49 protein-coding genes, 1 tRNA gene and 3 pseudogenes (2 of these 53 cut by a window edge) are annotated in these 56,796 nt (G+C 69.8%); 18 read left to right on the top strand and 35 right to left on the bottom strand.

The genetic code is table 11. The features are described from left to right. Positions 1-725, bottom strand: the 5' portion of a protein-coding gene (locus GT755_RS06280) for a hypothetical protein (RefSeq protein ID WP_161478788.1). It extends 61 nt beyond the left edge of the window; only the first 725 of its 786 coding nucleotides appear in the window; the start codon lies at positions 723-725; its stop codon lies beyond the left edge, outside the window. A 221-nt stretch (positions 726-946) separates the two neighbouring features. Between GT755_RS06280 and GT755_RS06275 the strand changes: the two genes are divergently transcribed. Beyond that, complete coding sequence (locus GT755_RS06275; protein ID WP_328794205.1) at positions 947-1,933, top strand: DUF3616 domain-containing protein; 987 nt, start codon at positions 947-949, stop codon at positions 1,931-1,933. On the opposite strand, the gene GT755_RS06270 is transcribed toward GT755_RS06275, so the two are convergent. Continuing rightward, the gene (locus tag GT755_RS06270) at positions 1,930-2,622 is read right to left on the bottom strand and encodes a peptidyl-tRNA hydrolase (protein ID WP_328794204.1); all 693 of its coding nucleotides are present in this window, start codon (positions 2,620-2,622) and stop codon (positions 1,930-1,932) included. The two genes, GT755_RS06275 and GT755_RS06270, sit on opposite strands and share 4 nt — an antisense overlap. Then, positions 2,619-3,893, bottom strand: a complete 1,275-nt coding sequence (locus tag GT755_RS06265) for an MFS transporter (RefSeq protein ID WP_235966165.1) — start codon at positions 3,891-3,893, stop codon at positions 2,619-2,621. The genes GT755_RS06270 and GT755_RS06265 overlap by 4 nt, the downstream gene beginning before the upstream one ends. Positions 3,894-3,965: 72 nt before the next feature. Here GT755_RS06265 and GT755_RS06260 point away from each other — a divergent pair, with 72 nt between their 5' ends. Next, entirely contained in the window at positions 3,966-4,961 is a 996-nt protein-coding gene (locus tag GT755_RS06260; RefSeq protein ID WP_161478785.1) for a GlxA family transcriptional regulator, read from the top strand. Here the strand turns inward: GT755_RS06260 and GT755_RS06255 are convergent. From GT755_RS06255 to GT755_RS06230, 6 genes are read right to left on the bottom strand one after another with little or no spacing between them, the layout of a single operon-like run. Next, a complete protein-coding gene (locus tag GT755_RS06255; RefSeq protein WP_161478784.1) occupies positions 4,916-6,457 on the bottom strand; it encodes a fused response regulator/phosphatase in 1,542 nt (513 codons plus the stop codon). The genes GT755_RS06260 and GT755_RS06255 overlap by 46 nt on opposite strands. Beyond that, positions 6,450-8,090 carry an ATP-binding protein gene (locus GT755_RS06250; protein WP_161478783.1) on the bottom strand — a complete coding sequence of 547 codons (1,641 nt, stop codon included), beginning with the start codon at positions 8,088-8,090 and terminating at the stop codon, positions 6,450-6,452. The genes GT755_RS06255 and GT755_RS06250 overlap by 8 nt, the downstream gene beginning before the upstream one ends. Continuing rightward, positions 8,087-9,049, bottom strand: a complete 963-nt coding sequence (locus tag GT755_RS06245; protein ID WP_161478782.1) for an ATP-binding protein — start codon at positions 9,047-9,049, stop codon at positions 8,087-8,089. Before GT755_RS06245 ends, GT755_RS06250 begins: the two co-directional genes overlap by 4 nt. Continuing rightward, complete coding sequence (locus GT755_RS06240; protein ID WP_161478781.1) at positions 9,037-9,435, bottom strand: anti-sigma regulatory factor; 399 nt, start codon at positions 9,433-9,435, stop codon at positions 9,037-9,039. The genes GT755_RS06245 and GT755_RS06240 overlap by 13 nt, the downstream gene beginning before the upstream one ends. Further along, entirely contained in the window at positions 9,432-9,797 is a 366-nt protein-coding gene (locus GT755_RS06235) for an STAS domain-containing protein (protein ID WP_161478780.1), read from the bottom strand. Before GT755_RS06235 ends, GT755_RS06240 begins: the two co-directional genes overlap by 4 nt. Then, the gene (locus tag GT755_RS06230; protein ID WP_161478779.1) at positions 9,797-10,636 is read right to left on the bottom strand and encodes an STAS domain-containing protein; all 840 of its coding nucleotides are present in this window, start codon (positions 10,634-10,636) and stop codon (positions 9,797-9,799) included. The genes GT755_RS06235 and GT755_RS06230 overlap by 1 nt, the downstream gene beginning before the upstream one ends. 133 nt (positions 10,637-10,769) lie before the next feature. Between GT755_RS06230 and GT755_RS06225 the strand changes: the two genes are divergently transcribed. Continuing rightward, a complete protein-coding gene (locus GT755_RS06225) occupies positions 10,770-11,114 on the top strand; it encodes an STAS domain-containing protein (protein ID WP_161478778.1) in 345 nt (114 codons plus the stop codon). Here the strand turns inward: GT755_RS06225 and GT755_RS41525 are convergent. Together GT755_RS41525 and GT755_RS06220 are read right to left on the bottom strand one after the other, a co-directional pair. Further along, entirely contained in the window at positions 11,068-11,247 is a 180-nt protein-coding gene (locus GT755_RS41525) for a DUF6203 family protein (RefSeq protein ID WP_353051382.1), read from the bottom strand. The genes GT755_RS06225 and GT755_RS41525 overlap by 47 nt on opposite strands. Positions 11,248-11,299: 52 nt before the next feature. Continuing rightward, positions 11,300-12,235 (bottom strand): annotated as a pseudogene (locus GT755_RS06220) (helix-turn-helix domain-containing protein); the annotation flags it as partial. 72 nt (positions 12,236-12,307) lie between these two features. Here GT755_RS06220 and GT755_RS06215 point away from each other — a divergent pair. The 3 genes from GT755_RS06215 to GT755_RS06205 all read left to right on the top strand — a co-directional run bounded on the left by GT755_RS06215 (position 12,308) and on the right by GT755_RS06205 (position 14,137). Then, the gene (locus tag GT755_RS06215) at positions 12,308-12,886 is read left to right on the top strand and encodes a rhodanese-like domain-containing protein (RefSeq protein ID WP_161478776.1); all 579 of its coding nucleotides are present in this window, start codon (positions 12,308-12,310) and stop codon (positions 12,884-12,886) included. Positions 12,887-13,164: 278 nt separating this feature from the next. After that, a tRNA-Ala gene (locus tag GT755_RS06210) sits at positions 13,165-13,237 on the top strand. A gap of 420 nt (positions 13,238-13,657) precedes the next feature. Continuing rightward, positions 13,658-14,137, top strand: a complete 480-nt coding sequence (locus GT755_RS06205) for a hypothetical protein (RefSeq protein ID WP_161478775.1) — start codon at positions 13,658-13,660, stop codon at positions 14,135-14,137. Positions 14,138-15,281: 1,144 nt separating this feature from the next. On the opposite strand, the gene GT755_RS06200 is transcribed toward GT755_RS06205, so the two are convergent. From GT755_RS06200 to GT755_RS06175, 6 genes are all read right to left on the bottom strand, one after another. Further along, positions 15,282-15,716 carry a hypothetical protein gene (locus GT755_RS06200; RefSeq protein ID WP_161478774.1) on the bottom strand — a complete coding sequence of 145 codons (435 nt, stop codon included), beginning with the start codon at positions 15,714-15,716 and terminating at the stop codon, positions 15,282-15,284. A 537-nt stretch (positions 15,717-16,253) separates the two neighbouring features. Beyond that, entirely contained in the window at positions 16,254-16,697 is a 444-nt protein-coding gene (locus GT755_RS06195) for a hypothetical protein (RefSeq protein ID WP_161478773.1), read from the bottom strand. A 190-nt stretch (positions 16,698-16,887) separates the two neighbouring features. Then, a complete protein-coding gene (locus GT755_RS06190; protein WP_161478772.1) occupies positions 16,888-18,351 on the bottom strand; it encodes a hypothetical protein in 1,464 nt (487 codons plus the stop codon). A gap of 428 nt (positions 18,352-18,779) precedes the next feature. Continuing rightward, positions 18,780-19,154 carry a DUF2283 domain-containing protein gene (locus GT755_RS40975; RefSeq protein ID WP_328794202.1) on the bottom strand — a complete coding sequence of 125 codons (375 nt, stop codon included), beginning with the start codon at positions 19,152-19,154 and terminating at the stop codon, positions 18,780-18,782. Next, complete coding sequence (locus GT755_RS06180; protein WP_161478771.1) at positions 19,147-19,428, bottom strand: hypothetical protein; 282 nt, start codon at positions 19,426-19,428, stop codon at positions 19,147-19,149. The genes GT755_RS40975 and GT755_RS06180 overlap by 8 nt, the downstream gene beginning before the upstream one ends. A 254-nt stretch (positions 19,429-19,682) precedes the next feature. Then, on the bottom strand, positions 19,683-20,240 hold the full coding sequence (locus GT755_RS06175) for a neutral zinc metallopeptidase (protein ID WP_235966163.1): 558 nt from the start codon (positions 20,238-20,240) through the stop codon (positions 19,683-19,685). 386 nt (positions 20,241-20,626) lie between these two features. On the opposite strand from GT755_RS06175, the pseudogene GT755_RS06170 reads away from it, so the two are divergent. Further along, positions 20,627-20,905: pseudogene (locus GT755_RS06170) on the top strand (IS5/IS1182 family transposase); the annotation flags it as partial. A gap of 83 nt (positions 20,906-20,988) precedes the next feature. Further along, the gene (locus GT755_RS06165) at positions 20,989-21,567 is read left to right on the top strand and encodes a hypothetical protein (RefSeq protein WP_161478769.1); all 579 of its coding nucleotides are present in this window, start codon (positions 20,989-20,991) and stop codon (positions 21,565-21,567) included. A gap of 63 nt (positions 21,568-21,630) precedes the next feature. Here the strand turns inward: GT755_RS06165 and GT755_RS06160 are convergent. Then, positions 21,631-22,338 (bottom strand): annotated as a pseudogene (locus tag GT755_RS06160) (IS5 family transposase). Between the two features lie 98 nt (positions 22,339-22,436). On the opposite strand from GT755_RS06160, the gene GT755_RS06155 reads away from it, so the two are divergent. Then, positions 22,437-23,540: an epoxide hydrolase family protein gene (locus tag GT755_RS06155; protein WP_161478768.1), complete on the top strand. Its 1,104-nt coding sequence runs from the start codon at positions 22,437-22,439 to the stop codon at positions 23,538-23,540. A gap of 5 nt (positions 23,541-23,545) precedes the next feature. Here the strand turns inward: GT755_RS06155 and GT755_RS06150 are convergent, their stop codons facing one another. Then, positions 23,546-23,884 (bottom strand): hypothetical protein, encoded by a 339-nt coding sequence (locus GT755_RS06150; RefSeq protein ID WP_062349121.1) that lies wholly within the window; start codon positions 23,882-23,884, stop codon positions 23,546-23,548. Between the two features lie 314 nt (positions 23,885-24,198). Here GT755_RS06150 and GT755_RS06145 point away from each other — a divergent pair, with 314 nt between their 5' ends. Continuing rightward, positions 24,199-27,510 carry a family 16 glycoside hydrolase gene (locus GT755_RS06145; RefSeq protein ID WP_202609726.1) on the top strand — a complete coding sequence of 1,104 codons (3,312 nt, stop codon included), beginning with the start codon at positions 24,199-24,201 and terminating at the stop codon, positions 27,508-27,510. A 122-nt stretch (positions 27,511-27,632) separates the two neighbouring features. Here the strand turns inward: GT755_RS06145 and GT755_RS40970 are convergent, their stop codons facing one another. After that, the gene (locus GT755_RS40970; protein WP_202609725.1) at positions 27,633-30,320 is read right to left on the bottom strand and encodes an RICIN domain-containing protein; all 2,688 of its coding nucleotides are present in this window, start codon (positions 30,318-30,320) and stop codon (positions 27,633-27,635) included. A 331-nt stretch (positions 30,321-30,651) separates the two neighbouring features. Between GT755_RS40970 and GT755_RS06135 the strand changes: the two genes are divergently transcribed. Beyond that, complete coding sequence (locus GT755_RS06135) at positions 30,652-31,422, top strand: DUF817 family protein (RefSeq protein ID WP_161478766.1); 771 nt, start codon at positions 30,652-30,654, stop codon at positions 31,420-31,422. Here the strand turns inward: GT755_RS06135 and GT755_RS06130 are convergent. Continuing rightward, positions 31,409-32,110 carry a tyrosine-protein phosphatase gene (locus GT755_RS06130; protein ID WP_328794201.1) on the bottom strand — a complete coding sequence of 234 codons (702 nt, stop codon included), beginning with the start codon at positions 32,108-32,110 and terminating at the stop codon, positions 31,409-31,411. The genes GT755_RS06135 and GT755_RS06130 overlap by 14 nt on opposite strands. Positions 32,111-32,321: 211 nt before the next feature. On the opposite strand from GT755_RS06130, the gene GT755_RS06125 reads away from it, so the two are divergent. From GT755_RS06125 to GT755_RS06110, 4 genes are all read left to right on the top strand, one after another. Further along, positions 32,322-32,987, top strand: coding sequence for a class I SAM-dependent methyltransferase (locus GT755_RS06125; protein ID WP_161478764.1), 666 nt, complete (start codon positions 32,322-32,324; stop codon positions 32,985-32,987). Between the two features lie 7 nt (positions 32,988-32,994). After that, the gene (locus GT755_RS39235) at positions 32,995-34,461 is read left to right on the top strand and encodes a SpoIIE family protein phosphatase (protein ID WP_161478763.1); all 1,467 of its coding nucleotides are present in this window, start codon (positions 32,995-32,997) and stop codon (positions 34,459-34,461) included. Between the two features lie 18 nt (positions 34,462-34,479). Further along, entirely contained in the window at positions 34,480-35,187 is a 708-nt protein-coding gene (locus GT755_RS06115) for a hypothetical protein (RefSeq protein WP_161478762.1), read from the top strand. Positions 35,188-35,258: 71 nt separating this feature from the next. Beyond that, positions 35,259-35,993 carry a coiled-coil domain-containing protein gene (locus tag GT755_RS06110; RefSeq protein WP_161478761.1) on the top strand — a complete coding sequence of 245 codons (735 nt, stop codon included), beginning with the start codon at positions 35,259-35,261 and terminating at the stop codon, positions 35,991-35,993. Here the strand turns inward: GT755_RS06110 and GT755_RS06105 are convergent. The 3 genes from GT755_RS06105 to GT755_RS40965 form a co-directional block, all read right to left on the bottom strand. Beyond that, positions 35,950-37,053 carry an SMP-30/gluconolactonase/LRE family protein gene (locus GT755_RS06105; protein WP_161478760.1) on the bottom strand — a complete coding sequence of 368 codons (1,104 nt, stop codon included), beginning with the start codon at positions 37,051-37,053 and terminating at the stop codon, positions 35,950-35,952. The two genes, GT755_RS06110 and GT755_RS06105, sit on opposite strands and share 44 nt — an antisense overlap. A gap of 69 nt (positions 37,054-37,122) precedes the next feature. Continuing rightward, positions 37,123-37,770 (bottom strand): response regulator transcription factor, encoded by a 648-nt coding sequence (locus GT755_RS06100; RefSeq protein ID WP_161478759.1) that lies wholly within the window; start codon positions 37,768-37,770, stop codon positions 37,123-37,125. Then, entirely contained in the window at positions 37,761-39,176 is a 1,416-nt protein-coding gene (locus GT755_RS40965) for a sensor histidine kinase (RefSeq protein WP_161478758.1), read from the bottom strand. The genes GT755_RS06100 and GT755_RS40965 overlap by 10 nt, the downstream gene beginning before the upstream one ends. Positions 39,177-39,262: 86 nt before the next feature. Here GT755_RS40965 and GT755_RS06090 point away from each other — a divergent pair, with 86 nt between their 5' ends. Continuing rightward, a complete protein-coding gene (locus GT755_RS06090; RefSeq protein ID WP_328794200.1) occupies positions 39,263-41,164 on the top strand; it encodes a HelD family protein in 1,902 nt (633 codons plus the stop codon). On the opposite strand, the gene GT755_RS06085 is transcribed toward GT755_RS06090, so the two are convergent. From GT755_RS06085 to GT755_RS06075, 3 genes are all read right to left on the bottom strand, one after another. Continuing rightward, positions 41,145-41,348 carry a ferredoxin gene (locus GT755_RS06085; protein ID WP_161478757.1) on the bottom strand — a complete coding sequence of 68 codons (204 nt, stop codon included), beginning with the start codon at positions 41,346-41,348 and terminating at the stop codon, positions 41,145-41,147. The genes GT755_RS06090 and GT755_RS06085 overlap by 20 nt on opposite strands. After that, complete coding sequence (locus tag GT755_RS06080) at positions 41,348-42,559, bottom strand: cytochrome P450 family protein (protein WP_161478756.1); 1,212 nt, start codon at positions 42,557-42,559, stop codon at positions 41,348-41,350. Before GT755_RS06080 ends, GT755_RS06085 begins: the two co-directional genes overlap by 1 nt. Before the next feature lie 61 nt (positions 42,560-42,620). Then, complete coding sequence (locus GT755_RS06075; RefSeq protein ID WP_161478755.1) at positions 42,621-43,082, bottom strand: DUF1203 domain-containing protein; 462 nt, start codon at positions 43,080-43,082, stop codon at positions 42,621-42,623. Positions 43,083-43,227: 145 nt separating this feature from the next. On the opposite strand from GT755_RS06075, the gene GT755_RS06070 reads away from it, so the two are divergent. Next, a complete protein-coding gene (locus GT755_RS06070; RefSeq protein ID WP_202609723.1) occupies positions 43,228-43,695 on the top strand; it encodes an NUDIX hydrolase in 468 nt (155 codons plus the stop codon). A 55-nt stretch (positions 43,696-43,750) separates the two neighbouring features. Here the strand turns inward: GT755_RS06070 and GT755_RS06065 are convergent, their stop codons facing one another. The 5 genes from GT755_RS06065 to GT755_RS06045 all read right to left on the bottom strand — a co-directional run bounded on the left by GT755_RS06065 (position 43,751) and on the right by GT755_RS06045 (position 51,447). After that, complete coding sequence (locus GT755_RS06065; protein WP_161478754.1) at positions 43,751-47,527, bottom strand: type I polyketide synthase; 3,777 nt, start codon at positions 47,525-47,527, stop codon at positions 43,751-43,753. A 20-nt stretch (positions 47,528-47,547) separates the two neighbouring features. Further along, positions 47,548-48,591 carry a ketoacyl-ACP synthase III family protein gene (locus GT755_RS06060; protein WP_161478753.1) on the bottom strand — a complete coding sequence of 348 codons (1,044 nt, stop codon included), beginning with the start codon at positions 48,589-48,591 and terminating at the stop codon, positions 47,548-47,550. Beyond that, positions 48,591-48,842 carry an acyl carrier protein gene (locus GT755_RS06055; protein ID WP_161478752.1) on the bottom strand — a complete coding sequence of 84 codons (252 nt, stop codon included), beginning with the start codon at positions 48,840-48,842 and terminating at the stop codon, positions 48,591-48,593. Before GT755_RS06055 ends, GT755_RS06060 begins: the two co-directional genes overlap by 1 nt. Beyond that, a complete protein-coding gene (locus GT755_RS06050; protein WP_285583769.1) occupies positions 48,839-49,876 on the bottom strand; it encodes a ketoacyl-ACP synthase III family protein in 1,038 nt (345 codons plus the stop codon). The genes GT755_RS06055 and GT755_RS06050 overlap by 4 nt, the downstream gene beginning before the upstream one ends. 290 nt (positions 49,877-50,166) lie before the next feature. Continuing rightward, on the bottom strand, positions 50,167-51,447 hold the full coding sequence (locus GT755_RS06045) for a cellulose binding domain-containing protein (protein WP_161478751.1): 1,281 nt from the start codon (positions 51,445-51,447) through the stop codon (positions 50,167-50,169). 485 nt (positions 51,448-51,932) lie between these two features. Here GT755_RS06045 and GT755_RS06040 point away from each other — a divergent pair, with 485 nt between their 5' ends. Continuing rightward, a complete protein-coding gene (locus tag GT755_RS06040; RefSeq protein WP_081898676.1) occupies positions 51,933-52,154 on the top strand; it encodes a hypothetical protein in 222 nt (73 codons plus the stop codon). Between the two features lie 64 nt (positions 52,155-52,218). Here the strand turns inward: GT755_RS06040 and GT755_RS06035 are convergent, their stop codons facing one another. The 3 genes from GT755_RS06035 to GT755_RS06025 all read right to left on the bottom strand — a co-directional run. Further along, entirely contained in the window at positions 52,219-53,871 is a 1,653-nt protein-coding gene (locus GT755_RS06035) for an ABC-F family ATP-binding cassette domain-containing protein (protein WP_161478750.1), read from the bottom strand. Positions 53,872-53,951: 80 nt separating this feature from the next. Continuing rightward, on the bottom strand, positions 53,952-55,598 hold the full coding sequence (abc-f, locus tag GT755_RS06030) for a ribosomal protection-like ABC-F family protein (RefSeq protein ID WP_161478749.1): 1,647 nt from the start codon (positions 55,596-55,598) through the stop codon (positions 53,952-53,954). A gap of 350 nt (positions 55,599-55,948) precedes the next feature. Next, positions 55,949-56,796: the 3' portion of a sigma-70 family RNA polymerase sigma factor gene (locus GT755_RS06025; protein WP_161478748.1), read on the bottom strand. The gene runs 25 nt beyond the window's last position; 848 of the gene's 873 nt are visible here — the last part of the coding sequence; its start codon lies off the right edge, out of view — the gene reads right to left on this strand; its stop codon occupies positions 55,949-55,951.

Here is a 56,796-nt window from a genome sequence, read left to right as displayed (position 1 = left end):
TCCGGGACGCTGATGAAGACCAGCGCGGGCTTGGAGTCGGGCACCTCCACGAGCGCGATCGCGGCGGCCGACTTCCGCTTGTCGCCCTTGATCGTGTAGTTGACGTCGTAGCCGAGCACCCAGGCCGGCTGGTCGTCGATCTCGGTCAGGTCGGCGGAGGTCCACTTGATGGTGGCCCCGGCCGGGTGGTGGTTGAGCGTCCACCGGGCCGCCAGGAAGGCGGTGTCCTTCAGGTCGTCCTGCACCTCGATCGGCACCGGGCAGGAGACCAGCATGCCCCGGTAGGCCGACCCCTTGACCTTGGGCAGCAGCTGGCGGGAGGCGAACGGCGAGGCGGAGGCCAGATCCCAGTCGCCGGCGAAGCGGGGGAAGGCCACGCCCGAACGCTGGTCCTTGATCGAGCCGCGGATCTTGGCGGCCTTGCCCGGGAAGGTCCGCAGCCTCTCCTGGCCGTCGGGCAGTCCGGGCACGCGGGGGTCGTCGAGCGCGTCGGTCATCGCGGTCGAGAGCGGGCTGACCGAGGGGGACGGCGACGGGCTCGGGAGCACCGGGGAGGGCGAGGGCGCAGGGGCGGTCGTCGCGGCGACCGTGACCGGGTCGGCCTTGGGGGCGGGCGCGGCCGCGGCCTGGCCGGGATCGTCACGGGTGACGACCACCGCGGCGGTCACCACGCCCACGGCGGCCACGACCGTGACGACGGCGGCGGTCCGGTAGACGAGCCGCATGGGCAGATCGCCCAGACCTTTGGTGGAGGGCGGCGGTGGAGGGTCCGGGATCGTGATCTTCGGTAACGGGCTGGTCTCCGCTTCCGCCGCAACGTACGAAGGAGTGGCCTTCGTCCCATAGTCCCCAGGTGGCACGTCGGCGAGCGTACGGCAAATCACGGCAATTCGGGTGCGATAGCCATCACACTTCGGGAACGAGGTTTGCGGCCCATAATGACGTGGTGCAGGTAGAGCTCCGGTTCGCCCCGGGATCGGCGATCCATCACGATCTTTCCGCCGTGCGCCAGGACGGTCGGTGTCTCTGGGTCGCCGGAGACGAGTGGGCGGGGGTCGAACGCCTCACGTGGCGCGACGGCGCCTTCCAGGACCACCGCACCTTCCGGCTGGCCGAATTCGTCGACCTGCCCGCGGGCCCCGACGAGGAGGCCGACATCGAGGGCCTGGCCCGCGCCGACGGCTGGCTCTGGGCCGTCGGCTCCCACAGCCTCAAGCGCAAGCGAGTGAAACCCGGCCAGAACGGCGACAAGGCCCGCAAGCGGCTGGCCACCGTCCTGCGCGAGGAGAACCGCTTCATCCTGGTACGCCTCCCCCTCGTCGACCGCGACGGCCTGCCCCAGCCGGTGCGCAGAGACGGCTCCCGGCACGCCGCCATCCTGAGCGGCCCGGGACGCAACCTGGCCGACATGCTCGAACACGACCCCCACCTGGCGCCGTTCCTGCGGCTGCCGGGCAAGGACAACGGCGTCGACATCGAGGGCATCGCGGTCATCGGCGAGCGGGTGTTCGTCGGCCTGCGCGGGCCGGTGCTGCGCGGCTGGGCCGTCATCCTGGAGATCCGCCCCGAGCCCGACCCCCACGACGAGAACCGGCTGCGCTTCGCCCCGGTCGGCGACGCCCGTTACCGCACCCACTTCGTCGACCTCGACGGCCTGGGCATCCGCGACCTGTGCCCGGCCGGCGACGAGGTCCTGATCCTGGCCGGCCCCACCATGACCCACGACGGCCCGGTGAAGATCGTGCGCTGGACGCCCGGCAACGGCTTCGCCGACCCGCCCATCCACGTCGCCGACCTGACGACGGGCGTGAGAGACGACCGCCCGGAAGGGCTGGCGCTGCTGAGCAACGGACAGCTGATGATCGTGCACGACAGCCCGTCACCGCTGCGGCTCACGCCGGAGGGGGTCTGGGCCGACGTCCTGACGATCTAGGGGTTGCGCAGCGGGCCCCGGCTCGCCGGGCGGAAACCCCCTTCGCGCAGCCACGGCGCGGTGGCGACGACCGTCACCGAGCCCGGCGCGATCTCGGTGAAGCCCGCGTCGCGCACCGCGGGCAGGTCGGCCTCGGCGAGCTTGGCCCAGTCGTAGGGGCTGGCGGTCCGGACCGACACCGCGAGCCCGGTCTCGCGCCAGGCCGCCCGGTCGGACGGGCCGGTCGCCCACCACGCGAGCTGGGCCGCGTGGCCGGCCTGGGCCATCGCCTTGCCGGCGGTCATCTCCAGGTGGGGGTTGATCCACAACACGCAGGGCGCGCCCGCGGGGCCCGGCGGCTCGGGGTCGTCGAGGTCGGTGCCGGACACCTGCAGCCGCGACAGGTCTTTCGGCCAGCCGTCGAGCGGGACCGGCGGGTGGACGCGGACCAGCGCGGTTCCGGCGGACACCGTCTCGCCGGGGAGCTGGAGCACCCTCGTCCATTCGGCGCCGCGGGCCCGGCGGACCACCTTGCGGATGCCGTGGCTCTCCCAGCCCCGGACGGCCTGGGCCCACTCGCCCTCGCCGCCCGACCGGTGGTCGTCGATCATGCGCAGCACGGCCAGCGCGGCGGCTTCAAGCGCGTCGGTACGCCGTGGCGGGGTCGCCCGTTCGATCCGGACCACCAGCGGCAGCACGTATTGGCTCACCGGCCAATACTGCCAGCCCCGCGCGCGATCCGTACCGACATGAGGGCGGCCAGTGCGCAGAGCGCGCCCGACACGTACCAGGCGAGGTCGTAGGTGCCGAGGTGGTCGCGGGTCACCCCGGCCAGGGTCGCCGCGAAGGCCGCGCCGATCTGGTGGGAGGCGAAGACCCAGCCGAACACGATCGGGCCGTCGTCACCGTAGATCTTGCGGCAGAGCGCCACCGTCGGGGGGACCGTGGCCACCCAGTCGAGGCCGTAGAAGACGATGAACACGATCATGCTGGGGTGCGCCGAGTCGCCGAACAACTGCGGCAGGACCAGCAGCGACGCGCCCCGCAGGGCGTAGTAGACGCCCAGCAGCACCCGCGCGTCGATGCGGTCGCTCAGCCAGCCCGACAGGATCGTCCCGGCGATGTCGAAGATCCCGATGACGGCCAGCAGCGACGCGGCGACCGGCTCGGCCATGCCGTGGTCGTGGGCGGCCGGGATGAAGTGGGTGCCGACCAGCCCGTTGGTCGAGGCGCCGCAGATGGCGAAGCCGCCGGCCAGGTACCAGAACGATCGCGTGCGGGCGGCGTCGCGCAGGCTGCGCAGCGCGCGCGTGGCCGGTCCGACCGTGGCGGGGACGGGGGGCGGCGGGGGCTCGGTGGCGCCGTACGGGAGCAGCCCGACGTCGGCGGGATGGTCGCGCAGCAGGAAGAAGACCAGCGGGACCACCGCCAGCGCCGAGCCCGCCACGACCAGTGCGGCGGTCCGCCAGCCGCTCGACTCCACCAGCAGCGCGAGCACCGGCAGGAAGATGAGCTGCCCGGTCGCGCCTCCGGCGGTCAGGATGCCGGTCACCAGGCCCCGGCTGCGCACGAACCACCGCTGAGTCAGCGTCGCGGCGAAGACCAGCGCCATCGAGCCGGTGCCCAGCCCGACGAGCACGCCCCAGCAGAGCACGAGCTGCCAGCTCGCGGTCATGAAGACGGTCACGCCGCTGCCGAGGGCGACCAGCGCGAGGGCGCAGGTGACGACGCGGCGCATGCCGAAGCGGTCCATGAGCGCGGCGGCGAAGGGGGCGGTCAGGCCGAAGAACATCAGGTTGATCGACACCGCGAACCCGATGGTGCCCCGGGACCAGCCGAACTCCTCCTGCAGCGGCGTGATCAGGACGCCGGGCGTGGCCCGGAACCCGGCCGCGCCGACGATCGCGATCAGGGCGATGCCGCCCACGATCCAGGCCCGGTGCACGCGTGCGGGCCGGGTCACCCCCCGAGTGATGGTCATGCCGGACATCCTGCCGAGCGGGCCGTGAACCCCACCAGTGGCCTGAAAGCCAACATATGAAAGAATCCGGCCATGCCTCACCGTGTCGCCATGCTGGTGCTCGACGACTTCGCCACCATGGACGTCGGCGTCCCCGGCCAGTTCTTCGGCATCGCCGAAGACTTCGATCGGCGGAAACTGTACGACGTCCGGACCTGCACCCCCGACGGCGGGCCGGTCCGCTGCGCCGCCGGATACGCCATCGTGCCCGACCACGACCTGTCGCTCCTCGACGACGCCGACACCGTGATCATCCCGGGCGTCCACGGCGGGCTCCCGTTCGAGGGCTCCCTCGACCCCGGCGTGGCCGAGGCGCTGAGGGCGGTGGCCGGGCGCAAGCGCATCGTGTCGATCTGCACCGGCGCTTTCGTGCTGGCGGCGGCCGGGCTGCTCGACGGTCGTCCGGCGACCACCCACTGGCGCAACGCGAACCGGTTCCGGCGGCTCTACCCCCGCGTGCTGCTCAACCCCGAGGTGCTGTTCGTCGACGACGGCGACATCCTCACCTCGGCCGGCGTGGCGGCCGGCACCGATCTGGCCCTGCACATCATCCGGTCCGACTTCGGCACCGAGGTCGCCAACCGGGTGGCCCGCCGCTGCGTGACCGCGCCGTTCCGCGAGGGCGGCCAGGCCCAGTTCATCGAACGCCCGCTGCCGCCCGCCCAGGGGGCCTCGACCGAGTCGACCCGCGCCTGGATGTTGTCCCGCCTGGCCGAACCGCTCGACCTCAACGCGCTGGCCGCGCACGCCCGGATGAGCGTGCGCACCTTCACCCGCCGCTTCCGCGAGGAGACCGGCCTGTCCCCCGCCCGATGGCTCAACCGGCAGCGCGTCGAGCACGCCCGCCAGTTGCTGGAGACCACCGGCCTGCCGGTCGACGAGGTCGCCCGGCAGGCCGGGTTCGGCACGGCGGTGTCGCTGCGCCAGCACCTGCACGCCGCGGTCGGGGTCTCCCCCATCGCCTACCGCCAGACGTTCCGGCCTCAGGCCGCCCTGCGCAGCACCACCAGCGCGACGTCGTCTTCGTGATCGGGGCGCATCATCGCGTCGATCACCCGGTCGCAGTAGGCCTCCAGGTCGTCTTCGACGGTGCCCGACAACTCCTGGAGCCGGGCCATGCCGTCTTGGAGGGTCAGGTCGCGGCGCTCCACCAGCCCGTCGGTGACCAGCACCAGCGCCTGGCCCGGTTCGAGCGTGAACCGCGCCTCGCCGGGCCGGTGCAGCCGGGCGCCGAGCAGCGGTCCCGGCATGCTCAGATAGTCGGCACGCCGGTCTGAGACCAGCAGCGGCGGCAGGTGCCCCGCGTTGCACATCACGATCTCGCCGGTCGACGGGGTGAGCAGCAGCAGCGCCACCGTGGCCAGCTCACGCGGCAGGAACCGGAGCATCAGCAGGTTGACCTGCCGCAGGATCTCGTCGAGCGGGTGGCCCTCACTGGCGTAGGCGCGCACGGCGTGCCGGATCTCGGCCATCACGGTCGCGGCGTGCAGCGAGTGCCCCATCACGTCGCCGATCGCGACCATGAGCTTGCCGCCGATCTCGATGACCTCGTAGAAGTCGCCGCCGATCTCGGCCTTCGCGCTCGCCGGGACGTAGCGGGCGGCCAGCTCGACCCCCTCGACCTCGGGCAGCGACCGGGGCAGCAGGGCCCGCTGCAGGGTGAGCGCGATGCGCCGCTCCTCGTCGATCAGCCGCAGCGCCTCCACCGCCAGCGCCACCCCCATCGAGAGCTGGCTGAGCACGTGGGCGTCGTCGTCGCCGAAGGCGAGCGCCGCCTCCACCAGCACCCCGACCGGCGGCCGGCCCTGCACCCGGGCCAGCGCGACCTTGACCTCCTCCGCCGCGACCGACGGCGCCAGCACCCCGGCCCAGTCGGACCCGGGGGTGGTGCGCATCGTCGGGCCGCGCGGCACCCCGCCGGGGTCGAGCAGCGGGGAATCGCCCGCGACCATCCCGTCGTGGTCGCAGGTGACGTAACGGCTCCCCTCCTCGGTCGGCGCGAACACGGTCGCGGGCCCGCCGAACATCCGGGACGCGCCGTCGGCCGCCGCGCGGAGCAGGTCGTCGAGGGTGCCGGCCATGTTGATGGCCAGGGTGGCGTCGGAGAGCCCGGCGAGCCGCCCGGCCAGGCGTTCGGCCTGGCGGCGGGCGCGGGCGTACCGGAGGGTGGCGTTGACCGTCGCCAGCAGCACCTCCGGTTCGACCGGTTCGACGAGATAGGCGTCGGCGCCGCGCGCCAGGCCCTGGGTCCGGTCGGTGACCCCGACCGCCGAGGCGGTCAGGTGGATCACCGGCACGGCCGCGCTGTACGGATCGGCCTTGATCCGCTCACACACCTCGAACCCCGACATGTCAGGCATGCGGACGTCGAGCAGCACCAGGTCGGGCAGCGACTCCTTGACGAGCCGGAGCGCCTCGCCGCCGGAGGAGGCCTCGACGACCGCGTATCCCGAGTGCTGGAGCCAGGTCGCGATGACGTAGCGGTTGGCGCTGATGTCGTCGACCACGAGGATTCGTTCAGGCATCGCGTCTTCCGATCTCGCCGACCGCCCGGAGCAACTCCCCCCGGGTCAGGCGGGACTTGTCCAGGGCCACGCCGTCGATCCCGGCCGTGTCGGCCGAGGTGACCACGATGACGGGGGTGGCGGCCAGCGCCGGGTCGGCGCGCAGCTCCCCGATGACCTCCTCGCCGGTCAGGCCGGGCATGCGCAGGTCGAGCAGGAGCAGGTCGGGACGGGCCCGCCGGACGGCCGCCAGGGTGGCGTAGCCGTCGGCGGCGTCCTCGATCTCCTCGGCGACCCCGTGGAGGAGGCCGCGCAGCATGGTGCGGAAGGCGGCGTCGTCGTCGGCGACGACCACCCGGCCCAGCCGGATGCGGTCGAGGCGCGGGAGGCGTACCTCGAAGACCGTGCCCTCGCCCACCACGCTGCGGACCGACATCTCGCCCCCGAGGATGGCGACCAGGCTCCGGGCGTAGGGCAGGCCGAGGCCGGTGCCCGTCACCGAGGCCTGGATGGCGCCTCTGACCTGGTGGAACTCCTCGAAGACGCGCTCGATCTCCTCGCCGGGGATGCCGATCCCGGTGTCGGAGACCCGCAGCAGCACGTGGTCGCCGTCGGCATGGGCGCCGACCCTGACCTCGCCGCGCTCGGTGAACTTCAGGCCGTTGGTGAGCAGGTTGCGCAGCACGTGAGTGAGCATCAGCTCGTCGGTCTGCAGGATCTCCACGCCGTCGGGGTCGTCGACGACCAGCGTGACCCCTTCGCGCGCCATCGGCCGCAGCGTCTCGGCGAGGCGGCGCAGCAGGCCGCGCAGCGACACGTCGACCACCTCGGGTTCAAGGCGGCCCGACTCGGCCTTGGCCAGGTCGAGCAGCTCGTTGACGAGGTTGAGCAGGTCACGGCCCGACTCGCGGATCAGCTCGGCCTGGCGGCGCTTCTCGTCGTCGAGGGGTTCGCCGAGTTCGAGCAGCATGCGGGCCAGGCCCAGGATGGAGCTGGCCGGGGCGCGCAGCTCGTGGCTGACGTTGGCCAGGAAGCGGGTCTTGGCCTCGTTGGCCTCACGCAACCGGGCCGACTTGTCCTCCAGCTCGGCGTAGAGGGCCACCACACCCTGGTTGGTGCGTTCGAGCTCCTCCGACAGCTGGGTGTAGAGGGCCATCACGCCCCGGTTGGTCTCCTCCAGCTCGTCGCGCTGCGACTGGACGTCCTCCAGCGCGGCCATCAGGTCCTGGTTCTGGGCGCGCAGTTCGTCGAGCGGACTCGTCTTGGCCAGCCCGGCCAGCCGGGCGCGCAGGTCGTGCAGCCATTCGCCGGTGTAGCGGACGCGGGGCAACCCCTTGCTCAGGATGACGTCCTCCCCCTCGCGCGAGACTTCGTCGACCAACCGGGACGCCGCCGCGAAGCCGGGGGCCGACGGGCTGATCGGGCCGTAGCCACGCACCCGGACCCGCAGCGGACCGTCGATGGAGAAGGCGATTCTCGCGCCCCCGGCCTGGCTGAGCACCTCGCGGCCGACCTCGCTCAGCGCGGTGGCCAGGCGCACCTGGTCCTGCTGGTCGAGCCCGGCCGCGTCGGCCACCACGCGGGCGCGCTGCCGCAGTGTGAACACGTCGCCCTCGCCTCTGACCTCGATCGACAACAGCTCGCCGGATGTCATGACGGCATCCTGGCGACCAGCACACCGGCGTCGTCGCGGCGGACCCCGAGGTCGCGCAGGAGGGTGCCGGCGATCACCAGGGGCCGGCGGGTGACCAGGCCCGGATAGTCGCCGAAGGACCAGCGCTGCCGCAGCCCGTCGGTGTGCATGACGATCAGTGCCCCGGGAGAAAGGGGGTAGTCGTACTGCCTGATGGCCGCCGCGCGGTGCCCGGCGATGCCCGGCAGGGAGATCAGCCCGCGGTGCTCGCCCTGGTGGACGAGCGTCGCCGCGATGTTCCCCAGCCCGGCGAAGGTGAGCGTGCCGCCCCGCGCCTGGGCGACGGCCACGGCCACGCCCCGGGTGTGGGAGATCTCACCGTGGACGTGCTTCACGAGCTGAGCGGGCGGCCCGGCGGGGGCGTCCTCGAAGGCCCGGACCGCCGCGCCCGCCGCGGAGGCGGCCAGCGGCCCGTGCCCGAGCCCGTCGCAGACCAGGAGGGTGACCGTCTCGTCGTCGGTGCGCCAGGAGTAGGCGTCGCCGCCCGTCGTCTCGCCCGGCATCGGCCGGGTCAGACCCGCGACGTCGAGCGGGCCGGCCTCCCCGATCCTGACGGCGAAGACGGTGCCGGATCCCGGCCGCGAGTAGACGTCGGACCAGTCGGACAGGCGCCTGATGGCCCCCAGGCCGATGCCCAGCCCGCCCCGGCTCGACAGACCCTCGACCGGCGGCGCTTCGAACCCGGGCCCGCTGTCGACGGCCACGATCTCGACGTGTCCGGCGCCCCGGCGGACCAGGATGGTCCCGCTGCCCGCGTGCCGGTGCACGTTGGCGGCCAGCTCGGCCGCCACGATCGCGACCTCGGCGACCCTCTGCTCCGGCAGCCCCGCCGCGGCCGCCCGGTCGACGGCCGCGCGGCGGACCGCGCCGACCGCGCTCTCCTCCGTGACGTCGATCCACACGTCGGTCAGCGGGCCCACTTGACCACCGTCACGGTGGTCCCGTCACCAGGCGCCGTCTCGATGGCGAACTCGTCGACGAGCCGGCGCGCCCCGCCGAGCCCGAGCCCCATGCCCGAACCGCTGGTGAAGCCGTCGGTCAGCGCCTGCGCGACGTCGGCGATCCCGGGGCCCTTGTCGTGGAACACGGCCTTCACGCCCTTGCGCAGCCCCTTGGTCACCTGTTCGACCACCGCGCCGCCACCCCCGCCGTAGGTGAGGGTGTTACGGGCCAGCTCGCTGGCCGCCGTCACGAGCTTGGTCTGGTCGACGAGCGACAACTTGGCCTCGACGGCCGCCGCCCTCACCGCCTGACGGACCCGGACGACGTCGGCGTCGCCGGAGATGGGAAGTTCCTGGGCGGTCATCTCGCCGCGCCACCGGCCGGGCTCAGCAGCCGGATGCCACGCTCCACGTCGAGCGCGGTCTTGATCCCGTCGAGGGAGAGCCCCAGCTCCACCAGCGTGATCGCCACCGCCGGGCGCATGCCCACGACGACCGTCTCGGCGTCGAGCACCCGCGACAGGGCCGCGATCGTGGCCAGCATGCGGCCGGTGAAGGAGTCGACGATGTCGAGGGCGGTGATGTCGATCACCACGCCGCGCGCCCCGGTCTCGACGATCCGTTCGGCCAGGTCCTCCTGGAGCGCGACGACCATGTCGTCACGCAGGTCGACCTGGATGGAGACCAGCAGCATCTGGCCGATCTTCAGGATCGGGAGGCGCTCCATCACAGGCCGCGCTTGGACATCTCGGCGGTGACGTCGACCCCGATGCGGCCCAGCGCCAGCAGCAGCGCGTCGGCCAGGGTGGCCTTGGTGGCGATGTCGCCGAACTCGATGCCGAGCGCCACGATCGTCTGCGCGATCTGCGGGCGGATGCCGGAGATGATGCACTCGGCGCCCATCAGGCGGGCCGCCACGATCGTCTTCAGCAGGTGCTGCGCGACCTGCGTGTCGACCGCCGGGACGCCGGTGATGTCGATGATCGCGTACTCGCTGCCGGTGTCGACCAGCGTCTGCAGCAGCTTCTCCATCACGACCTGGGCCCGCGCCGAGTCGAGGGTGCCGACCAGCGGCAGCGCGACGACGCCGTGCCAGAGCTTGACCACCGGGGTGGCCAGTTCGAGCAGCTGCTCGGCCTGGTTGGCGATCACCTCCTCGCGGGTCTTCGCGTAGCTCTCGAAGGTGAACAACCCCAGCTCGTCGATCACGTCGGAGAAGGCCGTGAACTCCGGTCCCACCTCGACCGACTCACGCACCGCCCTCTTGAGCGCGAACACGCTGATCGCCGTCTCACGCGGGCTGAACCCCTGCAGGGCCCGCGCCCGGGACAGGTCGACAAGGAGCGCCCGGACCTCGCCGTAGGCGGCGGAGCGGGTGTCGGCCCCGTCGGCCGTGGCCACCGCCGACAACACGGCGTCGAGGAGCTCCCGCAACTCCTTGTCGAGCTCCAGCTCCGAGATCCGTCCGCGCAACGACGCCGCCACGTCGGCCCGCCAGCGGCGGACGAGATCGTCCTCCGCCGCCCGGCACCTGTCGATGAGGTCACCGAAGGGTTCCGAGGTCATGTGCCCCTCCAAGTCGTACCGGATTCGCATTATTCGCGACCCCCACCCTAGAGAAGTCGCCGGTACTGCGACATGTTTCTGAATAGAGGCCTCCCTGTGGTAGGTCTTATGCGGTTACGAACAGAGGGAGATCATGGACAACCTCCGGGTTCACGTGGCTCCGTCGGGGGCCTACGCCGTGATCACCGTGGCCGGGGACGTCGACGCCACCACCACAGGACAACTGCACGAGGCCGTCACGCGGGCCCGGGAGATCTCGGCCCACCTGGTGCTCGACCTGGCCGAGATGACCTTCATGGACAGCGCCGGCATCCGCGTGCTCCTCGACGCCTTCCACCACACCCAGACCCAGGGCGGCAGCCTCGCGCTGACCGGCCCCCGGCCCTCACCCCGGAAGGTGATGGAACTGGTCGGCCTGGCCGACCACATCCCTATCTACGACTCGCCCGCTGAGGCTGTCGCCGCCGGCCCGGTCTGACCCGGGCGCTCTCCTCGGCCTCCCGCGCCTTGCGGCGACGCCGGCCGAGGAACCAGCCGACCCCCAGAACGGCGATGCCCAGCGGGGTCTTCGACAACCAGCGGGTCACGAACACCTGCAGAATTCTCTTCATGTGTACCGCCCCTGCCCCGGATTCCCGCAGGTAGGCCCGATGACGTGAGATGGAACGCCCTCCTGTACCCCGAGGGCGAGGTCTTCATGGCGCGGGTGAAGTGGTGCCGGAAGGTGACCGGGCTGTCGAAGCCGCAGGCGGCCGCGATCTCCTCGACCGGCGTCGTGGTGCCCTCCAGGAGCGGCAGGCTGGCGGCCACCCGCTGGGCGATGACCCACCTGAGCGGGCTGGTGCCCGACTTACGGGCGAAGTGGCGCAGGAACGACCGTTCCGACATGGCCGCCTGCCGCGCCATCTCCCGCACGGATATCGGCCCCGACAGCCTGGTCAGGGCCCATTCCATGGCCCGGCCGACCGCGTCCTCCTCGGTCGGGGTGACCGGCGTCTCGATGAACTGCGCCTGCCCGCCCTCCCGGTGCGGCGCGATGACCAGTCGCCGGGCCACGGCGTTGGCGACCGTGGGACCGTGGTCGGTCCTGACCACGTGCAGCAGCAGATCGAGCCCCGCCGCGCTGCCCGCGCTGGTGAGCACGTCCCCGTGGTCGACGTAGAGCACGTCGGGGGTGACGGTCACGGCGGGGAAGCGGGACGTGAGCAGGGGGGCGTACCGCCAATGGGTGGTCGCCGCGCGCCCGTCGAGCAGCCCCGCGGCGGCCAGCACGAACGCGCCCGAGCAGATCGAGACCACCCTGGCCCCCGCACGATGGGCGGAGCGGACGGCCTCGACGAGCGCCGGGGAGACGTCGTGGCGGACGTCGCGGACCCCCGGGATGACGACGGTGTCCGCCTGGCCGAAGGCGTCGAGGCCGTGGGAGGGCGTGATCGTGAAGCCGCCGACCACGTTCAGCGGGCCTGCCGTCTCGGCACAGACGGTGAGGTCGTACCACTCGACGCCGTCGGGGCGGGCGACGCTGAAGATCTCGACGACGCAGCCCAGTTCGAAGGGGGCCATGCCGTCGAAGGCGAGGACGGCGACACGATGGGGCATGGCGGGATATTAGCGGAAGGGGGCGTTTCCGCCACTGCTGCGGTGTGGGGTGGGTGGGGCAGGCTTTGCGGCATGTCAGCGATTCTGCGTACCCCAGCCGCCTCCCCCGCCGTAGCGTTCGCCCACTTCGCGGCCCGGCTGGCCGTCGAGACCGACGTGGCCGACGTGGCCCGTGACCTGGCTCACGGGGTGACCGGGGTTGTCGTGGTGGACGTGCGGAGCCTGGAGAGTTGGGACCAAGGGCATGTGCCTGGGGCTCTGCACATCCCCGTCAGCGAGATTCCCGCCACGACGCTGCCGTTCGATCAGGTCGTCGTCGTTTACTGCTGGGGGCCTGGTTGCAACGGGGCTCAGCAGGGCGGGGCGGCTTTCGCCCGGCTCGGGTACCGGGTCAAGGAGATGATTGGGGGGTTCGAGTACTGGGCACGGGAGGGGCTTCCCGTGGAGCGGGGGGACGGGAAGATGGAGAGGCGGGGGGTCGACCCGCTGGTGGGCGCGTGTGCCTTGCCTGGGCGTTCACCTCAGGTCGCCGAGCGTCCAGTGGGGGACGTAGGGGCGGTCGGGGGCCTTCGCGACGTGGCGGGGGCGGAGGAGAGCGGTGACGAGACGGGCTTTGAGGGTGGACATGGCGGGGTTCCCAAGGTCGTGTAGTTGAGCGGAGGCAGGTGCCCGCGGCGGCCGGGGTGCGACGTGGGGCTTGACGGTGTCACGTGCTGAGGTTCGGTTTACGGGCGGTGGGACGGCGGGGACGTCTTCATGTCGGCGACTCCCGCTGTCTCTTGGCTGCCCGGCGCCGGGCACAGTTAGAGGATGGAGGGCGGAGCTTGGGAGGGAGATGGCCTCGACTTGATGACGACTGAGAGGGCCGGTCGGGGCACTTTCACGTCCCAGGCACCCTTCTCGGTCCGATAGACTCGTCTCACACCTTCGGGGCTATAGCGCAGCTGGTAGCGCACCTCCATGGCATGGAGGGGGTCAGGGGTTCGAATCCCCTTAGCTCCACTGGTGAATGAATGGCCCGTGGTTGTTGCCCCTTCGGGGCACCTGCCACGGGCCATTCACCATTTCTGCCACACGGGGGGACGACCCCCCGAACCCCCCGATACGAGAGGGCTTCGCCCCCTCGCGCTCCCCCCGGCCGCTTCGCGTCCCGGCGTCGCTGTCGCTCCGGGTCGCTGCGCTCCTTGCGAAGGGCTCCGCCCCTCGCGCTCCCTGGACAGGCCTCGCTTCGCTCGGATCGAACTCGCTTCGCTCGGTTATCGGCCTTGGTCAACGCGCCGCTGAAGAAATGAGGGTCTTATCTCTTCCAGTTCTGACCGAATGGCCCGTATCCCTGATAGAGGGCTCTGATTCGAAGCCCTCAACCATCCTTGTCCGACACGTCTGGCCGATGCGGGACTCCGACGAAACTTGAGGATCTCAATGCTGGAAATGATCCGATCCGTGGAAGATTCGACCTTCGTACAGTACTATGAATTCTCCATCACGGATCATGGTGGGCCCGGCGACCCGGACGCGAAGTCATACGACAGTTCTTGGAATGACCGGGGCGTTGAGCCCGAATGGCTGGTGGCAGCCGACAACATGCTCATGATCACTAGTGAATTCGATGGGCACCGGCCGCGCATTCGTTTTGAAGTGTGGCCATCCGACCCAGGGCCCCGTCACGACGCAGAAGTGATCACCACCAGTTTCTATGTGAGCTCTGGATCTATCGCCATCGACGAAATGCTCACCGACACGAAAAATCTCGCCGTCGAGTTGGGGCCACCGAAAAGCAACTGGAATGTGAGAGGGCATCGGACGACACTCGTGCCGCCGGACCATTTCCCCGAGGACGCCGATGAAGAACTGGAAGCCTACCTCTTCCAGTTCTGGCCGGGTGATCCGCAGGCGCGCTAACGATCGACCGAAGAGAGGTGGCTCGACAACTCGCTTCGCGTGGCCGAGTCATCAACATTTTTGTCGGTCGGTATCTGCCGTCTTGCTTATCCAGAGCTTTGCCGTCAACGTTGCGCCTCACCCAGAACGTCAGAGGACTCGTCGGCTTCTCAGGAGTCCGTTTGCTCTCCGAGCCTCAGCGGCGTCGGCTTGGGGCCGAAGAGGTCTCGCCATTCAATTCCAAGAATACGATGGCGCAGGTCCAGCCCAGTCGTTTGCTGTCGTTGACCATACGGCGGACGATGATGAGGTTCTGCATTAGGGCCGCAGCCTCGGTCCACGCATCGGCGTACGCGGCCTGGCCGAAGACCTTAGTCTGCGGGCGTAGACACAGCTGCATGCAGGAGACCGCCGTCACGCAGCCCGACCGAAGGCAGAATATCCTCGGCGATGGCCACGACGTGATCCTGGTCAGGTACACCGTTACTGGGACAGGCGGCGCAACAGTTCCGCGTCGCGCTGAGCGACCTCAAGGGGCGATGGCCCGCACTGCGCTCGTCTGACGACGGGGAATTGTCTGGAGAGCGCATGATCGTGAGAAGGTTCCGATCGCCCTGGTGCCGTCCAGATCCTGTCATCCGTGGGACACCGCGAGCCAGTTGGATGAGTTCGAGTAGATGAGCGTTAGCTCCACTGGTGAATGAGTGGCCCGTGGTTGTCGCCCCTTCGGGGCACCTGCCGCGGGCCATTCACCGTTTCTGCCACACGGGGGGACGACCCCCCGGCCCCCCGATACGAGAGGGCTTCGCCCCCTCGCGCTCCCTGGGAAGGCCTCGCTTCGCCGAGGTGTAGTCGTTGCCCGCCACGACCAACACGTTACCGAAGCGAACAACCTCCGCAGAGCGGCGGCGAATAGCGCAGCAGGTCCATTGACGGCGGTGTTTTTCGAGACACCGCCGTTTCCGACTGTCGGGTGACGTGAAGGAACAGAGCAATGGGGTAGGTCGGCGCGTCGGAGGCCACCGCCGGTCCCACATCCGCATCGATGTAGCGTTTCCGACCGAATCCCACTTCACCGGACCCACCGGGTTGGCAGGAGGCCGACCAGGGGGCGACGCGGTCAGCAAACATTTGCAAAGGCCTCCGGGTGTAGGACGTTGCCAGGTTACGAGGGAACCCACGAAGGCCACCAAGGGAGAACACAATCACCTGGAGTGCCCTTGGTGGCCAAGTCGTACACGGTCATGGCTACGGGTCCGGCGAAGGAGCCAGCAAGGGTGAGAGGGAGCAGTATGCAGGTCGGCCATAAACGCCCGGCCAGCCATGGCAGCCGGGTCAGCAAGTGGAATGCCTGCGCGGCGAGCGCCGACAACACCGAGACGAACGGAAAGATCACGATCCGGCTCAGAGACCAGACCGCACCGGCGAAGTTCTGGCCGGCGCTCAGGTCGCCCAGGCAGTAGTACTCCGCGCGAGCTACCAGGTGAATATCGAGCAAGGTCCCGAACGTCGCGCACGCGATGGCGACGAGCGTGGAGAGCCCGCATCCGAAGGTCCAGTGGTGGACCTCGGGCGCTTGTGGTGTTCTCCGTTCCGTCACGGCGCCATCAAAGCAGACGTGTATGGGGGGAAGGCGCGCAGTTGGTGTGCATTCGGTGCAGAGAGTGCACGTCTCAGCCGCCATCATTCATAAGGCATGTCGATCCGGATGGCCGAGTTCGAGTAGGCGAGCGTTAGCTCCACTGGTGAATGAATGGCCCGTGGTTATTGCCCCGTCGGGGCACCTGATCGGGGTCGCCTATGGCGGCTCACACGTTTTGAGCGGGCCTCCTTTTTCGACGTCTCGCCAGTACTGATGCGATCCCTCTAGGCGCCGATCCGTTGTGCAAGTTCCTCTTTATCAGGCGTGGGCGGCCGCTCGATGCCTGTGTGGTGATTGCGGAGCTGGTCTGATGTCGTCCTCTCGGCTTCGAGCAGCGCGTTGGCGGCTTCTGCGGCCTGGCAGCGTTGGGTGTGTTCGCGGGCCAAGCCGATCGCAGTCGGGCACGGGAAGCGATGACGTGGCTACGGCTGGGCCGGCTCGTATGGGTGTGGCCGACGTCGCCCAGTTCGACCGCCACCGTGACGATATATCGACTCACACCTCGGAGAGATATCTTTTATCCGAGAGTCCTGCCGTCTGCAAGGTGCCATCGTCATCAAAACTCAAATTAACACCGGAGCGGCAGACTCTCAACCATTCCTCCCCCGGCACATATGGCTCACACCATTCCACGTCTTCGTTCACTTTTCGCATGTATGCCATGACATGCGATAGCTTCGGCGTGTGGAAGGCCCCGCCCGAACCAATCGGCGACGGCAAAGTGAGATCTCCTCTGGGCTCGACCATGATAAGCCAGAGTACATTCGCATCAGAAAATCCCAGTTGCACATCCCGGAATGCATATATGGGACACGCCCCGTCGGTCATCCCGTCGGGGGGCTCCATCTGTCGCAGAACCTCATCCAACGACATCCCCAGGGTGACGAAACCGAGTCTGCCGGTCCGAGCGAACTCGAATACCTGAATCATCTCACTCATTGAACTGATCCATTAGCGTCATGATGTCCACAAGATCTGGCTGAGGTTTCGATACATCCAGTTCATATGAATATGTTGGGGACGCCCTCGCCGAGGGCTGATGCCTATTTACCGGCTCACCATGGCCACCACGGCGCCGAGTATCGCCTGCTGCTGTTCTCTCCGCGACCCACCGCGTCTGCGGCCCCTTTTATGGCACAGATACGGGAGAGGGCGGAAGCGTGGGTTTCGATATGCGGTCCGACCGGGTGAGCCATCTGACAGGGGCGAAGGCCGCGATGGCTGCGGCGAATGCGGGAAGTCCGACGACCAGAGCGGCGATCAGCGCCCAGGGGGTCTCGAACGGTGCCCGTGGGGCCGGATCCCAGTCGATCGGGGCGGTCATGGGCCACGCCAGGAGAAGGCCGATGACGCACCCGGCGCAGGCGCCCATCGCCGTGCCGAGGGCCGCGCTGAATGCCGCTCGGCAGCCGACGAAGAAGCGTAGGGCAGCGGCTGAGCCGCCACCGGCCCGGAGCAGGAGGCGCATCGAACGAGCAGAACGGATCGTGGCCAGTGTGCCGAGGAGGGCGATGAGCACCAGTACCGCTACGACGTACAGCCAGCCGGTCGGGGCCTGGTAACCCTGCTCAAGGTGAATCCGCGTGGTCTCCTCGAGTCTGCGATCGAGCCGCTCCCGCTCGATCGCCGAGGTTCGATGAAGAGAAGGGTCGATGATCAGCTGCTCCGGTTCCAGGTGAAAGCCGAGATCCCGCACAACCTTCGCGGGGATGAAGACCGACCCCAGACGGGGCTCGGGTGGACTGACCGTGATCGCCGGGATGGTCTTCGTGGACGGCGATTGATTGGTCTCGAAGAAGGCGTACCGGACCTTCGCTGAGTCTGCTACTCCTTCTTCGCCTGTCGTGATCACCACGGCTGTTTCCGGGTCGTAGGGGGTTGACGGATCGCCGGTGAGGTAGCGGAGCAGCGCCTGGTCACCTATGTGTGTTTCGCCCCAGTAGGAATAGCCGGAGGTCTCCACCTCAATATGGCCGAGTTCGCGCTGGCCATTGTTCTCTGCGATGGGTGCGCCGGACAACTCCTGCCTGATGACCGCCCGCACGGTGGCCGCCTGGTCCGGGGAGAACCCTTCCACCACGAGTGCGCCCAGTCGGCCCTCAGGCCGATAATCCGCCCTGGCCTTCGCCGTTACGGCAACCGAGATGATCACCACGGCGATCGCGACGGCGGTCGCGCTCATCGTCGTCGTTACGCCGGCGGCTGTCCGGGCGGGTCTGTCGGCCAGAGGACGGACTGCCGGCCGAAACGCGGGCGGCAGCCGTGAGGCGTTTCGCCAGAGCACTAGCAGCAGCCATGGAATGAAGGGTCCCAATCCGAAGATGAGCAGCGCGCCAGCCACCACGCCCGCCAGAGCAGTCAGCGCTGACCCGAAGTCGTCATAGTGCTGGTCTTCATGGGTGGACCACGCGATGAGGGCCATCGCCACGAGACCGAACGCCGACAAGATCGCCCCAACGACCAGGCGGTTTCTGCCCACATGGGCATGTCGGTCGCGAGGGGCCGATCGCGCCGCGAAGATCACGGCGCCGCAGACGAACGTTGCAGGGATGCCCAAAATCACTATCAAAAGGAACACAATCGGTGCGATCACGGGGAAAAAGTACGCAGGTGTGCACGAGGTCGAACGGGAAAGCTACCGATCTCACAATCCTCACAACAGAGGGCGGGCGTGATAGCGACCTACTCACTTCCGCGCGGCGGCGCGCAGAAAGCTCCGGGCGCAGCGTGCTGGAGTGCGGGGAGGAGAAGCCGATCCGCTAGAGAGTGCTGAGCTGCGGTGAAGTGCTCGAGTACTGCCCGCCACCTCTGGCGAATGAACGGCTCATGTGGTTGTGCCCTTCGGGCACCTGCCACACGTCATTCGCCTTCCTGCATATGGGAACGCCCCTGGAGAAGGGCGTCGCTCACGCGCTCCCAGGCTGCGCTTCGCTCTGGTTATGTTTTCGGACCAGGGATCGGCCCACGCTGGGCCGGAAAGGTTGCGAGCTGAGCTTCGGCGTTGCCGGGATTGGAGATATCTCATAGGCGTTCAGCAGAGTCAAGGATGCGATGCGGCAACTTCGATCTGGCCCCCAAGATTTCGATGCCGATCAGTTTGCCGAATTCATCGAAATCCAGATTTATCATTCCCCCGACTTCACCGGGGTCGCAGGCATACGTCTGAACAGATCCCCCGGGCAATATTCCATCGGAAATATAGATATAGGCGGCATCGGCCAGTCGATCATAGGTCACACGCAATTCAATCATCTCACCCTTCTTCCTTCTGCTCTGCGGGTCCTCAATTGACTTGCCGGCATCGATATCCAGGAGGCCGACAGGGATAGCCGTCTTTACATCCAGTGGAAACGCATTACTTTCTTGACCTTTCCACGGAACAGTTCTTTCACACACCCCGACATATAGGGCTCTCAACGGAGAGGCTCTCGCCGTGCGGTCCGCGACGCCGAGAAATGACACCCGCCCAGGCGGAACAGCAGGCTAGAGGCCGCCGCAAAGCCAGCCCCAGGGGGTTGCAGTAGAAATCGATGAACTCGACAATGAACCGGCTCTCGCCGGCGTCGGGATAGCTGGAGTAGAGGGAGATCATCGCGTCGTGCCGCGCGCCTGCGATCTTGGCCTTGCCGAAGTAGTCACGGATTTCCTGCGGCGATAAAGAGGTCAACACCAGATATTCACAATAGTCCCCGCTTCCTCCTGACACATTGGGGCCGGATGTCACGTCATGCCTATTGTGGAATATACGTGTATTCGGCGGATGCGGGTAGTGGATTGCCTGTTGGTACAAGGCATCGAGACGGGGATCGTCGCGCCAGGCAGGGACTCGGTGCACACTGCGCGCGGGTACGGCAGGGAGATCCTTTTATGGCCGCCGAGGTTCACCGCGCGCAGCAGCACCACAATCGGGTCGCGCCCGATTGTCTATCTCGACAGCCGGGACGCCGTCGGCAGGCAGGCGCGGACGCCTCCCTCGGCGCCGCGGGTGAAGAAGGAGATCCGTTGCTCGGCGGAGCCGTGGTCGCCGACGTCGGTCCACGGGGTGCGGTCGCCCATGCGGCGCAGGGCGGCGCGGAGTTCGGCCACGTCTCCGTCCTCGAAGAGGAGCGTCTTCTGGGCCGCGGCGCCGAACAGCACGGCGCCGGCGAAACAGTCGGCCTGTAACTCCTGGGCGCGGGGCACGAGAGAGCGCTGGATCCTGGCCTGGACGGCGTGCCCCCACTCGTGGGCGATGACGAGGTAGACCCAGGCGTCACCGGATCGGTAGCCGCCGGCCATGAGGTCGAAGTCCCAGGCGATGAAGTCGCCGGGCAGGCAGTAGAAGGCGTTGCCGAAGCCGGTGCGGCTACCACCGCAGGCCGGCGGCTGCCGCACGCCCCGGCGGAAGGAGCCGAAGACCTTGGGAGGCTGATAGGTACCGGTGAAGAAGCTGGTCCAGTTGCGGGCCCAATAGGCGTTCGTCACGTTGATCGCGGTGGTCATGTCGGCGTTGATGTCGTCGGGAACGCGCGGGGCCGCGCTCGCTGGAGTGGCTATGAGCAGGGACGATGTCAGGAGTGCGGCAAGGGCCGCCGATCGGATGCGCATGGAGGTCCCGGTTTCCGGAGGGGATGGGACTCCATTGCAAACGCCCCCGCGCAGAGGCGAATATGGCGTTTTTCACAGATGCGGGAACGATGACGGATACGCATCAATGGTTTCAACGCCCGGCTTGACCTGAGGAAACTCCTTCCAGGGCCAAATCATCGACCTGGCTGATCGTGTCGAAGTGGCTGTGTAAGGCTCTTTCACGTGATCCCATGCCCCGATCAGGCGGCTCGCGGGGCGAATACCGCAGCCCCGTTGAGCACGGGGCATGATCCGGTCACAGCCTGGCGTTGGAGCCGCTGGTGTGCGGCATCCCGGCCATCCGCTCACGCCGTGGACCACGCCGACGCAGGCCCGCCAAGCTGCACGGCGACAAGGGCTACGGCTACTCCCATGTGAGGGCATTCCTGCGCGGGTGTGGCATCGTCCCGCGCATCGCCCGGCGCGGGATCGAGTCCAGTCAGCGGCTGGGCCGCCACCGCTGGGTGGTGGAGCGGACCGTCTCCTGGCTGGCCGGGTGCCGGCGATTACACCGCCACTACGAACGCCGCGCCGACACTCGTCTGAGCGGGGTTGCCGGGTCACCGCCCGGCAACCCCTTCACGACCCGACACAAGTTCACAACCCGACACAAGGCGGCATCATGCTTCCCGTGCACGACCAGTGGGATCTGCTCGTCGAGTATGACCTGAGCTACTACTTCCATGGGCTCTGGGTCGAAAGCGACGACCAGGAGAAGGTGGCGAGACTTCTCCGGGTGGACGAGAAGACGCGGCAGGAGTGTGATCTCGGCACACTGATCGACCTCTACCAGGGACGACCGGCGGACACGGTCTGGCTCGGCCCGCACGCGCCGGGCTGGACACACCTCCTCGCCTTCGGCCTCTATCCCTATCACCCCGCCATCCGCAACCTGGGGAAGCGGCGGGTCTTCCAGGTTCGGTACGACGACGACCGCTACCTCCTTGAGGGGCTGTATCTCTACTACGACGGCCGGCAACTCGGCTACGCCGGGCCGCCGGACGAGGAGGGAAACATGGATCTCCCTGATTACCTGGCCTATGCCGACGGGCTGGAACTCGGCGAGGACGACCGACGGAACCTGCACCTCATGTTGTGCATGGCGGGCCGGATCACGGGACGTTTTCTCGATCAGGAGTGGTTCACATCCACCCGCACCATGTATCGCATCCCCGACGGGACCTGGCCGGAACCCGGGTGATGCGCCCTGTCAGGGCAGGGCGGCAGCGCTCGATGTAGGGCGCGGGTCCAGTAAGACGGTGACTCATTTGGTGAGGCGGCGATAGCAGATGAGGGCTGCGGCGATGGCGACGAAGAAGGCGAAGTGGTCGGCGCGGCGTTCGTAGTGGCGGTGTAATCGCCGGCACCCGGCCAGCCAGGAGACGGTCCGCTCCACCACCCAGCAGTGGCGGCCCAGCCGCTGACTGGACTCGATCCCGCGCCGGGCGATGCGCGGGACGATGCCACACCCGCGCAGGAATGCCCTCACGCGGGAGTAGTCATAGCCCTTGTCGCCGTGCGGCGCTGATCGCGACAGAGATCGGCAGACCGGTCCGTTCGGTGACGAGGTGGATCTCCGACCCGTTCTTGCCGCGATCGACAGGATCCGGACCGGTCAGCTCCCCCCTTTGACCGCTCGCACGCTGACGGAGTCGATCGCGCACCGCGACCAGTCCAGTTCACCGCAGGCGCCGAGCTCATCCAGCAGGACCCGATACAGCTTGGCCCACACCCATGCGCCGCTCCATCCGGCGAAACGGCGGTGCACCCTCTGCCAGGAGGCGCCGACAACGGGCGGAAGCTGCCGCCAGGCGCAGCCGGTCATGGCCACATACACGATCGCCGCCAGGATCACCCGATCCTCCACCCGCCGCCGCCCGCCACCTTGCGGACGGGCCGGCACCGGCGGAACCACACGATGAAACAGCTCCCACAGGTCGTCGGGCACCAGCCGCTTAAAGAACGCATCCACGAACGATCCAACAACCACAACCCAAATGAGTCACGGTCTAAGCGCGCCGAGGTTTCCAGCAGGGACGCCACCCCGCAAGGCCCCGTAGCGTTGCGGTCATGAGCGAAGAGATCACCCCCTTCCGGATCGACATCCCTCAGGCCGTCCTCGACGATCTCCGCGACCGGCTCGACCGCACCCGGTGGCCGGACCAGATCCCCGACACGGGGTGGGATTACGGGGTGCCGGTGGCCTACGTGAAGGAGCTGGCCGAGTACTGGCGAAACGCCTACGACTGGCGCGCCTGGGAGGCGAGGCTCAACGCCCATCCGCAGTTCACGACCGAGATCGACGGGCAGAACGTGCACTTCTTACACGTCCGCTCCGCACGCCAGGACGCGCTGCCGCTGCTGCTGACCCACGGGTGGCCCGGGTCCGTCGTGGAGTTCCTCGACGTGATCGGGCCGCTCACCGAGCCACCGGCCGGGGAGCAGGCCTTTCACCTGGTCATGCCCTCGTTGCCCGGGTTCGGGTTCTCCGGGCCCACCCGGGAGCGGGGGTGGAACCGGTTCCGTACGGCCAGGGCGTGGGCCGAGCTGATGCGGCGGCTGGGCTATGAGCGCTACGGCACCGGGGGCAACGACGCCGGGTCGCTCGTCGCGCCCGAGCAGGGGCGGGTCGATCCCGAGCACGTCGTCGGCGTGCACGTCACGCAGATCTACTCGTTTCCGTCCGGCGATCCCGCCGAGTTCGCGAAGATCACGCCGGAGGACCAGGAGGCGCTCAAGGTCCTCTCCTGGTTCCGCGACAACAAGATGTCGTTCAACACCCTGCACTCGCAGCAGCCGCAGACCCTCTCGTACGCCATCACCGACTCCCCCGCCGGGCTGCTCGGCTGGCATGCCCAGCTCATGGGCGAGGGCCTCGACCGTGACTTCGTCCTCACCAACGTCATGCTCTACTGGCTGACCGGCACCGCGACCTCGGCCACCCGCTTCTACTACGAGGATGCCAGGGCCGAGGCGCCGGCCGGGCCGACCACGGCGCCGATCGGGCTGGCGATGTTCAAGGGCGACTTCGTGTCGATGCGCACCTTCGCCGAGCGCGACCACACGGACATCCGGTCGTGGCACGCCTACGAGGAGCCCGCCGGCCACTACGCCGCGCACCTGGCGCCGGAGGTGCTCGTAAAGGATCTTCGGGACTTCTTCCGGAGCCTGTGAACGGGCTAGTTCTGGATCTCGATCGGGCCCTCGTCGAAGACGGTGATGTCGGTGACGATGGGGATCGGGTGGGGCCAGTCGACGTTGACCACGAAGGTCACGCCCTGGTTGGCGTCCCACGGCGGGCCGTGGGGGGCGATGTTGGAGACCGTCACGTTGGCGGAGCCGATGAAGCGCTGGTGGTTGGCGTCGGCGAAGCCGCCGTGGGCGTCGGGGTCGGACTCGGGGATGTACTCGCTGGCGGCGACGTGCACGATCGAGTTGACGTTGATCGCACCCCAGTTGAAGTTGAGCGGAACCCGTCCCTTGAGGGGTCCCCAGTACTTGCGGATGTGCTGTGGCATGCACCGAGACTGGCGGGAACACCGGTGTCGGCGCATGAGTAGGGGGCTGCTCCATCGACCGGCCGCCCCCCCGACGCCTTCTGTCGAAGAGGTCACAACTTTTGCCGATTCCGGCAAAAGACTATGGGCAAGCCGACGAACACGCTCTATATTACGGCGCAGAGCAGCATTAATACGCCCGTGTTACAGCAACCGGCATCCGCCGTCACGCCGGCCATATCGGCGGTGCCGTAACCCCCCTGCGCCGCCCTGACCGCGGCTCCCTCACCGAGATGGGACTGGCCATGCGGAAAATACCCCTGTTATCCGCCTCAGTGCTCACTGCGCTCTCGTGCCTCGTCGTGCCCGCGCAAGCGCGGGCGGCGGTGCCGCCGCAGGAGCCGGGCGTCACCCTGCGCACCTATGACGTCCAGGTCGAGCTGTCCAAGCTCTGCACGCTCAAGCCCGGTCAGACGCCCAACGTGGACAAGCTGATGCCCACGATCGACTGGACGTCCGACGCCGACTTCGGGCTGACCGACATGTTCGTCACCGAGGTCGTCGGCAACATCTCCATCGCCACCGCCGGCGCGTACGAGTTCCGGCTCACCAGCGACGACGGCTCCCGGCTGCGCATCGACGACACCGTCGTGATCACCAACGACGGGCGGCACGGGGCGATCGCCGTCGACGGCGCGATCAACCTGACCACCGGCTACCACGCGCTGCGCATCGACCACTTCGAGCACCTGTACGGGCAGCAGCTCAAGCTGGAGTGGCGGCCCCCGGGTTCCGCGCAGTTCACCCTCGTGCCCAACTCGGTGCTGAGCACCGACGCCGACGTCGTCCGCGTCACCGGCCCGGGGCGCAAGGAGTGCGAGAGCGGTGCCGACTCCCCCGGCGACGGGCTGCCGCTGACCTCCGTCCACCCCGACTTCACCCTCACCGACCTGCGGCCCAGTGGGTTCCAGCCGCAAGTGACCGGCATGGACTGGCTGCCCGACGACCGGCTGGCGATCACCACCTGGGGCGGGACGGACAACAAGCTCGGCGAGGTCTACCTGCTCGACAACGTCACCGGCGCGACCTCGGCCGCGCAGGTGACCACGAAGAAGATCGCCAGTGGGCTGCAGGAGCCCATGGGCATCAAGTACGTGGACGGCAAGCTCTACGTGTCGGAGAAGTCCCGGCTGGTCGAGCTGAACGACACCAACGGCGACGACGTCGCCGACAACCTCAGGACCGTGGCGACCTGGCCGTTCGGCGGCAACTTCCACGAGTTCGCGTTCGGCATGCTCTACCGGGACGGGCACTTCTACCTGAACCTGTCGGTCGCCATCAACTACGGCGGCGCGACCACCGACCCGCAGCCCGCGTCCGACCGGGGCACCACCATCAAGGTCAACAAGGACACCGGCGCGGTCGAGTACATCGCCGGAGGCCTGCGTACCCCGAACGGGCTCGCGTGGGGTCCCAACGACGACCTGTTCGTCATGGACAACCAGGGCGGCTGGTTGCCCGCCTCGAAGCTCGTGCACGTCAAGCCGGGCCGGTTCTTCAACCACTACACCAACCCCGACGGCCGGTTCGACGACAACGTCGTCACCAAGCCGGTGCTGTGGCTGCCGCACAACGAGATCGCCAACTCCCCCAGCACGCCGCTGCTGGTGAAGGAGGGCCGGTTCGCCGGGCAGATGCTGTTCGGCGACGTCACGTACGGCGGCATCCAGCGCGGCTACCTGGAGAAGGTCAACGGCGAGTACCAGGGCGCGGTCTTCCGCCTCACCCAGGGCCTCGAAGCGGGCGTCAACCGGATCAGCCTCGGGCCCGACGGCGCGGTCTACGCCGGCGGCCTGGGCGCCGGCGGCAACTGGGGCCAGGCGGGCAAGCTCAACTACGGCCTGCAGAAGCTGACCCCCGGTGAGGACACCGCCTTCGAGATGCTGCGCATGCGCGCGATCGCGGGCGGCTTCGAGGTCGAGTACACGCAGCCGCTCTCGGACGAGACCGCCGCGTCGCTGGCGTCCAAGTACCAGATCACCCAGTGGCGCTACGCCGCGTCCTCCACCTACGGCGGCCCCAAGGTCGACGAGGAGCCGCTGACCGTCACCTCGGCCGACCTGTCCGCCGACAAGAAGAAGGTCACGCTGAAGATCGCGGGCCTCAAGGCCGACCGCGTGGTGCACCTGCGCTCGCCGCGCCCGTTCGCCTCGGCGTCGGGTCGGCCGCTGTGGAGCACCGAGGCCTGGTACACGCTGAACACGCTGGTCGACGGCCTGGAGAGCGACACCGTGTACGAGGCCGAGAGCGCCTCGCACAGCGGCGGCGCGGGCCTGGCCACCGACCACCTGAGCTACACGGGCAGCGGCTTCGTCGCCGGGTACGGCAACCAGGGCGCGGCCACGCAGTTCGCCGTGACCGTCCCCCGCGACGGCACCTACCACGTCGGCCTGCGCTACTCCAACGGCCCGAACCCGGCGCCCGGCAACAAGTCCGTGAGCGTGTACGTCAACGGGACCAAGATCAGGCAGGTTCCGCTGCCCAGCACGGTCACGTGGGAGCAGTGGGCCACCCGGGTCGAACCGCTGACCCTCAACGAGGGCGTCAACCTCATCACGTACAAGGTGGACGCCGGCGACACCGGCCACGTCAACCTCGACCACATCACCGTGGCCGCGCAGCGCGTGTTCGAGGCCGAGAACGCCACGCTGGCCGGCGGCGCGAAGGCCAACAAGGACCACCCCGGCTACACCTACAAGGGCTTCGTCGACGGCTACTGGAACCAGGGCGCGAGCACGTCGTTCTCCGTGTGGTCCGACACGACCGGCCCCCACAACGTCGGCCTCCGCTACGCGGCCGACACCACCAGGTCGCTGAGCGTGTACGTCAACGGCGAGAAGGTCCGGCAGACGCGCCTGGCCTCCTCGGGCGGCTGGAACAGCTGGGCCGTCCAGACCGAGCCGCTGAACCTGGTGCGGGGCACCAACCAGATCACGTACAAGTTCGACTCCGGCGACGGCGGGAACGTCAACCTCGACCACCTCACCGTGTCGCGGGCCGAGCGCATCACGCTGTTCGACGGCTCCAGCCTGGCGGCGTTCGAGAAGCGGGCCGGCGGCCAGGCCACGTGGCCGATCGCCAACGGTTCGGTGGAGTCGCTCGGCGGCGACATCCGCACCCGGCAGATCTACGGCGACTTCAAGCTGCACGTCGAGTGGCTGGTGCCGGACTACCCGCCGAACGTGACCGGTCAGCAGCGCGGCAACAGCGGCGTCTTCCTCCAGGAACGCTACGAGGTCCAGGTCCTGGAGTCCTCGGGTGACCCCGCGCCGCTCATCAACGGCGCGGGCTCGATCTACAACAAGCGCGCGGCCTCCAGCAACATGGCCACCGCTCCGGGGACGTGGCAGACGTACGACATCACCTTCCGCGCCGCCCGCTACACCAGCACGGGCGCGAAGGTCGACAACGCCCGGGTGACGGTCGTCTGGAACGGCCAGGTCGTGCACGACGACGTGGCCGTCGACGGCGGCACGGGCGACCACATCGCCGAAAGCGCGGCCCTGGGCGGCATCCGCCTCCAGGACCACGGCGACGCGGGCGAGAACCCCCGTTTCCGCAACGTCTGGATCGAGCCGGTCTCCTGACGTGACGCCGGTTTAGACAGCAGGACAAAGGGGCTCCGGACTGACCGGAGCCCCCTTTTTTCCTGCGGCAGGCCGCGGACGGCCCGGGAGTGACCGTCCGCGGCCTGGTCTTGGAGACAACCTCAGTTGCGCAGGCTCCACTGCTGGTTCGGGCCGCCGTTGCACGCCCACAGGATGATCCTCGTGCCGTTGGCGGTGCCGCCGCCGAAGGCGTCGAGGCAGAGCCCCGACTGGACGCCGGTGATCGTCCCGTTGGAGTTGACGTTCCACTGCTGGTTGGTCTGGTTGTTGCAGTCCCAGATGATCACCTGGGTGCCGTTCGTGGTGCCCTGGCCCGAGGCGTCCAGGCACTTGTTGCCGAACACCTGCAACTGCTTGCCCGAGGTGTACGTCAGCCGCTGGTTGGTGCCGGTGCCGCAGTCCCACAGCTGGGCCTGGGCGCCGTTGGTGGCCGAGCCTCCGGTGATGTCGAGGCAGCGGTTCGACTGGGCGCCGACGATCTGCTGGCCGCCGCTGCTTCCGCCGCTGCCCTGCCGGACCAGCGACGCCGACGCCGCCGAGCGGTTGCCCTGGGCGTCCACAACGAAGAGACGGTATTCGCCGTTGGTGGTCGGCACGGCGATGGACGTCGCGGTGCCGCCCGCCCTGGTCATCGTGGGACCGGCGGTGAAGGTCGTGGTGCCCGCCGGGGCCAGCCAGACGCTCTTGGACGCGTCGCCGGTGCTGCGGATCGGGATCGAGGTCTGGCCGCTGCCGGTGTACGTGCTGGCGGGCAGGACGTAGTCGGGCAGGGACAGGTTGCTCTGCGGGATGATGCCGCGGTAGGCGTCTTCGAGCCCGGAGTTCACGGCGATGGTGTAGGCCGGGGCCGGCCAGACGTAGTCGGACGACACGATGATGTCGTGGACCGTGCTGTTCGGCAGGTTCTTGTTGGAGACCTTGTTGATCGGCCCGTAGGTCTGGGTGATGCTCAGGTCGTGCTTGCGGCCGAAGTCGTCGGAGTTGATCAGCCAGGTGATGTTCTTGTCGACGCTCAGGACGTTGTCGCGGAAGACCATGTTGCCCGAGCCCTCGTCCGGGTGGAGCCCGTACTTGTGACCCGCCGGCACGCCCTGCATGTAGTTGTTGGTGATCGTGGTGCCCGGCTGGTTGCCCAGCGTGTAGACGGGAGCCGTGTCGCTCAGGCGCTGCACCGTGTCGATGAAGTGGTTGTAGCTGATGGTGTTGTTCTTCGCCGTCGTGGTCGGCCGGTTGGGCGCGATCGAGCCTGACGAGCCGTCGAAGTTCCACCAGCCCCAGCCGAGCGTGACGCCCGACCACGGGGCCTTCTCGATGCGGTTGCGCTGGACGGACAGGCCTTCGGCGAAGTAGGCCGAGACGGGGCTGTGCCCGTAGAACAGCACCGCGCTGTCGTAGAGGTAGTTGTTCTTGATCTCGATGTTCTTGGGCGCGCCCTCGACCGCGGCGGGGTACTTCTCGCGGTTCGACGAGGTGTGGTCGCCGATGTAGACGTGCTGGGGATGGCCGACGACGACGGCCGATCCGGCGATGTCGTTGGTGTAGTTGCCGATCAGCTGCGTGTTCACCACGTCGTTGACCATGCTGATGCCGTCGACGCCGGTGTGCTGGATGCGGTTGTTCTGCAGCAGCAGCCCGTCGGCGTTGTCGATCTGGATCATGCCGGGCGCCGTGTCGACGTTGCGGTAGTAGTAGGCGTGGAAGTTCTGCTTCGCGTAGGCGAGGGCGCCGAGGTTGCCCTGCTGGGCCTGCTTGAGCACCGAGCCGGCCACGTTGAACAGGTTCCAGTCGGAGTGCTGCACCGTCAGGCCCGAGAAGGTGATGTTCCGGGCGCGGGCGCTCGTGGAGGTGCCGGCGACCTTGATGAGGGTCGTCACGTTGTTCGGCGCGACCACGCTCGCGGTCGCCATGTTGTCGGAGCCGGCCTTGTAGTAGTACAGCGTCTTGGTGGTCTTGTCGAAGAAGAACTCGTTCGGCTGGTCGAGGAACTCGTAGGCGTTCATGACCTTGTGGCTGCCGCCGACCTGCGCGTTGCCGTTGAAGGCGCCCTGCGCGATGGCCGCGCCCGGCTGCTGGAACGTCGCGATGCGGTTCGAGCCGTCGGAGGTGACCGTGCGGACGCCGACGATGGCGGTGGTCCAGGTCGTGCCGGTTTCGATCTCGATGTCGTCCTGGTTGGCGGCGACGGCGGGGAAGTCGTTCAGGCTGTACCGCGACCCGGCGCACTGCGAGCCCGACTCCCACGCCCATGACGCCTGGCCGGCCGTGACGTTGTAGGTGCCGGTGCATCCGCCGGAGCTGATGGTCTTGGAGGCCATGAACGCGCGCTTGTCGTTGACGTAGAGCGCGCGGAGCTTGTTGTTGCGGTTCAGCGGGGCCTTCCAGATGTTCCCGCTGTGCTGCGTCCAGCCGGTCACCTGGACGCCGCCGCTGAGGACCGGCGTCTCGTTCTGGTACGCGGCATAGATGACCCGGAAGCCGTTCGTGCCGGAGTCGGCCGGCGTGAAGTCGATGGTGCTGGTGACCGGGTACGTCCCGCCGCGCAGGTAGACGTAGATGTCGCCGGTCATGCTGGCGTTCACCGTGCGGACGACGTCCCTGGCGCGCTGCAGGGTCTTGAACGGCGACGCGATCGTGCCCGGGTTGGAGTCGTTGCCGTCCGGGGCGACGTAGTAGGTGGCCTGGGTCGCCGCCGAGGCCACCCCACCCGCCATGTTCGGGAGCACCACGGCGGCGGCGAACACCGCGAGCGCCGCCAACACCTTCCCGGTGGTGGATAAGACTGACTTCACGCTCTTTTCCTTTCGCTGGTTCTTCACCTGTCGCGAGGTCGTCCGCCCCGTGCCACGTCGACGAAGAATCCGCAACACCCAAACATATGACGTATGCCGACTGACGTCTGAGGTAATGTTGCATCAAGAGAGGTGTCTGGCAACAGGTGTCAATTCGGGGGCAGGCACCCCCTCATCCGCTCTTGCGGGGGATCAGCCGCGATCCGGGCGGTCCCGGCCGGGCGAACCGCCGCCGCTCATGAAACTTTCACGGCGGCACCACCACCGATTTCGCACATGATCTCCCCATGTTCATCGCCACCTCGTGCCGGTCGGCGGATCGAATGGCGGCGTGAGGTTCTTCGTCGCGCAGCTGGTCCGGTTCGCGTGGGCCGAGGCGAAGGCGTGCGGGTTCGCGGTGGGGTTGTTCGCGGGGCTGGCGCTCTCGTCGGTGCTGCCCCTGCCCGTGCCGCGTTATGACGCGCTGCTCCTGTACGCCCTCGCGCTCACCGTGGTGTTCCGCGTCATGCGGTGGGAGACCACCGAGGAGGTCGCCGTCATCGGGTGCTTCCATGTGGTCGGGCTGGCGTTCGAGCTGGTCAAGGTGCGGCTCGGGTCGTGGAGTTATCCCGAGGACGCCTACACCAAGTTCTTCGGGGTGCCGCTCTACAGCGGGTTCCTCTACGCCGCCGTCGGGAGTTACGTGTGCGCGGCCTGGCGGATCCTCTCGCTCCGGCTGGTCGCCTACCGGGCCCTGCCCGTGACGCTCCTCGCGGTGGCGATCTACGTCAACTTCGTCAGTCACCATTGGTGGGTCGACCTGCGGGTGCCGCTGGCGGTGCTGCTGGTGGTCGTCACCTGGGGGACGGCGGTGTGGTTCACCGTGGGCGGGCACCGCTACCGGCTGCCGCTGGCCCCGGCGCTGCTGCTGACCGGGTTCTTCCTCTGGGTGGCGGAGAACGTCGCCACCTTTTTCGGCGCGTGGGAGTACCCGCATCAGCGGGACGGCTGGCGGCTCGTCCACACGGGGAAGATCGGGGCGTGGGCGCTGCTGGTGACCGTCAGCTTCGTGATCGTCGCCTCCTGGCGGGGCGCGCGGGAGCGGCGGGTCAGGGCCGGGTGAGGCGGGTCTTCAGCGCCGTCACGTCAGCGGGGTCCATGCCGGCGGCCAGGAGGTACTTCTCCGCGTCGAAGCCGTCGAGGGCGTCGTACACGGCGGCTCTCAGGGTCGTTCCCTTGGTGCGCAGGATCTGTTCGATCTCCGCGGTCTGGTCGTCGATTCCCAGCGCCGGGTAGAGCGGGACCAGCCGGGACGTGCTCTCCTCGTAGTCGGCCGCGATCGCCTCCCGGGTGACCCCGGCCAGCGACAGCAGCAGCATGACGATGAGGCCGGTCCGGTCGCGTCCCAGGCCGCAGTGCACCAGCACGCCGCCTTCCGGCGCGCGGGCCACCGCCGTCGCCACGGCGACGCACTGGGCCGGCTTGGACTCCATGAAGTAGCGGTAGTAGAGCGGCGTCCCGTCGAGGTCGTTGTCGCGGATGTGCCGCCAGACCTGTTCGTCGGCCATGTCGTCGAGGTCGATGCGGACCGTCGTCAGGCCGGCGGGCCGGAGGTCGGCCGAGCAGGACTCGCGGAGGTCGACCACGGTTCGCACTCCATGGGCCACGGCGGCCGCCCAGCCCGCCGCCGTCAGGCGTTCGGGATTGTCCGAGCGGATCAGCGCGCCGAACGGTGTTTGGCCGCCGTCGTGAAGTGGGAGACCTCCCAGGTCTCGCGTGTTGTGACAGCCTTCCCAGGACAGATGGGGCACGAAGGGTCCTTTCTCGTCAAGGGGCATTGCCGACCATAAACCGACATTTATCTGACTCGCAGCATTGACCTGTCCGACACGTCAAGTCAACGTTGTTATCGCAGGTCGCTTGCGTGAAATGTCAATTTAACGCAGATATATCTTGACTTGTGAGCCCGGAGGGCCTATCACTTGGTGGGCAGAAGTCGGCGATCTCCCATATGGCGGCATGATGACAACTGAATCCGGTTCGGCTCAAAGTCGCGACGAATACCGGGCTATGCAGGCCGAGGCGTTCAACCGCATCGGGTCACGGTACGACGACGCCTTTCCCCACAAGGAGGGGCAGATCGCGGCCGTGGAGTGGCTGATCAAGCAGCTCCAGCCGGGCGCCCGGGTGCTCGACGTCGGATGCGGCACCGGAGAGCCGACCGCCAAGCAGTTCGCCGACGCGGGCTGCGAGGTCACCGGGATCGACATCTCGCCCGTCATGCTCGACCTGGCGCGCAAGAACGTGCCCGAGGGCACGTTTCTGGAGCGCGACGTCACCGAGATCGACGCCTCTATTGGGCGCTTCGACGCGGTGGTGGCGTTCTTCTCGCTGCTGATGCTGCCGCGGGCCGACATCGCGACGGCGTTGCAGAAGATCCACGACGTGATCGTGCCCGGTGGGCTGCTGGCGCTCAGCATGGTCGAGATCGACCTCGACGACGTGCCGTTCCAGTTCCTCGGCGCTCCCGTCCGGGTCACCGGTTACCTGCGCGAAGACCTGCGGGCCCTCGTCGAGGAGACCGGGTTCACCGTGGCCGTCGAGACCGACATCTCCTACGCGCCGGCCACCACGCAGGCGCCGCCGGAGATCCAGTTGTTCCTCAACTGCCGACGGAACCAGTTCTGACGGCGCAGTGATCGACACCGAGGGTCTGGCTTTTCTCGGTGACACGGCACGGGCGATCGGTGACTGCCTCGACCCGGAGCAGGCCGCACGGCTGCTCTGCGAGGCGGCCGTGCCCCGGCTGGCCGACGCCGCCGCCGTCTACCTCGACGGGGGTGCCGTGCACCGGCTCGATCCGCGGGGGCGGTTGCCCTCGCGCTGGTCGGGCGATCCGGCGGCCACGGTTCCCGAACTGGTGGGCGGACGGCTGCTGACCGTGCCGCTGCGGGCCTATGGCGAGGCCATCGGGTGCGCGGTGCTGGCGCGGGATCGTGAACGCGGCGAGTTCGACCAGGACGACGTGCTGGTCACCGGGCAGCTGGCGGTGCCGGTGGCGTTGACGATCTTCCACGGCCGACTGCACCGCCGCCAGCTGGAGACGCTGGAGATCCTGCAACGCGGGATCCGGCCCGGGCAGCCTCCCTCTCTGCCCGGTCTGGAGATCGCGTTCCGCTACCAGCCCGCCGCCGCGCGTGTGGGCGGCGACTGGTTCGACGTCATCCCGCTGCCCGGCTCCCGGGTGGCCCTGGTCGTGGGCGACGTCATGGGTCACGGCCTCGACGCGGCGGCGATCATGGGGCAGTTGCGCATCGCCGTACAGACGCTCGCCTCTCTGGACCTGCCGGCCGAGCAGGTGCTGCAGTCGCTCGACGAGATGGCGCAGCGCCTGGCCGCCCAGACGATCACGACCTGTGTCTACTGCGTGTACGACCCCGTCCTGCGCCGCTGCACCATCGCCAGCGCCGGCCACCTGCCCCCGATCCTGGTGAGCGCCGAGGGCAAGGCCGAGGTGCTCCAGCCGCCCGCGGGCACCCCGATCGGGCTCGGGCGCAACGCGTTCGAGACGGTGGAGATCGCGGCCGACGACGACAGCGTGCTCGTCCTCTACACCGACGGCCTGGTCGAGGAGCGCGGCGAGGACATCGGCGTCGGAGTCGAGCGCCTGCGGCGCGGGCTGGCCGGGGTGCGGCCGATCGAGGAGGTCTGCGCGAGCGTGGTCCCGGCCGCGCCGGCCCGCGACGACGTGACCATGCTGGCGATCCGGTTCACCGGCATCCCCAGCGAGGACGTCGCCCAGTGGCTGCTGGAGCCGCACACGCAGACCCCGTCGCGGGTGCGCGGGCTGGTGCGGCGCACGCTGGCCGGATGGGGCCTGCACAGCCTCATACCGACGGCCGAGCTGCTGGCCTCCGAGCTGGTCACCAACGCGGTGCGGGCCACGGCCCGCCCGATCACGGTCCGGCTCCTGCGCACCGACAGCCTGTTGTGCGAGGTCAGCGACGACGACCACCGCATGCCCAGGCTCCGCGAACCCGGCCGCCACGACGAGGAGGGACGCGGGCTGTTCGTGGTGAACCAGCTCGCCGACCGATGGGGCACGAGCCGCGTGGCGGGCGGGAAGACGGTCTGGTTCAGTCTCGCGGTGAAGGGGACCTGATCGCGCCATGATGGACGCGTGAAGCGCCTGACCCGCCTCGTCCGCGACGAGAACCTCGACCTCTACTTACTCGGACTGGTCGCGCTGGCGTTCACCGCCTTGGGTGTCGTCGGGCTGGCCGAGACCCCGGTGCTGCTCTCGGCGACCCTCGCGCTGCTGGCGCTGCTGGCGTTCTCGCAGATCAAGTCGCGCCGCCAGGTGGCCGACCTGGTCGCCGACCGGCGTCTCCTGCGCGACGACTTCCCGCCGGAGCTGGCGGCCCGGCGGGCCCGCGCCCGCGACTACCTGTTCATCGGGCGGTCGATGGCCCGGACGGCCAACACGATGCGCGCCGACCTGAAGGCGATGCTGGAGAGCGGCGCGCGGATCCGGGTCATGATGGTCGACCCCGACAACGAGCCGGTCATCGCGGCGGCGGCCCTGATCGGCTACAGCGGCTCCGATCCGGCACTGCTGGCCGGGCGCATCCGGGGCGTCCTGGCCGAACTCGACCATCTGCGCTCACTCACCGGGGGCAACCTGGAGATCCGGCTCACCCGCTTCGTCCCCACGGTGGGCCTCCAGGTCATCGACGGCGTGTACGTCTGCGCGCAGCGCTTCGAGCACCGCCCGCCGGGCGAGAGCGGGCCGATCCTGGCACTGGAGCCAGGTGACGGCCTCTGGTTCCACCGCTTCGCGGCCGAGGCGGAACGCATGTGGGACGACGGGGTGCCCTGGCCCGGATAGTGCCGATCCCCTACTAGGTCTGAGTACGAAAGCGGTGCTGGGACAGCCCCGGATGGAAGATCCTTTGGGGCATGAAATGGTGGATTTTCCTGGTTTCTCTGACTTTCGCGATATTCGCCGCCTGGTTGACCTTCTCGACCGGCGTGGCCCCCAGCACCGTCCTGGCGATCGGCGTCGGCGCGGTGAGCCTGATCTGGTTGCTGATCCTGCTGACCGTGCCGTGGAACCTGTACTTCTCGGCCCGCCGGGTCGTGCACGAGACCGCGCTGTCGCGGGAGCGCGGCATCGAGGTGCCGCAGGCCCGTGAGGACGAGGCCCGGGGCATCGCCAAGCGCATGTTGCGGCTGGCGGTGCTCGGGCACGTGGTCTCGGCGGCGGTGATCGCGGTGGTCACGTACTTCTCCGGGGAGTACGTGGGCTACTACTTCTCCGGCTTCTACCTGCTGGCGACCCTGTTCCGGCCCACCGGCGCCTACCTGACCCACCTGAAGGACCGGGTCGGCACGCTGATGGAGGAGCTGCACTACCCGCGCCAGGACGTGGCGACGCTGCGCGGCGACGTCAAGGACCTGGTCGAGGCGCGGACCACGCTGGAGGCGTCGATCGAGACGCTGACCGAGGAGCTGCGGCAGGTGCGCAGCGAGCTGGCGGCGGCGCGGTCGATCCTGGAGGACGCCGACCACGACCTGAACCGGCGGATCACGACGATGACCAGGAAGTTCGACGAGACCGTCGACGGGCTGAGCGACAACCAGGAGCTGATCACCGGGCTGAAGGCCTTCCTTCGCCTGGTGCGCACCAGCTGACGGCCGGCATGGTCCGCAGTTCTCCGCCCTGGAGGGAGCCGAGCAGCCAACCCTCCTCGTAGGGCACCACGTTGGCGGGGGCGGGGTCGATGCCCGACAGTCTCCGCTCGATCCGGCCGTCGGGGGTGAGGACGAGGATCGACCCGGCGGGCGGGTCGTCCTCGTCGGCCAGGAGGGCGGCGGGCAGCCGTACCGCGAGCCGACGGGTCCAGACATTCGGCAGGACGCGGTCGTCGAGGAGGGGCACCCGGTCGTACACCGGCAGCAGGAGCCTGCCGTCGGGCAGCCGGGTGAAGCCGTCGCCGATGCCGGGGACGTGGTCGAGGAAGGTCGAGGTCGTCCCGTCGTCGAGGGAGACGCGGGTCACCCGGTAGCGGGTCGACTCGACCACCAGCAGGGCCTTCTGGTCGTCGGTCACGACGACGCCGTTGGGGAAGTACAGGTCTCTCACCAGGGTGGTCGTCGTCTTCGCGGCGGGGTCGTAGCGGAGGAGCCTGCCCCGGGGGCGGCCTTCCAGGAAGTCGTACACGGAGAAGGCGGAGCCCGGGAGGGTGGAGTTGTTCAGCCTGCTGTTGGAGTCGGAGAAGTAGACGGTGCCGTCGGCGGCCACGGCGAGGTCGTTGGCGAACCTGATCGGCTCGCCGTCGGCGGTGTCGGTGAGCAGGGTGACGGTCCCGTCGGGAGCGACGGACTGCAGGCCGACGCCGTGGTTGGCGACCAGCAGGTTCCCTTGGGCGTCGAAGACCAACCCCAGCGGCCGCCCGCCGACGTGGGCGAAGGTCTCCGGCCGGCCGCCGGGGACGATCCTGACCAGACGGCCGTCCATCAGGCCCGTGTAGACGTTGCCCCGGCCGTCGACGGCGAGGTCCTCCGGCCCGCGCAACGCGCCGATCGGGGTCACCCCGGCGGCTGGGACGTCCTGCGGGACCTCGGATGGTGGCCCGGGGTCCCAGGTGATCGGGTCGAAGGGGTCGACCGGCGGGCGGAGGAACACGAGGAAGGCGCCGGCCAGCAGCGCCGGCACGCCCAGCCCGATGAGGGCCCATCTCTTGAGCTTCACCCGGCCGAGTCTGGAGCCGGGTTCACGAGCCTGGAAGCGTGCCTCCACGTATCAGGGGTGCGGCTGGCCTCACCCGTTCAGGTAGCGCAGGACCGCCAGGACGCGGCGGTGGTCGTCGGGATGGGCGGGCAGGGTGAGCTTGGCGAAGATGCCCGAGCAGTGCTTCTCGACGGTGCGTTCGGCGATGCCGAGGCGGGTGGCGATGGCCTGGTTGGTGCGGCCCTCCGCCATCAGCGACAACACGGCCCGTTCCCGTTCGCTGAGCTCGTTGAGCGGGTCGTCGGGTCTGTCCCGGCGGCCGACGAGCTGGTCGATGACGATCGGGTCGAACGCCGCCCCGCCGCCGCCGACCTGCCGCACCGCCGCGGTCAACTCGGCCAGGTCCGTCACCCGGTCTTTGAGCAGGTAGCCGACGCCCTTCGCGCCGCCGTCGAGCAGTTCGACCGTGTAGGTGAGGCGGACGTACTGGGAGAGGACGAGCACCCCCGTACCGGGATGGAGCCGCCGGATCCGCCCCGCCGCCCGCAGGCCCTCGTCGGTGCGGGTCGGCGGCAGGCGGATGTCGACGATCGCGACGTCGGGGCGGTGTTCGGCCACCGACCGCAGCAGGCCCGCGGCGTCGTCGTGCGCTCCGACGACCGTGAAGCCGGCCTCGTCGAGCAGCCTGACCAGGCCCTCGCGCAGCAGCGTGTTGTCTTCGGCGAGGGTCACCCGCACGGCAGCACCGCCCTGACGACGGTGCCGGCGCGATCGTCCACGTGGAAGGTCCCGCCGCAGACGGCGACGCGTTCGGCCAGACCGCGCAGCCCGGTGCCGCGCGTGGTGTCGGCCCCGCCGACGCCGTCGTCGCGGATCTCGACCGACAACACTCCCCCGGCCGTCACGACGCGCACGACCGCCTCGGTCGCCCCGGCGTGTTTGCTCACGTTGGCCAGCCCTTCGGCGACGACGTAGTAAGCGACGGTCTCGACCTCCGGCGGCAGGTCGCCGACGCGGGCCGTGACCCGCACGGGCACGGGCGAGAGCGCGGCCAGCTCCGCGACCGCCCCGGCGAGCCCCCGTTCGGTGAGCACTGGGGGGTGGATGCCCTGGGTCAGCGCCCGCAGGTCGCCGAGCACCGCGAGCAGGGCGTGCCGGGCCTCTCTGATCAGTGGCGCGGGGTCGCGGGACGCCTCGGCCAGCGACAACGTCATCGGGATCGACAACAACCGCTGCTGCACGCCGTCGTGCAGGTCGCGCTCGATCCGCCGCCGTTCGGCCTCGGTCGCCTCCCGCGCCTGCCGGATGCGCAGGCGAAGGTCGGCGGCGAGCCGCTCGTTCCACAACGCCAGCCCGGCCGCCGCGCAGGCGGCCTCGATCAGCTCGGGCTCCTCGAAGAGCACGGGGTCGTGGACGAGCACCGCCAGCCGCTCCCCCGCCCGGTCGACCCGCGTGGCCCCGCCCTCGGGCACTTGGACCTCCCGACCGGCGAGGTCGACGTAGCGGTCTCCCGCCCAGTAGCCGACCCGGAGCGCGGGATCGCGCAGCGTCGCGGCCAGCTCGGCCTCGATCCCGTTCGCTTGGACGTCGCCCAGCCGCACCACGAGGTCGGCCACCGCGCCCCGCCGCATCCGGCGATGAAACAGCCCGGCCAGATATCCGGCCGGAACGAGCCCGAAGGCGACCTGTAACAGGGCCTCGGCCGTCGGATCGGCCGCGACGGGCTTCAACCCCAGCACCGTCACGACCGCCACCAGCCCGGTCAGGGTGACCGGGCTGAACACCCGCCGCCGCGCCGCCGCGCTCCCCCGCCACCGGATCACCTGCACCGCGACGACCGCCGCGCCTCCGACGGCCAGCCCGGCGAGCGGTTCGATCGCCGCGACCACGAGGGCCGCGTAGACGACGCCGACCCCGGCCCGCCGCACGGTGGTCTCGGCCCGCCCGGTGGGAAACGTGATCAGCCAGTGCCCCAGCACCGCCGCCCACGCGCTGCCGATCACCGGCGGGGCGGGACCGAACTTGGTGAGCAGCCAGAGCGCCCCGACCCCGGCGAGCAGGGGCCCGGCGCGATAGCGGGGCTGGACGACCCATCCCACGATCCCGGCGACCAGGTACGCGGCTCCGACGAGTGATTCGCCCACACGGCGAGTCTAGAAGCCGTCCCGATGGACACCACAAAGTAAGTCAAGCCTTACCTTCCGTATCCCTCGTCTCCATACTTGGGCGGGTGGACGACGAACAGCAGACCGTTGACGGCCTGTACGACCGCCTCGACGCCGCCGTCGCCGAGACGCTGGCCGCCCGCGCGCGCGTGCTGACCACGTCCGACGACCCGCACACCCGCGACGTCGAGGTGTCCCGGCTCACCCGCAGGCTCGGTGAGCTCCGGGCCGCCGAGCACGCGTTGTGCTTCGGCCGCATCGACACGCCCGCCGGGCGCTCCCTCCACATCGGCCGGGTCGGCCTGCGCTCCCCGGACGGCGAGGTGGTCCTGGTCGACTGGCGCGCCGAGGCCGCCCGCCCCTTCTACGCCGCCACCCCCGCGGCCCCGATGGGCCTGCGCCGGCGCCGCCACCTGCGGCTGCGGAACCGCCGAGTCGTGGACGTCAGCGACGAGATCCTCGACGGCTCCACCCCGGCCCCTGGCGACATGGTCGGCGACGGCCCTCTTACGGCCGCGCTGAGCCGGACCAGGACCGGCCGCATGCATGAGGCCGTCTCGACCCTCCAGGCCGAACAGGATGCGATCGTCCGCTCCCCGCACCGGGGCGTGACGGTCGTGGACGGCGGCCCCGGCACCGGCAAGACCCTGGTCGCGCTGCACCGCGCCGCCTACGTCCTCTACGCCTTCCCCGCCGTCGCCGCACGCGGCGTGCTCGTGTACGGCCCCAACAGCCGGTTCCTCGACTACATCTCCGACGTGCTGCCGTCGCTCGGGGAGAACGACGTCCGGATGGCCACGCTGACCGACCTCGTCGGCGCGACTCCCATCGCGACCGAACCGGAGGAGGCCGCGAGGGAGAAGGGCGTCGCGGGCATGGCGGCGGCGCTGGCCGGGCGGGTGCGCGCCCGGCAGCCGCGCGGCGTCCCGCTGGAGGTCAAGGTCGGCCAGGAGACGCTGGTCCTGACCCCGGCCGAGGTGGACGCGGCCCGCCGCCACGCCACCCTCGAGGGCCTGGCCCACAACCCGGCCCGCGAGGTGTTCCGGGAGCACGTCGTCGACGCCCTGGTCGACCTGCTGGAGCGGCGCACCGCCGACACGCTGGCCCGGCTCGACGCCGAGGTCGCGGCCATGCTCGGCGTCGACCTCGACGAGGCGGTCGCCGGCGACCTCAGGTCCCTCGGCCTGGACGACGCCCCGGCGGCGGAACCGGAGTTCGACTGGGACGCCGTCCGCGAGCAGCTCCTCGACGACCCGGCCGTCGAGCAGGCGACCGAGGCGGTGTGGCCGCGCCTGCGCCCGGAGGACCTGCTCGGCGGGGCCGCCCGCACCCGCGCCGACCTGGCGCTGCTCGACGAGGCCCGTGCCCTGGTCGACGGCCCGCCCGAGGAGGTGTACGGCCACATCGTCGTCGACGAGGCCCAGGAGCTCACCGAGATGGAGTGGCGGATGCTGATGCGCCGCTGCCCGTCGCGGTCGATGACGGTCGTGGGCGACTTCGCCCAGTCGGGTTCGGCCACCACGATCCGCTCCTGGCCCGAGGCCGTCGGCCCGCGTTTCGTCCACCACACGCTGACGGTGAACTACCGCACCACCGCCGAGATCCTCGCCTGCGCGACCCCGCTGCTGGCCCGCATCGCCCCGGGCCAGCGGCCGTCGCGGTCGGTCCGCCACGGCCGGCCCCCGCGCACCGTCACCGGAGACCTGGAGACCGTCCGGGCCCTGGTCGCCGAGGAGGGCGACGGCCTCGTCGGCGTCATCGCCCCGCCCGGCCTGACCGAGGCGCTGGAGGGGAGCGGCGCGATCGTCGTCGCCGCTCCCGACGCCCGGGGGCTGGAGTTCGACACGGTGCTCGTCGTCGACCCCGCCGCCATCGAGGCCTACCGCGAGTCGGGTCCGAGGGATCTGTACGTCGCCCTCACCCGCGCCACCCGGCGACTGATCGTGGTCACGCCGGACGCAGGCTGATCGCCTCGCGCGGGCAACACTCCGCCACCTCCTCCGCCAGGGCGATGTCGTCCGGATCGGTGAGCTCCCCCGTGGTCACGGCGGCGACGTGGTCGGGCCCGAGGGTGAAGAACCTCGGCGCGGTCGCCGAGCAGAGCCCCGTGCCGAAGCACGACGCCCGGTCGACCTCCAGACGCCGGCCCATCAGAGGATCACCGGCAGGGCGCGGTAGTCGTTCAGCGCCCAGACCTCGTGACGCCGCACCTCCTCGCGCGGGATCGCCAGCCGCAGGCCGGGGAACCGCCCGACGAGCGTGGTCAGGGCCATCTCGCTGATGAGCCGGGCAGCGGCGGCGCCGAGGCAGTTGTGGATGCCGTGCCCGAGCCCGAGATGCCGCACGCCGGTCCGGGTGAGGTCGAGCCGATGGGGGTCGTCGAAGACGCCGGGGTCGCGGTTGGCCGCCGCGACCATGACCATCACCGGCTCGCCGGCGGCGATGACCTGGTCGCGGATCCGGACGTCCTCGGTCGGGAACCGCCAGGGGGTCGAGGCCACCGGCGACTCGTAGCGGAGCAGCTCCTCGATCCCCGTTCCGGCCAGGATCGCCGGGTCGTCGACGACCAGCTTGAGCTGGTCCGGATGGTCGAGCAGCGCGAGCACGGCGTTGGTGAGGAACATCTTGGTCGTGCCGACCCCTGCGATGATCATGATGATCACCATCGCGTCGAGCTCGTCCTGGGTGATCCGCCCCTCCTCGTCGGCGGCCCGGATGAACGCGGAGGTGAGATCGTCACCCGGCTCGGCCCGCTTCAGCGCCACCAGCTCGCGCCCGTAGGCGATGATGCGCTCCCGCGCGGCGGGGATGCGCGGGAAGTCGGCGGGGTCGGTGGAGATGAGCAGGTCGACGTCGCCCGCGAGCTGCTCCCGGCGCTCCAGCGTGAACCCGAGCCGCGTCGAGATCACCTGGGACGGGATCAGCGCCGCGAACTCCGCGACCAGATCCCTTTCCTGACCCGGCGCCCAATTTTCTATCGTCTCGTCGACGATTCGCCGGATGTCCTCCCGCCACCGCTCGACGCTTCGCGGCGTGAACGCGCTCATGGCGCAGCGGCGCACTTTGGTGTGCTGAGGCGGGTCGAGACTGGGCACGGTCTGGGAAAGAACCGTGCCCGCGCTGACGGAGAGCCCGGAGGCCTGGAATTCGGCGCTGCCGCGCCATTCGGCCGTGCTGAAACGGGTGTCGCCGAGAATCGTCATGGCGTCGTCGTACCTGGTCACGACCCACATGGGGACGTCGCCTATCGGGAAGACGTAGCGGTGGACCGGGGCGTTCGCCCGCAGCCAGTCGAGCGCCGGATAAGGGTCACGGAAATAGTCGGGACTGAACAACTCGAATGGGACGACCGTATTCGACATGCGGTTTCCTTACGTTGATCAGGTCGCCCGCATCGTACATTCCAAAATCCATCCCGAGAACTCAGCGGACCGAGAACTGAAAACAGCCGAACACGACCGCCCTGACGTGAACGACCGCGACGCCGTCTCCGGCGAGCAGCTCCTCCGCCACCCGCTCCGGATCACCCTCGGCCGGCACCGTCCGGCCGCCCACGATGTGCCCCCGCCCGTCGTAGGCCCGCAGCACCCGGGGCACCCCCCGGTGCGCCGCCGGCCACCCGTCGCCGTCCGGCCCGGCACAGGGTCCGGCGTGCACGAACACCGGCCCCAGCTCGTCGTAGGGCCCCGGGTCGGCGGCCCACCGCCGGACCGGGGCGTAGCTGAGCAACGCCACCCGCTCGCCGGGCCCCGCCAGGGTCAGGCAGCAGCGCAACGGACTCCCACCGTCACGGTCCTCGGAGAACCGGGGCGCGTGCCCGGCGTCGTCGGTGACGAGGAGGGCTTTGACGACGAAGGGCTCGATGGGCGAAACGGTGAGGTTCATGCGTCCATCGTGGGGGCGTACCGGGCGGGGGTTCCGGCGGCGATCGGACGCCGCACTAGGCTCGCGCGTGCGGCTTCCGCCCTTTTACGCTGGCTCGATGACGTGGACACACGCGCGGCCGCCGGACCGTCGGAAAGGCCGGTAGATGGACCGGCCACTGGCGCTCGACGAGGTGACGGGCGACGCGATGACCGCCTTCGTCCCGGCCGCCCTCGGCCAACCGGATGACGCGCCCATGCCGGCGGCTCTGGTCGCGGTCCGGTGCGGAGACCACCTGCTCCTGGTCTTCGACCGCTACCGGCGGCAGTGGGAACTCCCGGGCGGCGGGATCGACCCCGGAGAAGGGCCACACGAGGCGGCCGTACGCGAACTCCAGGAGGAGAGCGGCCTGTTCCTGCCCGAACTCCACCTCGCCGGGTATGCGCGGTTCCGGCTCACCCGCCCACCCCGCACCGAGTACGCCGCCGTCTACACCGCCGAGGTCCCGGCCCGCCACGACGACTTCACGCCCAACGAAGAGATCGGCGGCATCCGCTGGTGGGACACGACCGGCCCGCCGCCGGAAGGCGCCCAGATCATCGACCTGACCCTGGGTCTCCTGGTCATGGGGTGACGACCCGCGTGAACCGCTGAGGCGGCCCGGGGGATCGGATCCCCCGGGCCGCTTCTCAGCCTCCGAACACGGGCGCGGTCTCGGGCTCCTTCTCCGCCTCCGGTACGGCCGCCAGAAGGAGTTCCACCAGGTGGTCGGCGATGGCCGAGATGGTCGGCTGCTGCCACAACAACGTCGTGGGCAGGCGGCAGCCGAAGCGCTTCTCCAGCCGCCGGCGGACCATGATGGTCATCACCGAGTCGAGCCCCTGCTCGACCAGCGGGCGCCGGATCGACAGGTCCTCCGGCCCCAGTCGCATCACCGTCGCGATCTCCGCCCGGATCTCCGGCAGGACGCGTTCGCGCAGGTCCCCCGGGGCCACGCCGGCGAACGACTCCGCGGGGCCGCCGAGGTCCTCCTCCGCCTGGAGGGGGGCGTCGATCACCGGGTAACGCAGGCCCGTCAGGTGGCCGACGACCCGGCCGTCGAGGTCGGCGATGACGGCTCGGGCGGTGTCCTCCGCCGACGGGTCCACGGCCGCGTCGATGATCACCGTCGTGGGGGGTGTGCCGGTCAGCACCATCTCGTCGATGTGGACGACCATGCGCAGCACCGGGTCGCCCGGGAAGACACAGGGGGCGACCGACATCACCGCGTCCAGGGCGGGGGCCCAGCTGTCCGCGTCGCCGGTGCGGACGGTGGCGCGCAGGGCGCCGTCGCCGCCGAGGAGGGTCTCGATCGTCCAGTCAAAGCCGGTCGACGGGACGCCGACCGTGGCCAGGCGCTGGTGCACGAAACCCGGGTCCATCGGGGTCAGCGCGCCGGCGTCCGGGAGGACGTCGGGCTTGACCTGGCCGGGGGCGGCCACGTTCGCGGTGACGTGGACCAGCCAGGCCGGTTCGGGCTCGTCGGGGCCCGCGGGGGTGCGGGCCGCGAGCCGGACGGCCGGGGGTTCGTGCACGACCTGGATCTGGCGGCGTTCCGCCGTCATCAGCGGGTGCATCATCTCGACGTCGGTGAGGGTGACGTCCTCGTCCTCGGCGGCGTGCAGGAACGTGTTGACCAGCACGGCGGCCGGCACGATCTCGACGCCGTTGAGGGCGTGGCTGCCCGGGTAGGGGCGGTTGGCGTCCTGGACGCTCGTCTTCCAGACGCGGGTGCGGCTGCCCGCGAGGGTGGTCCCGGCGCCGAGCAGGGTGTAGGAGTCCGCGTCGTGGCCGCGGTTGTCGGTCTCCGTGTACGACTCGCGCCAGTGGCGGCGGTGCTGCCACGCGTACGGCGGCAGGTCGGCCAGGCCGCCCGACGGCTGCAGGCGGGTCCAGTCGACCTCGACGCCGTGGCAGTGGGCGGTGCCCACCGAGGCGAGGAAGGTCGGCAGCTCCGGCTGGTTGCGGCGCAGGGACGTGCCGACGAAGACGTCCTCGAAGCCGTTCTCCGAGAGGGTCTCGGTCACCGAGTGGGCGACCACCGGGTGGGGGGAGATCTCCAGGAAGACGCGGTAGCCGTCCTGCGCGGCGGCCGTGGTCGCGGCGGCGAGCCGGACGGGGTCGCGGAGGTTGGCCGCCCAGTACGCGCCGTCGAGGACGGGGGCCGAACGGGGGTCGGCCAGCGCGGTGGTGTACATCGGGATCTTCGCCGGCCCGAACGAGAGGTCGCCGACCCCGCCCGCCAGGGCGACGGCCAGCGGCGTCATCTGCGGGCTGTGGAAGGCGACGTCGGAGGCGACCCGCCGGGTCACGATGCCCTCGGCCGGCCAGTCGTCGAGCACCTCCTCGACCGCGTCGACGTCGCCCGACAACACGGTGGAGCCGGGCGCCGAGGAGATCGCGGCCACCAGGTCGGTGCGGTCGGCCAGCCGGTCGCACGCCTCCTCGAAGGACAGGTCGACCATGACCATGGCCCCCTTGCCCTCGGCCTGGCGCAGCAGCGCCGAGCGGCGGCAGATCAGGCGGGCGCCGTCGGCGACGCTCATCGCGCCGGCGGTCACCGCGGCCGCGAGCTCGCCGACGGAGTGGCCGATGACGGCCGTGGGCGTGACGCCGTGGGCGGTCCACATCCGGGCCAGGCCGAGCTGCATCACGAAGATCATGGTCTGGACGCGGTCGATGGTGTCGAGGTCGCCGTCGGTGAGGACCTGGCGGGGCGAGAAGCCGATCTCCTCGACGAAGATCGGGTCGATCTCGTCGACCAGCGACGCGAACTCGGGCACGCCGAGCAGTTCGCGGCCCATCCCGCGCCACTGGCAGCCCTGCCCGGAGAACACCCAGACCGGCCCGGGGCCGAGGTCGGGCAGCACGTCGCCGGTGATGACCGACTCGGCCGGCACGTCGTCGGCGAGCCGGCGCAGCGCGGCCGTCAGGTCGGCGCGGTCGGCGCCGAGCACGACGGCGCGCCGGGGCAGGTGGGTGCGGCGCAGCGCGAGGGTGTGCCCGGCCGAGGCCAGGTCGGCGCCCTTGTCGAGGTGGTCGGCGAGCACGCCGGCGTACTGCCGCAGCGCCTTCTCCGACGCGGCCGACAGCGGGAACGGCCGCTCCCCCGCCGTCTCGGCCGCGGGTGCCGCCGGGGCCGCTGGGGCCTCTTCGAGCACGATGTGGGCGACCGTGCCGCCGTAGCCGAAGCTGGAGACGCCCGCCCGGCGGGGGTGGTCCCGGACCGGCCAGGCCGACTGCTCGGTGACCACGCGCAGGCCGGAGGTCTCCCACGGGATGGCGGGGTTGAGGCTGGTCAGCACGTTCGGCGGGATCGAGCCCCGGTGGAGGGCGAGCACCGCCTTGATGACGCCGGTGATGCCGGCCGCGCCTTCGAGGTGGCCGATGTTCGACTTGACCGAGCCGATGAGGCACGGGTCGTCGGCGGGCCGCCCGGTTCCGTACACCGAGGAGAGCGCGCCCGCCTCAAGGGGGTCGCCGAGCCGGGTGCCGGTGCCGTGGGCCTCGACGTAGTCGACCGTGGACGGCGCGACGCCGGCCTGTTTGCAGGCCCGCTTCATCACGTGCTCCTGGGCCTCGCCGCAGGGGGCCATGATGCCCTGGGTGTGGCCGTCCTGGTTGACGGCGCTGCCGATGACGAGGGCGAGGATCCGGTCGCCGTCGCGCTGGGCGTCCGACAGCCGCTTGAGCACGACCACGCCGACGCCCTCGCCGCGGCCGTAGCCGTCGGCCGCGGCGTCGAACGACTTCGACCGGCCGTCGGGGGCCAGCGCGCCGGCCGTGCCGAGCGTGAGGGTCTGGCCGGGGGTGACGACCAGGTTGACGCCGCCCGCGAGGGCGACGTCGTTCTCGCCGAGCCGCAGGCTCTGCGCGGCCAGGTGCAGCGCGACCAGCGACGCCGAGCAGGCGGTGTCGATCGCCATGCTGGGCCCGCGCAGGTCGAGGGAGTAGGAGATGCGGTTGGCGACGGCGCAGGTCGCCGCGCCGATGCCGGTCCACGCCTCGATCTGGGGCAGGTCCTCCAGGAGGCGGGCGCCGTAGTCGCCGGTGCAGACGCCGACGAACACGCCGGTGTCGGTGCCGCGCAGCTCGTGGGGCGGCAGGCCGGCGTGCTCCAGTGCCTCCCACGCGGTCTCCATCAGGATCCGCTGCTGCGGGTCCATCAGTTCGGCCTCGCGGGGCGACAGGCCGAAGAACTCCGCGTCGAAGCCCTCGATGTCGTCCAGGAAACTGCCGTGACGCACGGCGTCGCGCAGCGCGGCGGCGTTCTCGGGGCTCCGGTTCTCGTCCCGGCGCCAGCGGTCGGCGGGCAGCGGCCGGGTCGTGTTCCGGCCGGCGCACAGCAGGTCCCAGAACTCGTCCGGTGAGTGGACGTCACCGGGAAGGCGGCAGCCTATCCCGATCACCGCGACTGGTTCGGCCATCTGCGTTGGTTCCCTTCGGTTCAGACCCACGGAGGATTGTCGACGATCTTGATCACGGCGCTGGAGACGGTCACTCCCGGCCCGGTCCCGAGCATCAGCAGGTGGTCGCCGGGACCGAGCCGGCCGTTCAGCAGCAGGTGGTCGAGGGACAGGACCTGGTCGCTGGCCCCGCAGTGGCCGATGGTGCGGCCGTAGTCCCAGGTCGAGCGGGACATGGGCAGGTCGAGCATGGTCATGCACCGCTGCTCGACGATCTCTTCTGAGTAGTTCATGAACGCCACCCGCGTGAGGTCGGCGGGCTTGATCCCGCTCTCGTCCAGGGCGCGCTCGACGACCTCCATCAGCGCCCGCTGGATCTTGAACAGCGCCGCGGTGGCCTCGCCCTTGGACATGACCTGCTGCCGGAACTGCTCGTTCCTGGCGGCGAAACTCATCTTGCGGCCGACCGTGACGCCCGGCGGGAACAGGGGCTCGCTGCCCCGGTGCAGTTCCTCGGCCTCGGTCACGGTCGTCGTGCAGACCGAGGTCAACCGGGCGAAGCCCGGCTCCTTGGTGAGCACGAGCGCGCTGGCGGCGTCGCCGCCGATGTAGCCGGGGCCCATCCGCCAGCGGTCCATCAGCGGGGTGCCGTAGTTGTCGGCGGCGACCAGCAGGGCGGCCTGACGGCTGGGCACGGCGGCCAGGTGGCCGGCGGCGAGTTCCAGGGCGAGGAACATGCCGTTGCAGCCCTGCCGGATCTCGGTGGCGAGCACGTCGCCGCCGACGAGCTGTCGCTGCAGGTAGGAGTGCGGGGGCCAGCCGTCGGGTCCCTGGTGCCAGGAGGAGGCGTACAGGAGCAGGTCGAGGTCGGCGGGCGCGCGCCCGCTGCGCTTGAGCGCGCTCCGCGCAGCGTGCAGCGCCATCTCCGGCGCCGGCACGTCACCCGCCACCACCGCCCCGGCCAGGTTGTGCAGCTCGGCCTCTTCGGCCGGGTACCACCCCTTGGCCACGGCCTTCTCGACGCTGACGACGGTCCGGGGGACGAAGGCGCCCACCCCGCTGATGTACGTGTCGGCGTAGCGCATCAGACGGTTTCGAGCTCTCTGACCATCGCCGCGATGGTCGCGACGTCCTGGAAGTTCTCGGAGTCGAGCTTGGCGGCGGGGATCGGCACGCCGACGTCCTTGCGGAGGAAGTTCAGCAGCCGCGCCGTGCGCAGCGAGTCGAGCAGGCCCGACGTGAGGAGCGGGGTCGTCTCGTCGACGACGATGTCGTCGCCCTCCTGGACGAGGTTCTCCTGGATGAAGTCGACCAGTCTGCGGTTGAGCTCGGTCATGCGCGCGGCCCTTCCTTGATGACCTTGAACACTGCGGCGGCGCAGGACGTGCCGGAGCCGAAGCCGACCATGAGCAGGTGGTCGCCGGCCACGAGACCGCCGGTCGCGAGCAGGTGCTCGAAGGCGATGAACTGGTCGACCGCGCCGCAGTGGCCGACGCGCCTGCCGTAGTCCCAGGTCGTCTGGTCCTCGTCGATGCCGAGCCAGGACATCTGGCCGTCGAGGTCCTCGCGGCGGCCGTGCGGCAGCGCCACCTTCGTGATGTCGGACAGTTCGATGCCGGCCTCGTCGAGGGTCTGCTCGACCTGCTGCATCATCGTCTTCTGGATGGTCAGGTGGATACCGGTCCCCTGCTTCTTGAGCAGCCGCTGGCGGAACTCCTCGTGCCGGTCGCCGAAGCTCAGGCCGACGCCGACGGTGGCGTCCGGGGGGAAGAGGGGGTAGGCGCCGTCGTTGACCGCGTCGGCCTCCGGGATCACGGTCGCGTTCACCGACAGGAGCTGGGCCATGCCGTGGTCCTTGCCGAGCAGCAGCGCCGCGGCGGCGTCGCCGATCAGCGCGCCGGGGGTCATGCGCCAGCGGTCCACCAGCGGGGTGCCGTGGTTGTCGGAGGAGACGACCATGGCCGTCTGCCGTTCCGGCACGGCCATCAGGTAGCTCGCCGCGAGCTCCAGCGAGCTGATCATCCCGACGCAGCCGCTGCGGATCTCGAAGGCGGGCACCGGGCCGCCGAGCAGGTGCTTCTGGAGGTAGTGCTGCGGCTGCCAGCCGTTCGGGCCCTGGTGCCACACCGACGGATAGAGCAGCAGGTCGAGTTCCTTCGGGGACGACTCGCCCCAGCGCTCATAGGCGTCCACGACCGCGCGCCGCGCCATCTCGGGCGCGGGCATGTCACCGGCCACCGCCGCGCCGATCTGCCGGAACTTCTCGGCCTCCTCGGCCGGATACCAGCCCTCGCGGACCGCGTGCTCGACGCTCACGCTTTCCGGCACGTAGACGCCGAGACTCCTGACGAACATGTTGGGTGTACGCACACGTCCCCTAACTCAAGAAAGGAAGCGTCCGAATTAGATCGCGGGCCCGGGATATCAGCACCTCGGCCGTTCGGAGAAAACGGCGGGAAATGGGCCGGCGGGCCGCCAGGGGCAACACTAGGGGCGCACCGTCGGATAAATCAATGTTTCTGGTCAGCGACATTCCGTTAAGTGAACCCAACAGTACGTGTTGAGTTTCGGAAATGCGTCTCCGACTTCACGGCGCGGTTTTTTCCGAAATCAAAGGGCGCCGGGCCGTCGCCATTCGGGTCGGGCCCGGCGGGTCGTCGTCAGGGCACTCGCGTGCAGACGATGTTGTTCATCTTGAACTGGGCCGGAATGGCGTTCGTGCCGGTGGCGGTGGCCGAGAAGCCGAAGCTCTGGCTGGAGCCGGGGCCGATGTAGGAGTTGTGGCCGGCGTCCCGCGCGGTGACCTGGGCGCCGGTCTGGGTCACCGTGGCGTTCCAGGCGCTCGTGATCTGCTGGTTGCCCGACCACGTCCACGACACGGTCCAGTTCTGGACGGGGCTGGCGCCGGTGTTCTTGACGACCACGCCGCCGTTGAAGGCGCCGTTCCAGACGCCGGTGGAGTAGGTCACCTCGCAGGCGTTGCCGAGCTTGAGGCCGCTGCGCAGCCAGGTCGTGAAGTTGGGCCAGCTCGGGTTCAGCGTGCCGGTGCTGACGGTCTCGCCGCAGTTGGCGGTGGTGCGGACGGTCTCGTTGCCGTACTGGGCCGGGTCCATGATCTGGACCATCATGTGGTCGGCGGCCGGGACCGAGACGAACGTGGCGTTGCCGCACTGCGCCTTGATCCGGTTGAAGAGCAGCACGCTCTGCCCGTGCGGCACCAGGAAGTCGGCCTGGCCGTGCAGGAACAGCAGCGGCGGGTCGCCGGCGTCGACGTAGGTCATCGGGTTGGCGGCGGCGACCGCGGCCGGGCAGGTCTGGATCGGGCAGCCGACCAGCAGCGACTCGGGCGAGGCCGGCGAGTTGTGGTCGAGCCCCCCGGTCGGCAGGTTCTGCGCGTTCATCTGCAGGAAGTCGGTCGGACTGTAGAAGGACAGGCCCACGTGCACGGCGCTGGAGACGCCGGTGGTGCCGACGGTCCCCTCCAGCGCGGTCACGCCGCCCGAGAAGACGGCCATCTGCGTCAGCCACGCGCCCGACGAGTCGCCCGCCATCGCGAAGCGGTTGGTGTCGAGCTGGTAGGTGGCGGCGTTGGCACGCAGATAGCGGATGGCCGCCTTGATGTCGTGCACCTGCGCCGGGAAGATCGCCTGCGCGCTCGACCGGACGTTGACGACGGCCACCGCGAAGCCCAGCGGGTTGAAAACGGCCGCGATCTCGGCCCCGAGGGGCTTGCTGTCATCGCTCGTCCACGCCGAGCCGCTGTGCCAGATCAGCAGCGGCCGGGGCGTCATCCCGGTGGACGGAAGGTAGATGTCCAGCAGGTGCCCCCTGCTACCGGCCGGCTGTGCGGGCGCGTAGGCGATGTCGGAGATCACCTGCGCGTGCGCCGGCTGCGCGAGGGCCACCGACACGCCAAGAGCGGCCAGCATGGTCATCGCCATGCCGACAACCGTGGCCATATGTATTCGAGCTTGCATAGTGCGACTCCGGTCGGTCGGATGATCGCCGCTCCCCTGGCAGCGACGTCCTGCACGAGTGTCGCGGCTTCCATCGATATGGGCGGGGAGACGATATGACACATATGTCGCGATGGTCAAAATATTCTTAACCCGTTTTTCAGAGCGGCATAAACCGGACCATACACCTCGACACGGTGCGAAGACGTACAGATCATGCATGCTCTGGACGGGCCGTCGGATACGCACCTGGGAGGCCTTCCAAGGCCGCCGAGTACAGAATGGGACAGCCCTCGGAAAGTAATATCGGTTTCACCGACCGTGAATGCGCGCGAACAAACGCCACTTCAACGGCCCTTTCGATGAAACTTTCACGTCTCACCGCGCCCGGATTCAACCGTGACAATTCTCCTAACGCGCGGTGAGTGATAATGTCCGCCTTCATGATCTCCACGTTCCCAGGAGGACGAATGCGAAAGGCACGCGCAGTTCTCGTCTCGGCCGTCGTGGTTCTCGGAGCCTCCGTGATGATCGGCGCCACCCCGGCCCACGCCGCCGACAAGCTGTCCGGCGTCTTCAGGACGTCGGCGGAGTGCGAGCGGATCGGCGCCCACGGCGTCGCCCAGGACTGGTGGGACGACTACTCGTGCGTGTGGGAGGGCCGCTACCGCTACTACTTCCTCTACGCGTGACCGATTACGACGACCAGTAGCGGCGGTGTCGGGAAGGACACCGCCGTCACCGTCCGGCCTTTCTTCAGGGTGACGCGCACAACCGGATCTCGCCGCCCGGCCAGCGGGAGCGCAACCACCGGTCGTGGCTGGCGACCACGATCGCGCCGGGGCCCGCGCCCATGGCCTCCTCCAGCTCGTCGCAGAGCCGGGGAGACAGGTGGTTGGTGGGCTCGTCGAGCAGCAGCAGCTCGGGCGGGTCCGCCACGAGCAGCGCCAGGGCCAGCCGCCGGCGCTGACCGACCGACAACTCCCCCACCCGCCGTCCCAGGTCCCGGGGACCGAGCAGGCCGAGCGAGTCCAGCGGCACCGCCGCGGCACGCTCGGCGCCGAGCGCCCGCTCGTAGGTCTCCCGCACGGTACGGTCCGGCCGGTCGAACACGGTGTCCTGAGCCAGCAGCCCGACCCGCGACCCGGCCCGCCGCCACACCTCGCCCTCGGCGTCCAGCCGCCCGGCCAGCACCGCGAGCAGGGTCGACTTCCCCGCGCCGTTCGGTCCCGTGACCAGCAGCCGCGCGGTGACCGGCACGTCGAGACACTCCAGCGTGAGCCGACCCGGCACATGGACGTCGCGCAGCGACAACAACATCCCGTCCACTGACCCAGCGGACCCAGCGGACTCGGCGCTTTCGGGCACGGCGGTGAGCGCGGTGGCGTGGAAGCGCAGCGGTTGGGGCGGCTCCGGGACCTGGGCGCGTTCCCGTTCCTCCAGCCGCCGGGTGGCGTCGCGCACCCGCCGGGAGATCTGGTTCTGCACCCGGCCGCTCGTGTGGCCGTAGCCCATCTTCTCGTTGTCGCGCTTCACGCGTCCCGGCGCGACCTGGTGCGCCGTGACGGCGGCCGACCGGCGCAGTTCGGCGAGTTCCTGCTGCTCCTCGGCGAAGCGCCGCTGCCATCGCTGCCGCTCCGCGCGCTTCTCGGCCTGGTAGGCGCTGTAGTTCCCGCCGTACCGCACGGGCCCGCCCATCGCCGGATCCAGGTCGAGCACGTCGGTGCAGACGGCGTCGAGGAACGCCCGGTCGTGGCTGGCCGCCACGACGACGCCGGGCAGGCCGCGGAGCTGCTCCTCCAGGAACGCCGTCGCGGCGTCGTCGAGATGGTTGGTGGGCTCGTCGAGCAGCAGCGCCGAGGGCCGCCGCACCAGCAGCGCGGCCAGCGCGAGCCGCCCCCGCTGCCCGCCCGACAACGACCCGAGCAGCCGATCGTGCCGCACGCCCCCGAGGCCGAGCCCGGCCAGCACGATCTCGGCCCGCCGGTCGGCGTCCCAGGCCTCGTGGTCCTGGGCGTGGTCGAGCCGCTCGCCGTACCGGCCCAGCAGGTCGCCGTAGCCGGGAGAGCCGGGCGGGACGTCGGCGAGCGCCGCGGCGAGCCGGTCGAGTTCGGCGAGGACGTCACGTGCCTCGCGCAGGGCGTCGTCGAGCACGTCGGCGATCGTCGCCGCGGCGTCGAACGGCATCTCCTGGTGCAGGAAGCCCAGGTCGGCGGGCCTTACGACGCTGCCGGAGTCGGGCTCGTCCACCCCGGCGAGCAGCCGCAGCAGGGTGGACTTCCCCGCGCCGTTCTCACCGATCAGCCCGATCCGGTGACCGGGGGCGGCGGTGAGCGAGACGCCGTCGAGAATCCGCCGGGCGCCGAACGTGCGGACGAGATCATGGGCGAGCAGAGCCGAAGGGGACATGCGAAACCGCCAGGGGGATCGGACGTGCGGGCACGGGCAGGTCCGGGCCGCGCCTCGGGAAGGCGCGGCCCGCCTGTGCCCTACGGCGAGGTCGTCTCGCGGTCCGGAGCCGCCCCCAGCTCCAGCAGCCGTCCATCGGAGAGCCGCAACCAGCGGTCCACCCCGATCTCGGTGAGGAACCGCTCGTCGTGGCTGACCACCACGAACGCCCCTTCGTAGGCGGACAGCGCGCTCTCCAGCTGGGCGACGCTGACCAGGTCGAGGTTGTTGGTCGGTTCGTCCAGCAGAAGGAGCTGGGGTGCGGGTTCGGCGTACAGCACGCAGGCGAGGGTGGCCCGCAGCCGCTCGCCACCCGACAGCGCCCCGACGGGGAGGTGGATGCGGGACCCCCGGAACAGGAAGCGCGCGAGCAGGTTCATGCGCTGCGCCTGCGGCATCCCCGGCGCGAACGCCGCCAGGTTCTCGGCCACGGTCCGGTCGAGGTCCAGCAGGTCGAGCCGCTGGGAGAGGTAGGCGACCCGCCCGTCGGCCCGCCGGGTCTCGCCGCCCTCCAGTTCCCCACTGATCACCCTCAGGAGGGTCGACTTGCCGACCCCGTTCGGTCCGGTCAGCGCGATCCGCTCGGGCCCCCGGATCGTCAAGTCGGCGCCCTCCCCGGCGAACAGGGCCCGCCCACCGTAGTGGACCTGCATGTTCGTCCCGACGAACATCGTGCGCCCGGCCGGCACGTTGGTCCCGGGAAGCTCCAGCGTGATCTTCTGCTCGTCGCGCAGGGCCCGCCCCGCCTCGTCCAGCCGCGCCTTGGCCTGGCTGACCCGGGCGGTGTGCGTCTCGTTGGCCTTCCCCGCCGACTCCTGGGCGTTCCGCTTCATCGTCCCGGCGAAGATCTTCGGCAGTCCGGCGTTCTTGAGGTTCCGGGAGGCGTTGCTCGCCCGGCGCTCGGCCCGCTCGCGGGCCTGCTGCAACTCCCGCTTCTCCCGCTTCACCTCCTGCTCGGCGTTGCGCACGTTCTTCTCGGCCACCTCCCGAGCGGCCCGCACCGCCTCCTCGTACTCGGTGAAGTTCCCGCCGTGGAACTGGACCTCGCCCTGGTGGAGCTCGGCGATCCGGTCCATCCGGTCGAGCAGCGCCCGGTCGTGGCTGACCAGCAGCAGACACCCGCTCCAGCCTTCGAGCACCGCATAGAGCTGGCGCCGGGCGTCAAGGTCGAGATTGTTGGTCGGCTCGTCGAGCAGCAGCACGTCGGGCCGCTTCAGCAACTGCGCCGCCAGCCCGAGCGAGATGACCTGCCCGCCGCTGAAGGTGCGCAGCGGCCGGTCGAACGAGACGTCACCGAGCCCCAGCCGGTCGAGCTGGGCCCGGGTGCGCTCCTCGATGTCCCAGTCGTTGCCGATCGTGGCGAAATGCTCCTCACTGGCGTCTCCGGACTCGATGGCGTCCAGCGCCTTGATCACCGGAGCGATGCCGAGCACCTCGGCGACGGTCAGCTCCGCGGCGAGCGGCAACGTCTGAGGCAGATACCCCAGCACTCCCCCGACCGTGACCGACCCGGCCGCCGGCGTCAGCTCCCCGGCGACGAGCCGGAGCAGCGTGCTCTTCCCGGCGCCGTTGGGCGCCACCAGACCGGTCCGGCCGGCCGGGACGGTGAAGGAGAGATCCTGGAACACCGGGGTGTCGTCGGGCCAGGAGAAGGACAGGTTGGAACAGACGACGAACGCATCGGACATGCGAAAACCTCATGCGTGAACGCGGGCGCGCAGGGGCCGCCCAGCAGGAAACAGGGGAACGACGAAGCGGCCACGGCGGCGGCGTCAACGCGCGCGTGCCTGCGGCCGATCAGTTCCGGTCTCAGCCGGAGATGTCGTCGTCAACCACCATGTCTGGTCTCCTGGTCACTAGAGGTTCGGGTCCCGGAAGGCGTGTCGATGGGCACTTATGCCAAAAAGACGATTCGGGGACGAACCGCCAACAGGCTGCCAAAGACTCGAAGCCCTGTCAACACAGACGCCCATCCGGGTGAACCGGCGGACACGGGTGCTCGGCCTCCGCTGCGGGAGCGCGCACTGGCCTCACTCCCTCAGCCGGGATCCGGCAGGTCCGTCGACGCCAGCTTGGCCGGGTCGGTGACGCTCCTGATGGCGACGATCCGGCCCTCGGCGACGGTGAACGCCATGAGGGAGAGCGGGGTTCCGTCCGCACGCCAGGAAATGAATCCGGGCAGCCCGTTGACGAGCACCGCCCGTGCTCGCGTGGCCGCGCCGCCGGCGACGCGCGCCGACGCGCCGGTGGCCACCTTGGTGGACCCGAGGACGACCACCACGCCCTCGGCGCTGTCGACGGTCAGCCTCACCTCCGGGTCGAGCACACGCAGCAGTCCCTCGAAGTCGCCCTGGCGGGCCGCCGCCAGGAACGTCTGGATCACCTCGCGCTGCTCCCGTCCACCGGCCGCCGGCCGCTCGGTCGCCTGCACCTTCCGGCGCGCGCGGCTGGCCAGCATCTTGGTGGCGTCGGTGGACCTGCCGAGGATCCGGCCGATCTCGTCGAAGGGCACCGCGAACAGGTCGTGCAGCACGAACGCCAGCCGTTCGCTCGGCCGGAGCGACTCCAGGACGATCAGCAGCGCGTACCCGACCGAGTCGGCGAGCACCATGTCGTCGTCCGGCGCCGGGCCGTCGTCGACCGTCACGACGAGATGGTCCCAGGACGCCTCGGGGCGGGCCTGCCGTGCTCGCAGGACGTCGAGACTGATCCGGCCGACCACTGTGGTCAGCCAGCCGGCGAGATTGTCGATGGTCTCCGCGTCCTGCCGGAAGAGCCGCAGCCAGGCCTCCTGGACCGCGTCCTCGGCGTCGGCGTGCGAGCCGAGCAGGCGGTAGGCGACCGCGTGCAGCCGCTCGCGCTGGGCCTCGAACGCCGCGCCCACCG

The sequence above is a fragment of the Herbidospora solisilvae genome (genome assembly GCF_009901565.1).
Lineage (GTDB): Bacteria > Actinomycetota > Actinomycetes > Streptosporangiales > Streptosporangiaceae > Herbidospora > Herbidospora solisilvae.
The sequence above is the reverse complement of the archived record's forward strand: the minus strand, read 5'-3'. Positions and strand labels throughout refer to the sequence as shown.

Excerpts from the sequence above, each read along its gene's own strand:
- GT755_RS06265 (WP_235966165.1), bottom strand. The coding sequence starts at position 3,893 with ATGACCATCACTCGGGGGGTGACCCGGCCCGCACGCGTGCACCGGGCC.
- GT755_RS06260 (WP_161478785.1), top strand. The coding sequence starts at position 3,966 with ATGCCTCACCGTGTCGCCATGCTGGTGCTCGACGACTTCGCCACCATG.
- GT755_RS06255 (WP_161478784.1), bottom strand. The coding sequence starts at position 6,457 with ATGCCTGAACGAATCCTCGTGGTCGACGACATCAGCGCCAACCGCTAC.
- GT755_RS06250 (WP_161478783.1), bottom strand. The coding sequence starts at position 8,090 with ATGACATCCGGCGAGCTGTTGTCGATCGAGGTCAGAGGCGAGGGCGAC.
- GT755_RS06240 (WP_161478781.1), bottom strand. The coding sequence starts at position 9,435 with ATGACCGCCCAGGAACTTCCCATCTCCGGCGACGCCGACGTCGTCCGG.
- GT755_RS06235 (WP_161478780.1), bottom strand. The coding sequence starts at position 9,797 with ATGGAGCGCCTCCCGATCCTGAAGATCGGCCAGATGCTGCTGGTCTCC.
- GT755_RS06230 (WP_161478779.1), bottom strand. The coding sequence starts at position 10,636 with ATGACCTCGGAACCCTTCGGTGACCTCATCGACAGGTGCCGGGCGGCG.
- GT755_RS06225 (WP_161478778.1), top strand. The coding sequence starts at position 10,770 with ATGGACAACCTCCGGGTTCACGTGGCTCCGTCGGGGGCCTACGCCGTG.
- GT755_RS41525 (WP_353051382.1), bottom strand. The coding sequence starts at position 11,247 with ATGAAGAGAATTCTGCAGGTGTTCGTGACCCGCTGGTTGTCGAAGACC.
- GT755_RS06215 (WP_161478776.1), top strand. The coding sequence starts at position 12,308 with ATGTCAGCGATTCTGCGTACCCCAGCCGCCTCCCCCGCCGTAGCGTTC.
- GT755_RS06205 (WP_161478775.1), top strand. The coding sequence starts at position 13,658 with ATGCTGGAAATGATCCGATCCGTGGAAGATTCGACCTTCGTACAGTAC.
- GT755_RS06195 (WP_161478773.1), bottom strand. The coding sequence starts at position 16,697 with ATGAGTGAGATGATTCAGGTATTCGAGTTCGCTCGGACCGGCAGACTC.
- GT755_RS06175 (WP_235966163.1), bottom strand. The coding sequence starts at position 20,240 with ATGACCACCGCGATCAACGTGACGAACGCCTATTGGGCCCGCAACTGG.
- GT755_RS06165 (WP_161478769.1), top strand. The coding sequence starts at position 20,989 with ATGCTTCCCGTGCACGACCAGTGGGATCTGCTCGTCGAGTATGACCTG.
- GT755_RS06155 (WP_161478768.1), top strand. The coding sequence starts at position 22,437 with ATGAGCGAAGAGATCACCCCCTTCCGGATCGACATCCCTCAGGCCGTC.
- GT755_RS06150 (WP_062349121.1), bottom strand. The coding sequence starts at position 23,884 with ATGCCACAGCACATCCGCAAGTACTGGGGACCCCTCAAGGGACGGGTT.
- GT755_RS06125 (WP_161478764.1), top strand. The coding sequence starts at position 32,322 with ATGACAACTGAATCCGGTTCGGCTCAAAGTCGCGACGAATACCGGGCT.
- GT755_RS06110 (WP_161478761.1), top strand. The coding sequence starts at position 35,259 with ATGAAATGGTGGATTTTCCTGGTTTCTCTGACTTTCGCGATATTCGCC.
- GT755_RS06085 (WP_161478757.1), bottom strand. The coding sequence starts at position 41,348 with ATGGGCCGGCGTCTGGAGGTCGACCGGGCGTCGTGCTTCGGCACGGGG.
- GT755_RS06080 (WP_161478756.1), bottom strand. The coding sequence starts at position 42,559 with ATGTCGAATACGGTCGTCCCATTCGAGTTGTTCAGTCCCGACTATTTC.
- GT755_RS06075 (WP_161478755.1), bottom strand. The coding sequence starts at position 43,082 with ATGAACCTCACCGTTTCGCCCATCGAGCCCTTCGTCGTCAAAGCCCTC.
- GT755_RS06070 (WP_202609723.1), top strand. The coding sequence starts at position 43,228 with ATGGACCGGCCACTGGCGCTCGACGAGGTGACGGGCGACGCGATGACC.
- GT755_RS06065 (WP_161478754.1), bottom strand. The coding sequence starts at position 47,527 with ATGGCCGAACCAGTCGCGGTGATCGGGATAGGCTGCCGCCTTCCCGGT.
- GT755_RS06060 (WP_161478753.1), bottom strand. The coding sequence starts at position 48,591 with ATGCGCTACGCCGACACGTACATCAGCGGGGTGGGCGCCTTCGTCCCC.
- GT755_RS06055 (WP_161478752.1), bottom strand. The coding sequence starts at position 48,842 with ATGACCGAGCTCAACCGCAGACTGGTCGACTTCATCCAGGAGAACCTC.
- GT755_RS06045 (WP_161478751.1), bottom strand. The coding sequence starts at position 51,447 with ATGGCGATGACCATGCTGGCCGCTCTTGGCGTGTCGGTGGCCCTCGCG.
- GT755_RS06040 (WP_081898676.1), top strand. The coding sequence starts at position 51,933 with ATGCGAAAGGCACGCGCAGTTCTCGTCTCGGCCGTCGTGGTTCTCGGA.
- GT755_RS06035 (WP_161478750.1), bottom strand. The coding sequence starts at position 53,871 with ATGTCCCCTTCGGCTCTGCTCGCCCATGATCTCGTCCGCACGTTCGGC.
- abc-f (WP_161478749.1), bottom strand. The coding sequence starts at position 55,598 with ATGTCCGATGCGTTCGTCGTCTGTTCCAACCTGTCCTTCTCCTGGCCC.